The sequence below is a fragment of the Comamonas odontotermitis genome (assembly GCF_040396735.1).
GTDB lineage: Bacteria > Pseudomonadota > Gammaproteobacteria > Burkholderiales > Burkholderiaceae_C > Comamonas > Comamonas odontotermitis_C.
Map to the genome: position 1 here is coordinate 56,019 of NZ_JBEBNZ010000008.1, position 56,627 is coordinate 112,645.

At 62.6% G+C, this 56,627-nt stretch carries 51 protein-coding genes and 1 pseudogene (2 of these 52 cut by a window edge); 28 read left to right on the forward strand and 24 right to left on the reverse strand.

The genetic code is table 11. The features are described from left to right. The 6 genes from ACH2DG_RS09425 to ACH2DG_RS09450 all read right to left on the reverse strand — a co-directional run. Positions 1–354 carry the 5' end (the start) of a LysR family transcriptional regulator gene (locus tag ACH2DG_RS09425; RefSeq protein ID WP_395025704.1) on the reverse strand. It extends 591 nt beyond the left edge of the window, so only the first 354 of its 945 coding nucleotides appear in the window; its start codon is at positions 352–354; its stop codon lies beyond the left edge, outside the window. 46 nt (positions 355–400) lie between these two features. Then, positions 401–1,792, reverse strand: a complete 1,392-nt coding sequence (locus ACH2DG_RS09430; RefSeq protein WP_395025705.1) for an L-serine ammonia-lyase — start codon at positions 1,790–1,792, stop codon at positions 401–403. Between the two features lie 13 nt (positions 1,793–1,805). After that, entirely contained in the window at positions 1,806–3,527 is a 1,722-nt protein-coding gene (locus tag ACH2DG_RS09435) for an acyl-CoA dehydrogenase family protein (RefSeq protein WP_395025707.1), read from the reverse strand. Positions 3,528–3,595: 68 nt separating this feature from the next. Further along, positions 3,596–4,399, reverse strand: coding sequence for an ABC transporter permease (locus ACH2DG_RS09440; RefSeq protein WP_395025708.1), 804 nt, complete (start codon positions 4,397–4,399; stop codon positions 3,596–3,598). Further along, on the reverse strand, positions 4,396–5,010 hold the full coding sequence (locus tag ACH2DG_RS09445; protein WP_395025710.1) for an ATP-binding cassette domain-containing protein: 615 nt from the start codon (positions 5,008–5,010) through the stop codon (positions 4,396–4,398). The genes ACH2DG_RS09440 and ACH2DG_RS09445 overlap by 4 nt, the downstream gene beginning before the upstream one ends. Before the next feature lie 41 nt (positions 5,011–5,051). Next, on the reverse strand, positions 5,052–6,977 hold the full coding sequence (locus tag ACH2DG_RS09450; RefSeq protein WP_395025712.1) for a RecQ family ATP-dependent DNA helicase: 1,926 nt from the start codon (positions 6,975–6,977) through the stop codon (positions 5,052–5,054). A 153-nt stretch (positions 6,978–7,130) separates the two neighbouring features. Here ACH2DG_RS09450 and ACH2DG_RS09455 point away from each other — a divergent pair, with 153 nt between their 5' ends. Next, positions 7,131–8,195 (forward strand): homocysteine S-methyltransferase family protein, encoded by a 1,065-nt coding sequence (locus ACH2DG_RS09455; protein ID WP_395025714.1) that lies wholly within the window; start codon positions 7,131–7,133, stop codon positions 8,193–8,195. Here ACH2DG_RS09455 and ACH2DG_RS09460 read toward each other — a convergent pair whose 3' ends face one another. From ACH2DG_RS09460 to ACH2DG_RS09470, 3 genes are all read right to left on the reverse strand, one after another. Further along, positions 8,196–9,209 (reverse strand): MBL fold metallo-hydrolase, encoded by a 1,014-nt coding sequence (locus tag ACH2DG_RS09460; protein ID WP_395025715.1) that lies wholly within the window; start codon positions 9,207–9,209, stop codon positions 8,196–8,198. It lies immediately after the preceding gene. A gap of 144 nt (positions 9,210–9,353) precedes the next feature. Continuing rightward, positions 9,354–10,184 carry a helix-turn-helix transcriptional regulator gene (locus ACH2DG_RS09465; RefSeq protein WP_395025717.1) on the reverse strand — a complete coding sequence of 277 codons (831 nt, stop codon included), beginning with the start codon at positions 10,182–10,184 and terminating at the stop codon, positions 9,354–9,356. 7 nt (positions 10,185–10,191) lie between these two features. Continuing rightward, complete coding sequence (locus tag ACH2DG_RS09470) at positions 10,192–10,866, reverse strand: GntR family transcriptional regulator (RefSeq protein ID WP_224150867.1); 675 nt, start codon at positions 10,864–10,866, stop codon at positions 10,192–10,194. Positions 10,867–11,182: 316 nt separating this feature from the next. On the opposite strand from ACH2DG_RS09470, the gene ACH2DG_RS09475 reads away from it, so the two are divergent. From ACH2DG_RS09475 to ACH2DG_RS09505, 7 genes are all read left to right on the forward strand, one after another. Continuing rightward, positions 11,183–11,923, forward strand: a complete 741-nt coding sequence (locus ACH2DG_RS09475; protein ID WP_224150868.1) for a DUF969 domain-containing protein — start codon at positions 11,183–11,185, stop codon at positions 11,921–11,923. Next, positions 11,920–12,876: a DUF979 domain-containing protein gene (locus tag ACH2DG_RS09480; RefSeq protein WP_224150869.1), complete on the forward strand. Its 957-nt coding sequence runs from the start codon at positions 11,920–11,922 to the stop codon at positions 12,874–12,876. Before ACH2DG_RS09475 ends, ACH2DG_RS09480 begins: the two co-directional genes overlap by 4 nt. A 103-nt stretch (positions 12,877–12,979) precedes the next feature. Further along, complete coding sequence (locus ACH2DG_RS09485) at positions 12,980–13,750, forward strand: LamB/YcsF family protein (RefSeq protein ID WP_395025815.1); 771 nt, start codon at positions 12,980–12,982, stop codon at positions 13,748–13,750. Positions 13,751–13,776: 26 nt separating this feature from the next. Beyond that, positions 13,777–15,390, forward strand: a complete 1,614-nt coding sequence (locus ACH2DG_RS09490) for a 5-oxoprolinase/urea amidolyase family protein (RefSeq protein ID WP_395025816.1) — start codon at positions 13,777–13,779, stop codon at positions 15,388–15,390. Between the two features lie 5 nt (positions 15,391–15,395). Then, positions 15,396–15,524, forward strand: a complete 129-nt coding sequence (locus tag ACH2DG_RS09495; protein ID WP_395025719.1) for a hypothetical protein — start codon at positions 15,396–15,398, stop codon at positions 15,522–15,524. Positions 15,525–15,528: 4 nt separating this feature from the next. Next, positions 15,529–15,657 carry a hypothetical protein gene (locus ACH2DG_RS09500; protein WP_395025721.1) on the forward strand — a complete coding sequence of 43 codons (129 nt, stop codon included), beginning with the start codon at positions 15,529–15,531 and terminating at the stop codon, positions 15,655–15,657. A 4-nt stretch (positions 15,658–15,661) separates the two neighbouring features. Further along, on the forward strand, positions 15,662–17,395 hold the full coding sequence (locus ACH2DG_RS09505; RefSeq protein ID WP_395025722.1) for a biotin carboxylase N-terminal domain-containing protein: 1,734 nt from the start codon (positions 15,662–15,664) through the stop codon (positions 17,393–17,395). Positions 17,396–17,612: 217 nt separating this feature from the next. Here the strand turns inward: ACH2DG_RS09505 and ACH2DG_RS09510 are convergent, their stop codons facing one another. Then, complete coding sequence (locus tag ACH2DG_RS09510; protein WP_395025724.1) at positions 17,613–18,404, reverse strand: LytR/AlgR family response regulator transcription factor; 792 nt, start codon at positions 18,402–18,404, stop codon at positions 17,613–17,615. Beyond that, a complete protein-coding gene (locus ACH2DG_RS09515; protein ID WP_395025725.1) occupies positions 18,401–19,480 on the reverse strand; it encodes a sensor histidine kinase in 1,080 nt (359 codons plus the stop codon). Before ACH2DG_RS09515 ends, ACH2DG_RS09510 begins: the two co-directional genes overlap by 4 nt. Positions 19,481–19,961: 481 nt before the next feature. On the opposite strand from ACH2DG_RS09515, the gene ACH2DG_RS09520 reads away from it, so the two are divergent. After that, complete coding sequence (locus tag ACH2DG_RS09520) at positions 19,962–21,572, forward strand: IPTL-CTERM sorting domain-containing protein (RefSeq protein ID WP_395025726.1); 1,611 nt, start codon at positions 19,962–19,964, stop codon at positions 21,570–21,572. Between the two features lie 66 nt (positions 21,573–21,638). Next, complete coding sequence (locus tag ACH2DG_RS09525) at positions 21,639–22,616, forward strand: YihY/virulence factor BrkB family protein (RefSeq protein ID WP_395025727.1); 978 nt, start codon at positions 21,639–21,641, stop codon at positions 22,614–22,616. A gap of 62 nt (positions 22,617–22,678) precedes the next feature. Here ACH2DG_RS09525 and ACH2DG_RS09530 read toward each other — a convergent pair whose 3' ends face one another. The 3 genes from ACH2DG_RS09530 to ACH2DG_RS09540 form a co-directional block, all read right to left on the reverse strand. Beyond that, on the reverse strand, positions 22,679–23,980 hold the full coding sequence (locus ACH2DG_RS09530; protein ID WP_395025729.1) for an MFS transporter: 1,302 nt from the start codon (positions 23,978–23,980) through the stop codon (positions 22,679–22,681). Positions 23,981–24,203: 223 nt separating this feature from the next. After that, positions 24,204–25,724, reverse strand: coding sequence for an acetyl-CoA hydrolase/transferase family protein (locus ACH2DG_RS09535; protein WP_395025731.1), 1,521 nt, complete (start codon positions 25,722–25,724; stop codon positions 24,204–24,206). 265 nt (positions 25,725–25,989) lie between these two features. Continuing rightward, positions 25,990–27,282: a solute carrier family 23 protein gene (locus ACH2DG_RS09540; RefSeq protein WP_395025733.1), complete on the reverse strand. Its 1,293-nt coding sequence runs from the start codon at positions 27,280–27,282 to the stop codon at positions 25,990–25,992. A 315-nt stretch (positions 27,283–27,597) separates the two neighbouring features. On the opposite strand from ACH2DG_RS09540, the pseudogene ACH2DG_RS09545 reads away from it, so the two are divergent. The 7 genes and pseudogenes from ACH2DG_RS09545 to minE form a co-directional block, all read left to right on the forward strand. Continuing rightward, positions 27,598–27,792 (forward strand): annotated as a pseudogene (locus ACH2DG_RS09545) (zinc ribbon domain-containing protein); the annotation flags it as partial. A gap of 69 nt (positions 27,793–27,861) precedes the next feature. Next, on the forward strand, positions 27,862–28,587 hold the full coding sequence (locus ACH2DG_RS09550; RefSeq protein ID WP_395025819.1) for a hypothetical protein: 726 nt from the start codon (positions 27,862–27,864) through the stop codon (positions 28,585–28,587). Positions 28,588–28,607: 20 nt separating this feature from the next. Continuing rightward, positions 28,608–29,243, forward strand: coding sequence for a hypothetical protein (locus ACH2DG_RS09555; RefSeq protein ID WP_395025734.1), 636 nt, complete (start codon positions 28,608–28,610; stop codon positions 29,241–29,243). A gap of 133 nt (positions 29,244–29,376) precedes the next feature. After that, entirely contained in the window at positions 29,377–30,879 is a 1,503-nt protein-coding gene (locus ACH2DG_RS09560) for a hypothetical protein (RefSeq protein WP_395025736.1), read from the forward strand. 218 nt (positions 30,880–31,097) lie between these two features. Next, positions 31,098–31,841 carry a septum site-determining protein MinC gene (minC, locus tag ACH2DG_RS09565; protein WP_395025737.1) on the forward strand — a complete coding sequence of 248 codons (744 nt, stop codon included), beginning with the start codon at positions 31,098–31,100 and terminating at the stop codon, positions 31,839–31,841. A 78-nt stretch (positions 31,842–31,919) separates the two neighbouring features. Next, positions 31,920–32,732, forward strand: a complete 813-nt coding sequence (gene minD / locus ACH2DG_RS09570; RefSeq protein ID WP_395025739.1) for a septum site-determining protein MinD — start codon at positions 31,920–31,922, stop codon at positions 32,730–32,732. A gap of 5 nt (positions 32,733–32,737) precedes the next feature. Continuing rightward, positions 32,738–32,998 carry a cell division topological specificity factor MinE gene (minE, locus tag ACH2DG_RS09575; protein ID WP_184705154.1) on the forward strand — a complete coding sequence of 87 codons (261 nt, stop codon included), beginning with the start codon at positions 32,738–32,740 and terminating at the stop codon, positions 32,996–32,998. 156 nt (positions 32,999–33,154) lie between these two features. On the opposite strand, the gene ACH2DG_RS09580 is transcribed toward minE, so the two are convergent. The 4 genes from ACH2DG_RS09580 to ACH2DG_RS09595 are packed head-to-tail and all read right to left on the reverse strand — an operon-like array spanning position 33,155 to position 36,412. Further along, on the reverse strand, positions 33,155–33,610 hold the full coding sequence (locus tag ACH2DG_RS09580) for a PaaI family thioesterase (protein WP_233464304.1): 456 nt from the start codon (positions 33,608–33,610) through the stop codon (positions 33,155–33,157). A 49-nt stretch (positions 33,611–33,659) separates the two neighbouring features. After that, a complete protein-coding gene (locus tag ACH2DG_RS09585) occupies positions 33,660–34,820 on the reverse strand; it encodes an acyl-CoA dehydrogenase family protein (protein ID WP_395025740.1) in 1,161 nt (386 codons plus the stop codon). Between the two features lie 13 nt (positions 34,821–34,833). Beyond that, on the reverse strand, positions 34,834–36,027 hold the full coding sequence (locus ACH2DG_RS09590; protein WP_395025741.1) for a thiolase: 1,194 nt from the start codon (positions 36,025–36,027) through the stop codon (positions 34,834–34,836). A gap of 19 nt (positions 36,028–36,046) precedes the next feature. Then, positions 36,047–36,412, reverse strand: a complete 366-nt coding sequence (locus tag ACH2DG_RS09595; protein WP_224150885.1) for a Zn-ribbon domain-containing OB-fold protein — start codon at positions 36,410–36,412, stop codon at positions 36,047–36,049. 267 nt (positions 36,413–36,679) lie between these two features. Between ACH2DG_RS09595 and ACH2DG_RS09600 the strand changes: the two genes are divergently transcribed. The 4 genes from ACH2DG_RS09600 (at position 36,680) to ACH2DG_RS09615 (ending at position 41,697) form a co-directional block, all read left to right on the forward strand. Next, positions 36,680–37,882 carry an ABC transporter substrate-binding protein gene (locus ACH2DG_RS09600; RefSeq protein WP_395025744.1) on the forward strand — a complete coding sequence of 401 codons (1,203 nt, stop codon included), beginning with the start codon at positions 36,680–36,682 and terminating at the stop codon, positions 37,880–37,882. Positions 37,883–37,924: 42 nt separating this feature from the next. Then, on the forward strand, positions 37,925–39,142 hold the full coding sequence (locus tag ACH2DG_RS09605) for an ABC transporter substrate-binding protein (RefSeq protein ID WP_395025746.1): 1,218 nt from the start codon (positions 37,925–37,927) through the stop codon (positions 39,140–39,142). Between the two features lie 82 nt (positions 39,143–39,224). Continuing rightward, on the forward strand, positions 39,225–40,664 hold the full coding sequence (locus ACH2DG_RS09610) for an NAD-dependent succinate-semialdehyde dehydrogenase (RefSeq protein WP_395025747.1): 1,440 nt from the start codon (positions 39,225–39,227) through the stop codon (positions 40,662–40,664). A gap of 214 nt (positions 40,665–40,878) precedes the next feature. Then, the gene (locus ACH2DG_RS09615; protein WP_395025749.1) at positions 40,879–41,697 is read left to right on the forward strand and encodes a TlpA family protein disulfide reductase; all 819 of its coding nucleotides are present in this window, start codon (positions 40,879–40,881) and stop codon (positions 41,695–41,697) included. Between the two features lie 30 nt (positions 41,698–41,727). On the opposite strand, the gene ACH2DG_RS09620 is transcribed toward ACH2DG_RS09615, so the two are convergent. The 6 genes from ACH2DG_RS09620 to ACH2DG_RS09645 all read right to left on the reverse strand — a co-directional run bounded on the left by ACH2DG_RS09620 (position 41,728) and on the right by ACH2DG_RS09645 (position 48,749). Next, a complete protein-coding gene (locus ACH2DG_RS09620) occupies positions 41,728–43,233 on the reverse strand; it encodes a class I adenylate-forming enzyme family protein (RefSeq protein WP_395025751.1) in 1,506 nt (501 codons plus the stop codon). An 82-nt stretch (positions 43,234–43,315) separates the two neighbouring features. Beyond that, positions 43,316–44,302, reverse strand: coding sequence for a Bug family tripartite tricarboxylate transporter substrate binding protein (locus ACH2DG_RS09625; RefSeq protein ID WP_395025752.1), 987 nt, complete (start codon positions 44,300–44,302; stop codon positions 43,316–43,318). A 99-nt stretch (positions 44,303–44,401) separates the two neighbouring features. Beyond that, a complete protein-coding gene (locus ACH2DG_RS09630) occupies positions 44,402–45,598 on the reverse strand; it encodes an acetyl-CoA C-acetyltransferase (RefSeq protein WP_395025754.1) in 1,197 nt (398 codons plus the stop codon). Positions 45,599–45,623: 25 nt separating this feature from the next. Next, positions 45,624–46,889, reverse strand: a complete 1,266-nt coding sequence (locus ACH2DG_RS09635) for an acetyl-CoA hydrolase/transferase family protein (protein WP_395025755.1) — start codon at positions 46,887–46,889, stop codon at positions 45,624–45,626. Continuing rightward, positions 46,889–47,770 (reverse strand): MaoC/PaaZ C-terminal domain-containing protein, encoded by an 882-nt coding sequence (locus ACH2DG_RS09640; RefSeq protein WP_395025756.1) that lies wholly within the window; start codon positions 47,768–47,770, stop codon positions 46,889–46,891. Before ACH2DG_RS09640 ends, ACH2DG_RS09635 begins: the two co-directional genes overlap by 1 nt. A 73-nt stretch (positions 47,771–47,843) precedes the next feature. Then, entirely contained in the window at positions 47,844–48,749 is a 906-nt protein-coding gene (locus ACH2DG_RS09645; RefSeq protein ID WP_395025817.1) for an SDR family oxidoreductase, read from the reverse strand. A 303-nt stretch (positions 48,750–49,052) separates the two neighbouring features. Between ACH2DG_RS09645 and ACH2DG_RS09650 the strand changes: the two genes are divergently transcribed. The 7 genes from ACH2DG_RS09650 to ACH2DG_RS09680 all read left to right on the forward strand — a co-directional run. Then, the gene (locus ACH2DG_RS09650) at positions 49,053–49,946 is read left to right on the forward strand and encodes a MaoC family dehydratase N-terminal domain-containing protein (protein ID WP_395025757.1); all 894 of its coding nucleotides are present in this window, start codon (positions 49,053–49,055) and stop codon (positions 49,944–49,946) included. Positions 49,947–50,036: 90 nt separating this feature from the next. Then, the gene (locus ACH2DG_RS09655; protein ID WP_395025758.1) at positions 50,037–51,203 is read left to right on the forward strand and encodes an acyl-CoA dehydrogenase family protein; all 1,167 of its coding nucleotides are present in this window, start codon (positions 50,037–50,039) and stop codon (positions 51,201–51,203) included. Positions 51,204–51,323: 120 nt separating this feature from the next. Further along, positions 51,324–52,505, forward strand: coding sequence for a CaiB/BaiF CoA transferase family protein (locus tag ACH2DG_RS09660; RefSeq protein WP_395025759.1), 1,182 nt, complete (start codon positions 51,324–51,326; stop codon positions 52,503–52,505). Positions 52,506–52,529: 24 nt separating this feature from the next. After that, complete coding sequence (locus ACH2DG_RS09665) at positions 52,530–53,909, forward strand: MmgE/PrpD family protein (protein ID WP_395025761.1); 1,380 nt, start codon at positions 52,530–52,532, stop codon at positions 53,907–53,909. Between the two features lie 50 nt (positions 53,910–53,959). After that, complete coding sequence (locus ACH2DG_RS09670) at positions 53,960–54,955, forward strand: tripartite tricarboxylate transporter substrate-binding protein (RefSeq protein ID WP_395025762.1); 996 nt, start codon at positions 53,960–53,962, stop codon at positions 54,953–54,955. Between the two features lie 92 nt (positions 54,956–55,047). Then, positions 55,048–55,926 (forward strand): HpcH/HpaI aldolase/citrate lyase family protein, encoded by an 879-nt coding sequence (locus tag ACH2DG_RS09675; protein WP_395025764.1) that lies wholly within the window; start codon positions 55,048–55,050, stop codon positions 55,924–55,926. A gap of 82 nt (positions 55,927–56,008) precedes the next feature. Next, positions 56,009–56,627, forward strand: partial view of a hypothetical protein gene (locus ACH2DG_RS09680; RefSeq protein ID WP_395025766.1) — the 5' portion only. The gene runs 242 nt beyond the window's last position; 619 of the gene's 861 nt are visible here — the first part of the coding sequence; its start codon is at positions 56,009–56,011; the stop codon falls past the right edge of the window.

Consider the following 56,627-nt stretch of genomic DNA (forward strand, 5'->3'; position numbering starts at 1 on the left):
CAGGTAGGTGCGCAGCACGGGAGGCAAAAACTCGCCCAGCGCTGTGGTGTTGGCAAACACGCGCACATGGCCCTTGATGCCGCGGGCGTATTCCTGCATGTCGCCGCGCAGGTGCTCGATCTGGCCGAGCACGGTGCGGGCATGCTGCACAAAGGCCTGTCCAGGCAGAGTCAGGGTCACGCCCTGGCTGGTGCGGTAGAGCAGCTTCACGCCCATGCTCTCTTCGAGGTTCTTGATGCGGGTGCTGGCGGCGGGCAGGGAGATGAACGACAGCTCAGCCCCTCGCGTCATGCTGTTCGCGTCTGCCACGTGCACCATCAGGCGCAGGTCTACCAAATCAAAATGCATTGCCATGGCGAGGATTGTAGAGGGTAGGCTGGTTGCACATGGGCGCGGTGGCTCAGCACTCCACGATGTGCACGGCCAGCCCGCCCAGCGATGTTTCCTTGTACTTGCTCATCATGTCGGCACCTGTGGCACGCATGGTTTCGATCACCTTGTCCAGGCTCACCACATGCGATCCATCCCCGCGCAGTGCCATGCGGGCCGCGTTGATGGCCTTGACGGCGGCCAGCGCATTGCGCTCGATGCACGGCACCTGTACCAATCCCGCCACGGGGTCGCAGGTCAGGCCCAGGTGGTGCTCCATGCCGATCTCGGCGGCGTTTTCCACCTGTTCCGGCGTGCCGCCCATCACGGCGCACAGGCCCGCAGCCGCCATGGAGCAGGCCACGCCCACCTCGCCCTGGCAGCCCACTTCGGCGCCGGAAATGGAAGCATTTTCCTTGTACAGAATGCCGATCGCTCCTGCCGTCAGCAGGAAGTCGATGATGCCCGCTTCGGTAGCGCCTGGCACAAAGCGCCAGTAGTAGTGGAGCACGGCGGGCACGATGCCTGCCGCACCATTGGTGGGCGCAGTCACCACGCGCCCGCCAGCGGCGTTTTCTTCGTTGACGGCCAGTGCGAACAGGTTCACCCAGTCGATCACTTGCAGCGGATCGGTGTTGGGGCTGTCGGCATGCTGGGTGAGGCCCTCGTAAAAGCCGGCCGCGCGGCGTTTGACATTCAACCCTCCCGGCAGGCGGCCTTGCGTGGTGCAGCCGCGCTGCACGCAATCCTGCATGGCCCGCCAGATCTTGAGCAGGCCACTGTCGATGTCAGCATCGCTGCGCCAATGGCGCTCGTTGGTGCGCATGATCTGTGCGATGGGCTGCTGGTGGTCATGCGCCTGTTGCAGCAACTGTGCTGCGCTGTGAAATGGCAGGGGCAGCACTTCGGTATCCGGTGCAATCGCTTGCTGGCGCTGGGCATCGTGGGCCGCCTCTTCGCTGACGATGAAGCCGCCTCCGACCGAGTAGTAGGCCTGCGCATCGAGCAGTTCATGCTGCGCATCCCAAGCTTCGAAACGCATGCCGTTGGGGTGGAACGGCAGGCTCACATCGCCGATCAGCAGCAGATCGATAGAGGGCTCAAAAACGATGGTGTGTTCGCCATTCAGCGGCAACTGGTGCGTGCTGTGTACTTGGGCGATGATGGCTTCGACGGCGTTCACATCCACCGTGTCGGGCGCATGGCCCGCGAGGCCCAGCATGACGGCGCGGTCGCTGGCGTGACCAATGCCGGTGGCACCCAGGGAGCCAAACAGCTGGCAGCGCAGGCGCGCCACCTTTTCCACCAAGCCTTGCCGTTGCAGGCGCTGCACAAAGGCATGTGCCGCGCGCATGGGCCCTACGGTGTGCGAGCTGCTGGGCCCGATACCGATCTTGAACAAATCAAACACGCTGACTGCCATGGCTGCCTTCCATTCATTCCTGCAGATGCAAACTGGCGCCGAGGATAGCGGCGATCTGTGCCTTGGCAAGGGGAGAAGCACCAATCACACCCATGTTGCAATCTGGGCCGAGGCGGCTGGTCACAAAGGCGTCGGCGCGCGCTGTGTCCGCATACTGCCGCATGAGGCCTGCTTGTGCCACCAGCACGAGCTGCTGCACCCATTGGCGCGCCTGCGCCTGCTGTGCCCAGGCGTCGTGCTCGAAAGCGTGCCACTGGCGTTGCAAGTGCTGCAGGGCTTGTTGAACCGGGGCGTCATCCACTGCCATGGTCTGCAGTGCATTCCATAGCGCATCGCGCTGATCGGGTGAGCGCTGCAGGGCTTTGAGTACATCCAGGCACATCACGTTGCCGGATCCTTCCCAGATCGAATTGACGGGTGCTTCGCGGTAGAGGCGCGCAAGGGCAGAGCTTTCGATATAGCCATTGCCACCCAGTACTTCCATGGCCTCGGCGCTGCAGGTGATGGCACGTTTGCAGACCCAGAATTTGGCGGCGGGCGTCATGATGCGCTGCCAGGCCTGCGCGGCTGGATTGTCGGGGTTGCTGCAGTCTTCGAATGCCTGCGCCAGTTGCATGGCCAGCAGCAGCGCGGCTTCGCTCTCCAGTGCCAGGTCTGTCAGCACCGATTGCATCAGCGGCTGCTCGACCAGCGCCGCGCCGAATGCCTGCCTGTGCCGGGTGGACCACAGCGCCTGCACCGTGGCCTGGCGCAGCAGGGCGCTGCTGCCCAGAACGCAGCACAGGCGCGTGATGGTGGCCATCTCCATGATGGTGGCAATGCCCCGGCCTTCCTCGCCCACCAATACCCCATAGGCATCGTCAAACACCACTTCGCTGCTCGCGTTGCTGCGGTTGCCCAGCTTGTCCTTGAGGCGCTGCACCAGCACGGTGTTGCGCATGCCATCGGGCCGCCAGCGCGGCACCCAGAAGCAGGCCTGCGGCGCATGCAGGGCATTGGCATCATCCGGGCTGTCCGCCATGCGCGCCACCACCAGGTGCGCATCGGCTGTAGGGACCGAATAGAACCATTTGTGGCCCTGCAGACGGTATGCGGCACCGCGCCCGCCGTCGCTCGATGCGCCAATGGGATAGGCCACCGTGGTGTTGCTGCGCACGTCCGAGCCGCCTTGCTTTTCGGTCATGCCCATGCCTACCCACAGCGCGGTCTTTTCGGCCAGTGGCGCATCGCGTTCGTCATGGCGGGTGCTGGTGATGCCGTGCTCTATTTGCGCCCACAGCGCGGGCTCCTTGCGCAGCACGGGGATGGCGGCTGTCGTCATGGTGGCGGGGCACAGGCTGCCAGCTTCGGCCTGGCCGTGCAGATAAAAGCCCGCAGCCCAGGCGCTCCATCGGCCGCGCAGCCCATCAGCGGTCGACTCGCCGGAAAACGGCATGTCGATCAGATGCTGCGCGCGGTAGTGGGTCAGCACATGGTGCCACGCGGGGTGAAACTCCACCTGATCGACGCGCCTACCGCGGGCATCCCACTGCTGCAATTGTGGTGTGTGGCGGTTGGCCTGAGCGGCCCATTGTGCAAACGCCGCACTGCCCACAGTGCGTGCGTGCTGCTGCAGACCCGGCAGCCAGGCTTGTGCATGAGCGCGCTCCAGGGCAGCTTGCAGCGCAGGATCGCTGCCCAGCGGGTCGTAGTCGACCAACTCATCCACCAGGTTGTCCCTGTCGCGCTGTGCCATGGCTGCTCTCCAGATGCGATGGCTCCATTCTAGGAACCTCATCGCCCTATGGCAAAGCGCAAAGCCCGTCAGGCGTTGGGGTGCAGGCGGTCCAGGCGCAGACGTTGGCGGTCATCGCCCAGGGCGCGCGTGGCAAGCAGCACGCTTCCTGCGGCCGCCAATCCGCCTGCAAAGGTCAGCAGAAACAGGAGCAGTATCTGATACTTGGCGGCCTCCAGCGGGTCCATGCCGCCCAGGATCTGGCCTGTCATGATGCCCGGCAAGGTGATCAGGCCAGCAGCCGTCATCTGGTTGATGATGGGAATCAGCCCCCGGCGGATGGCAGCGCGGGTATGTGGCGCCATGGCCCGGCGGAAAGGCACGCCCAGCGCGAGCTGCGCTTCAATGGCGGCACGGCCCTGGCGCACGCCATCGAAAAAGCTGTCCAGCCCCAGGCTTGCCGCATTGAGTACGCTGCCCAGCACGATGCCCATCAGCGGAATGGCATAGCGCGCATCGAACCAGGGCTCGGGCCGTACGGCCGTCAGCAGCGCGAGGATGACGGTGGACAGGCTCGACAACGCCACCACCAGCCCGGCAATCCGGTAGTTGCCGCCCCGGGCAAGGCGCTGGTGCGGCCGCACCGCCACTTCACGCGCCGCTGCGGCAATCATCACGCAGACCACCACCAAGGTCGTAGCGGGCGATGCATGCTGGAATACGAGGCGCAGCACATAGCCCACCAGCAGCAACTGCACCACCATGCGCAGCGAGGCCCACAGCACCTGGCGCTGCAACTGCAGTCGCATGGCCCACGATGCACCGGCGGCCAGCAGCACGAGTACCGCGCCCATCAACAGATCGGTGGCATGCAGCGAAATGGCCTGGTTCATTGCGCTGTCTCCATGGGCGTCAGCTGCCTTTCATGCAGCCGCAGGCATCGGCTTGCCACCCGGGATGCCTGGGGATGCGAATGCGTCACCCACACCACGCTCAGGCCTTGCTGCTGGTGGCTGCGCAGCAGTTGTTCGACGGCGAGGATGGAATCTTCGTCCAGTGCTGCCGTGGGCTCATCGAGCAGCAGCACCTGCGGCTTGCGCACCAGCCCGCGCAGCAGCGCCAGCCTTTGGCGCTCGCCGGTCGAGAGTTGCGCAACGGGAATGTCGATGAATCCAGGGCGCAGGCCCAACTGCGCCGCCAGTTGCAGCAATTGTGTTTGGCTATCTGGCGGAAAATGCGCCATCACCGATTCCGCCCACCATGCGGGTTCTGCTGCCAGATACATCACCTGCTGGCGCCAGCCCGGTCCGCTGAACTGGCTGCGAGGCTGGCCATTGAGCAGCACCTGCCCGCTACCAGGGTCCAGATCGGCAATCAGCCGCAGCAGGACGGACTTGCCAGCGCCCGACGCGCCCATGATGGCGATGCATTCCCCGGCTTGCAGATCCAATGTGCAAGGGCCTGCGATGGGGCTTTGCAACGCCCGTAGCGACAGGCGGGGCATTGTGAAAGCGGTATCAGTAGGCATGGTAGCTGAGTGTATGCCTAGCTTCGTACGACCTTCAATACAGCCTCTCCATAGGCCTCCAGCTTTTTCACACCGATGCCGCTGATGCCCTGCAGCTCGTCCAGGGATTGCGGGTTGCGCTGGGCGATGGCGGCCAGTGTGGCGTCTGCAAACACGACATACGCCGGAACGTTGTGTTCCTTGGCGGCTTCGGTACGCCAGGCCTTGAGGTTGATGAAGCGCACCTGCTCATCGGGCCCCAGGTTCTGGGCTGCGGCGGCAGGTTTGGTGCTGCGCGTGCGGCTGCGGCTGGTTCTGGCGGCACTGGCCTCGCGCAGCTGCACGGCTTGCTCGCCGCGCAGCACGGCGCGTGAGCCGTCGCACAGGGTCAGGGTCTCAAAGCTGTAGCCTGCGTCGGTATGCACTTTCTGGGTGGCGAGGGCGCCAACCGCCAGCAGCTGGCGCAGCACGCCTCGAAGCTGACTTTCGCTGTACATGTCGCCCAGCCCATAGGTCGACAGCTTGTCGTGGCCGAACTGGCGCACCTTGTCGGTGTCCTTGCCACGAACGATGTCGATGATGTGGCTGGTGCCAAAGGTGATGTCGCTGGCCTCGTGCGCGCGGTAGATGGTGGACAGCAGCTTGCGCGCGGCATCGGTGCCGTCCCAGGTCTTGGGCGGCTGGATGCAGTTGTCGCAACTGCCACACGTGTAGCGGGGAGCCTTGCCGGAAGTGGCCGCAGCCAGTTCCGGATGCGCAGAATCGCGGTCACCGCCGGTGCCGTACTGTTCGCCGAAATAGGCGAGCAGACGCACACGGCGGCAGTCGGTGGCCTCGGCCAGGGCGAGCAGGGCATCGAGCTTGCCGCGCATCACCTGCTTGAAGGTGTCGTCTGCCGGGCTGTCGTCGATCATGCGGCGCTGGTTGACCACATCCTGCAGGCCATAGGCCATCCAGGCGTCGGCTGGCAGACCGTCGCGGCCGCCGCGACCGGTTTCCTGGTAGTAGCTCTCGATGTTCTTGGGCATGTCCACATGCGCCACAAACCGCACATCAGGCTTGTTGATGCCCATGCCGAAGGCGATGGTGGCCACCATGACGATGCCGTCTTCGCGCAGAAAGCGGTGCTGGTGCAACTGGCGCATTTCGGGTGGCAGGCCGGCATGGTAGGGCAGGGCGCTGATGCCAGCCTGGTTCAATGCGTCTGCCAGCTCTTCCACCTTGCGGCGCGACTGGCAGTACACCACGCCGGCTTCTCCGTCGTGCTCATGCTCGATGAAGCGCAGCAACTGCGTGGTTGCGTCCTTTTTCTCAACGATGGTGTAGCGGATGTTGGGCCGGTCAAAGCTGCTGATGAACTGCCGGGCGTCCTCGAGCTGCAGGCGCTCGACAATATCGGCACGTGTCAGCGAATCGGCGGTGGCGGTGAGCGCGATGCGCGGCACACCGGTATAGCGCTCGTGCAGCACCGTGAGTTCACGGTATTCGGGGCGAAAGTCGTGGCCCCACTGGCTCACGCAATGCGCCTCGTCGATGGCAAACAGCCCCAACTTGCCCATCGCGTGCAGCTCGTCGAGCAATCCCAGGAAGCGCGGTGTGTTCAGCCGCTCCGGCGCCACGTACAGCAAGGTATAGCCGCCCGAAAGCAACTGCATCTCGACATCGCGCGTCTGGTCGTAATCCAGCGTGGAGTTGAGGAAGGCTGCCTCCACTCCCACCTCGTGCATGCTGCTGACCTGGTCCTGCATCAGCGCAATCAGCGGCGAGATGACGATGGTCGTGCCCTGGCCTTGCTGCTGGCGCACGATGGCCGGAATCTGGTAGCACAGGCTTTTGCCGCCGCCCGTGGGCATCAGCACCAGCGCATCACCGCCACCGATCACGTGCTCGACGATGGCCTGCTGTGATCCACGGAAATGCTCATAACCAAAGGCGTCCTGCAGGACGGTGTGGGCAAGGGACAAGGTATTCTCAAAAATGATAGCTACTTGCGCTTACCAGTTGTGCGCCAAATGCTAAAAAGACTCAGATCCTGGCGATGATGCCAGCCATCGGCATTGTAGGTGCTTGGGCATGGTGGCCTGCGGCGCGAGAAGGCCAACCGTACAATTGCTGCCATGCAACAGCCAGCCTACACCCGCGCAAAAGAACTGCCCGCTACCCTTGCCAAGCGCCTTGTCATCCTCGACGGCGCGATGGGCACCATGATCCAGCGTTTCAAGCTGGGCGAAGCACAGTACCGGGGTGAAGGCTATCGCGGCGCGGAAGGGGCAGGTGAGCGCTTCCGAGACTTTGCCCATGATGTGAAGGGCAACAACGAGCTGCTGTCGATCACTCGTCCCGATGTGATCGGCGACATCCACGAAAAGTACCTGGCCGCTGGTGCCGACCTGATCGAGACCAACACCTTCGGCGCCACCACGATTGCGCAAGAGGATTACCACATGGCCGATCTGGCCTATGAGATGAATCTCAAGAGCGCCCGGCTGGCGCGGGCTGCCTGCGACAAATACAGCACGCCAGACCATCCGCGCTACGTGGCAGGTGCCCTGGGCCCCACGCCCAAGACCGCGTCGATCAGCCCCGATGTGAACGACCCCGGTGCGCGCAACGTTACTTTCGAGGCCCTGCGCCAGGCCTATCTCGAGCAGACACTGGCGCTGATCGAAGGCGGTGCCGACGTGATCCTGGTCGAGACGATTTTCGATACGCTCAATGCCAAGGCAGCGCTGTTTGCGGTGGACGAGGCGTTCGAGCAGACCGGCGAGCGCCTGCCCATCATGATCAGCGGCACGGTGACCGATGCCTCGGGCCGCATCCTGTCCGGGCAGACCGTGACGGCCTTCTGGCACAGCGTGCGCCACGCCAATCCGCTTTCGGTGGGCCTGAACTGTGCATTGGGTGCCACCTTGATGCGCCCCTACGTGCAAGAGCTGGCCAAGGCGGCGCCTGATACCTTCATCAGCTGCTATCCCAATGCGGGCCTGCCCAACCCCATGAGCGACACCGGCTTTGACGAAACGCCGGAGATCACGAGCCGCCTGGTGCACGAGTTTGCTGCCGAAGGCCTGGTCAACATCGTGGGGGGCTGCTGCGGCACCACGCCTGACCACATTGGCGCGATTGCCAAGGCGGTACAGGCAACAACCACGCGCCGCCTGTTCTATCCGGCAGAGGCCTGATCAGCGTGCGCTGCTACTGATCGGCGCATATTCTGCAGGCACCCAGCGGTAGGCCTTGCCGTCGCGGCCCACGTGCCCGATGCCGGGAAAGGGCAGGTGCGCGCCTGCCAGCCACCAGCGGTGCGCGGCAGCCTGCTCCAGGAGCTGGCGGCGGCTGCGCACGGACTGCGCGTAGTTCTGGTCCGGCTCGTAGGTAGCCTGGGGATCGGCAAACTGCACTGCGTGGTAGTGCACCACATCACCCCACAGCAACAACTGCTGGCGAGGATCCGTTTCGCCAGGGGCATTGCCGTCCACCACAAATGCGCTGTGGCCGACGGTGTGGCCCGCAGCAGGCAGATAGCGCACACCATCGGGCAACGCATCGCTGCTGCCAAAGGTGTGGACACGCCCCGCTTGCTGGTACGGCGCCAGCGCGCGATGCGCCATGCCAAACAATGGTTTGAAGAAGTCCGTGGCTTTGGCCTCAACTGCGGGGTCCTGCCAGTAGGCCAGTTCTTCCTGCTGGATCCAGACCCGGGCATTGGGGTAGGCCATCTGGCCATCCGCATCGAGCAGACCGCACAGATGGTCGGGGTGTGCGTGCGTCAGCAGAACGTCCTGCACCGCAGCGGGGGATATGCCGGCCGCCTTCATATGGGTCAGCACCTGGCCCAACTGAGGCCCGAAGCATTGCGCAGTGCCGGTATCCACCAGCAAGGTTTGCGTGCCGCGTTGCACCAGATAGGCGTTGACGGCGGTCTGCAGGCCCTCGGGGGCTTCTGGTACATAGTGCTGCTGCAGCAGGCGGTTTGCCCGCGCTGGCGCAATCTGCTTGAGCTGCTGCCGGGGCAGTGGGACGACTCCGTCGAACAGCGCCAATACCTGCATCTGGCCGATGTTCTGCACATAGTAGCCCGGCGCCTGTGCAAGCGGCGATGCGGCTTGGGCCCATGTGCAGGCTCCGCCACCGGCCAGGGCGGCCCCTAGAGCGGCGTTGCGCAGGGTGCGAGAGAAGAGGGAAAGGAATGGCATCAATGGCTCCTGATAAGCCTTGATGGTGCCTGGGGCGGCGTATTTCAGGCGCTCAAGCTGTGGCGCATGGCGCTCACGCAAACCAATCCTGAACGGCCGCTGCAGGTGTTGCTGGGCCAAGGCATGCGCCTGCGGCTCAACACCTCAGTGGTTGCCGATATCTGCAGGACGCAACTGGTAACGCGCCTCAAATTGGCGGCTGAAGCTTTGCACGGACTGGTAGCCCGCACGCGCCGCCACGGCCTTGATAGGCAAGGCTGTGGTGTAGAGCAACTCCAGCGCATGGCCCATGCGCGCGTCGCGCAGCACTTGCGATAGCGATGTTCCTTCGGCTGCCAGATGGCGGCGCAGACTGGCGCCACTGAGGTGAAGCGCGGCCTCCACGTCTCGGGACAGCCAGGGACGGGCCGGAGCCGCTGCGATCAACTGGCGCACGCTATCGGCAAGGCGAGGTGGGGGCGGCGCGAGCAAGGCATGGAGGCCCTGGCGGCACAGCCAGATCACCATCTGCACCAGGGCGGCGCGGGCCTGTTCATAGTGGCCCTGGCGCAGCGCGCTGCTCCAGGCATGCAGCGCATCGGCCAGCGAGCCGACTGGCAGCGCAATCAGCTGTGTATCGTCCGACCGCAAAGGCTGCGCCCACAGGATGCGGGCCGCATGCAGCACTTCGTCACACAGGTTCAAGGTGATGGCCAGATAGCGCTGGCTGACCGGGTCTGGCGCGTTATGGGCATCGATATGGCAGCGGCCCGTCACCAGGAACACATCACCCGCTTGCAACTGCACGGTTTGCCGAGTGGTCGACAGGCGCTTGGCGCCATGCAGCACCAACCCGAAAATGGGACGTTCTACCTGTACGGATTTGACCGTGTGTGGCAACTGGGCCTTGATATGCAGGCATTCACCGGCGAGCGGACAGTCAGCCAGTGCCTCCAGCTGAGCCATCAGGTCGGCGGGTGCTGCCGTGCTATCCATGACGGGCTTACAGCTCCATCCCTGCGTCGCTCATGCGCCGTGCATACACACTCAGTACCACGCGCTCGGAATGGGTGAGGTAGTCATGCATCATTTCAGCGGCACGCTTCATGTCGCCCGCTTCAAAACGCTCCAGCATGGAGGCATTCATGTCGATATAGGGGGCGTGCAGAAACTCGGCATCGCTCAGCATGCCGAAAGCCAGGCGCAGTTCCACCAGCAGGTGCGAGAACAGCGTGTTGAGCCGCTCGCTGTCGGCCAGGGCCACCACGCCCTTGTGAAAGCGCATGTTTGCGGTGCCCACTTCCACCCACTTGCCTGCGGCGCGCAGTGCGCGCTGCGCGTCCACCGCCTCGCGCATTTCCTTGCGCGCCGGGTGCTGCGGAATCGCCTGTGCCAATGCCTGGCATTCGATCATGCGGCGCACGCGGTAGATATCCATGATCGATGCCATGGAGGGAATGGCCACGAACACGCCCCGGTTGGGCACATGGCGCAGCAGGCCTTCCTTGCTCAGCAGGCGAAAGACTTCGCGCAAGGTGTTGCGCGAGATATCGAGGCTTTCGCTCAACGCCACCTCGGACAGTCTGGCTCCGGGCTGGAATTCGCCGCGCACGATGCGCTCTCGGATCTGGTCCGCAACGCGGTCGTTGAGCGACAGGGAAGGCGCAGCAGTGGTCATGGCAGGGCGTGGGTTGGTAGAAGTCGTTGCCAATGATGATAGCGGCGCCAGGCCGGGCGAAAACGGCTTGCGGGACGGAGCAGGATGCCGCCGGCAGGCGCCAATGCGTGTAAATCCTCTCAATGGGGGCCTACTGTCACACAAAGATACGGGTTTACCCGGTCAATGGTGTCTGTTTTGTTTGGCTAAACTTTTAAATTGTTCAACAAACATGGATTTAGCAATGTCTATGTTCTTTGGTTGTTGAACAAAAAAAGTGGTGCCCATTTGATGCTTCAGGCGGGTGCCGAACACATAACAAACCTGTGGGTTCTCCATGGACAGCACTATCGTCAACCTCTGGCCCCTTCTCGGGGTGGCCGTCATCATCGCGGGATTCATCCTGCGGTTCAATCCCTTTGTCGTGGTCGTGGTGACTGCGCTGGTCACGGCCGCAGTGGCCGGGTTTCCGGTGCAGAAAATCCTGGCGGCTCTGGGGTCGGGTTTTGTCAAAACCCGCAATCTGCCGCTCATCCTGGTATTGCCGCTGGCAGTGATCGGTTTGCTGGAGCGCCATGGCCTGCGCCAGCACGCGCAGAACTGGATCAGCCGCATCAAGTCGGCCACCGCAGGACGTCTTTTGATCGTCTACCTGGCGGCGCGCGAGCTGACGGCTGCCGCAGGTCTGACGAGCCTGGGCGGTCATCCGCAAATGGTGCGTCCACTGCTGGCGCCCATGGCTGAAGGTGCGACCGAAACACGCTATGGCAAGCTGCCCGAAACCCTGCGCCATCGCCTGCGCGCCTTCAGTGCGGCGACGGACAACGTCGGATTGTTCTTTGGCGAAGACATTTTCGTGGCCTTCGGCGCCATCGTGCTGATGACCACCTTCCTGCATGAGGCCGGCATCGATGTGGAGCCCATCCACGTGGCACTGTGGGGCATTCCTACCGCCATCTGCGCCTTCATCATCCACTCCTACCGCCTGTACCGTCTGGATCATTCGATTGCCAGGGAAATGGCCGGCGCAGGTGCTGCCCAGGCTGGCAATGCCCAGTCCCAAGGAGGTGCAGCATGATTTTCAGCATCACCCAGGTGTACTGGCTGGCCGGCCTCATCATGGCCTGTGCCGCTGTCTTCAACTTTCTCGATGCATCCAACCCCAAGCGCTGGACGACCGGCCTGTTCTGGGGCGTATACGCCATCATGTTCCTGCTAGGCGACAAGATGCCGCCCGAGGTGGTGGGCGTGGGCGTGATCGTGCTGGCGCTGATCGTGCTGGTCAAGGGCGTGGGCGGTGGCAAGCCGCAGATGCGCACCGAGGCGCAGAACCAGGAAAGCGCACTGCGCCTGGGCAACAAGCTGTTCATTCCGGCGCTGGCAATCCCTGTCGTCACCGTGATCGGCAGTGTGCTGCTCAAGGATTTCAAGATCGCCGGTGATTTTCTGATCGACCCGAAAAACGCCACCCTGGTAAGCCTGGCGCTGGGCTGCATCATCGGCCTGGTGCTGGTCTGCTGGATGACGCGTGAGACGCCCGCCCAAGGCCTGCGCGAATCGCGCCGCCTGATCGACGCCATGGGCTGGGCCCTGGTGCTGCCGCAGATGCTGGGCATGCTGGGCCTGGTGTTCTCCGATGCGGGTGTGGGCAAGGCCGTGGCACACGTCACCACCACCTACATCAACATGGATCTGCGCTTTGTAGCCGTGGCAGTGTATGTGCTGGGCATGGCACTGTTCACCATCATCATGGGCAATGGATTTGCCGCCTTCCCGGTGATGACGGGTGGCGTGGGCGTTCCAATCCTGGTGAATGTGTACCACGGCGATCCCGCCGTGATGGCGGCGATCGGCATGTTCTCGGGCTACTGCGGCACCTTGATGACACCCATGGCGGCCAACTTCAACATCGTGCCTGCGGCGCTGCTGGAGCTGCCCGACCGCAATGCCGTGATCAAGGCCCAGATTCCCACCGCCCTGGGCATCCTGATCTGCAACGTCTTCTTGCTTTATTTCCTGATGTTCCGTTAAAAGAGCATGGTTTACAAAAACTGGCGCATGCTCCCCACGGGCAGGACCTGCTGGTCGGCGCCGGTCAACCTCCTATAAAAGACTGAAAGGAAACGCGATGTCCCTGACCATGGATTTGAACAGTGACCTGGGAGAGAGCCTTGGCGCATGGACCATGGGCGATGATGCCGCCATGCTCTCCATTGTCAGTAGCGCCAATGTGGCGTGTGGCTTTCATGCGGGCGACGCCGCCGGCATTCTGGACACCCTGAAGAAGGCCAGGGCCAACAACGTGGTGGTGGGCGCACACGTTGCCTACCGCGATCTGGTGGGCTTTGGCCGCCGCAACATGGATGTGGCCCATGCCGATCTGGTGGCCGATGTGATCTACCAGATTGGCGCCCTGCAAGGCCTGGCAGCCGCCGCAGGCACCACGGTGCGCTATGTCAAGCCACACGGTGCCCTCTACAACACCATTGCGCAGGACAGAAAGCAGGCTGCTGCCGTCATCGAAGCCATGCAAGCCGTCGGCGGCCACCTGGCGCTGGTGGTGCTGGCGGGATCGCCCCTGACCCAGTGGGCGCAGGAGGCGGGGCTCACCACCATTGCCGAGGCCTTTGCCGACCGTGGCTACACGCCGCAAGGCACGCTGGTCTCGCGCCGCGAACCGGGCGCTGTGCTGCACGACCCTGAGCTGGTGGCACAACGCATGCTGCAACTGGTGCAGCAAGGCACCGTGCAGGCCAACGATGGCTCGGTGGTGCAGGTGCAGGCAGATTCGATCTGTGTGCACGGCGACAGCCCGGGTGCTGTGGCCATGGCGCGCGCGGTGCGAGAGCGCCTCGAAGCGTCCGGCGTGCAGATTCGCTCCTTCATGGACAAGGCGGCCGCATGAGCGTATCGGCCATTGCCACGCGCAGCATGCGCTTTCTGCCGGTGAGCGACCAGAGCCTGCTGGTGGAGTTGCAGGACCTGGCGCACACCCTCGATCTGCTGGCTGCACTGCAGGCCCAGGTGCCAGCGGGTGTGCGCGAGTTGGTGCCCGCCGCGCGCACCATCCTGATCGAATTTGACCGGTGGCAGACCAGCGCTGTGGCGCTGCGGCGCCATATCGATGCGCTTCAGCTGGGCCAGCAGGATCTGGTGGCAGGCCGACGCGTTGAAATTCCCGTGCATTACGACGGTGAGGACCTTGCCGAAGTTGCCGGGCTGCTGGGCATTGGCGTGCCCGAGCTGATTCGCCGCCACAGCGGTGAAGATTACAGCGTGGCCTTCTGCGGGTTTGCCCCCGGCTTTGCCTACTTGACCGGCGGCGATGCGAGCCTCCAGGTTCCGCGCCGCAGCACGCCGCGTACCAGGGTGCCAGCAGGCTCGGTAGCCATTGCGGGTACGTTCAGCGCTGTATACCCCAACGACACGCCAGGCGGCTGGCAATTGCTGGGCCGCACCGAGGTGCCGATGTGGGATCTGCAGCGCGATCCACCCGCGCTTCTTCAGCCGGGCATGCGTGTGCGCTTCGTCGATGCGGCTACACAAAATGAAGCCGGTGGCGCGCTATCTGCAAATCGGGCCGATAAAAAGACCTCTGATGAGGGCACCGGGAAAGTGCAGGCCGCCAGCAAAAGCAACGCAGCCATGCAGGTGCGCGCTGCGGGTTTGCAGACCCTGGTGCAGGACGCAGGCCGTGCTGGCCAGGCGGGCCAGGGCGTGTCGGCCGCAGGAGCCTTGGATCAAGGAGCCATGCGCCGTGCCAACCGCCTGCTGGGCAATGATGCACGTCTGCCCGTGCTCGAATCCGTAGCCGGTGGCCTGCAATTGCAGAGCGTTGGCGCTACCGTGGTAGCCGTGACGGGCGCGACCGGCGCGCTCACCGTCAAGACCCGCGACGGCTGGGCATGGCAGGCCATGCGCAATGCGGCCATTGCATTGAACGATGGCGATGTGATGCAACTGGGCGAGCCCGAGACCGGCCTGCGCAGCTATGTGGCCGTGCGTGGCGGTTGGCTGGTGGAGCAGGTGCTGGGCAGTGCCAGCACGGACACCCTGGCCCGTATTGGTCCGCCCGCGCTGGCCACCGGCATGCAACTGGCCATTGGCGATGCGCAGCACAACGGCGTGGTACAGGTACCCGATATGGCACCGCCTCCGCTGCCTCAGAGCGGCGACACCGTGGTGCTGGATGTGGTGATGGGCCCGCGCACCGACTGGTTCACCGCCGAGGCGGTAGCGCGTTTTGCAGCGCAACGCTGGCAAGTCACACCGCAGTCCAACCGCGTGGGCCTGCGCCTTGCCGGCGATGAAGCATTGGCCCGCAGCATCACGCAGGAGCTGCCCAGCGAAGGCACGGCACTCGGCGCGATCCAGGTACCCGCCAGCGGCCAGCCGGTGCTGTTTCTGGCAGACCACCCGCTGACAGGTGGCTACCCCGTGATCGCCTGCGTAGCCTCGCACCACCTCGACCTGGCAGGCCAGGTGCCCGTGGGTGCATGGCTGCAGTTCAATGTGCTGCAGCCATTTGAAGAAATACAAGGATAAAAGCCATGAAAAAAGTTTTGATTGCCAGCCGTGGCGAAAACAACCGCGTAGCGGACGTTTCCGCAAATTGCAGTGCCTGCGCAGCAGACAACGGCGATTTCGCCCTCCTTTGTTCGCTTGGTGCGAAAGGCTGAAGCCATGAAAAAAGTTCTGATTGCCAACCGTGGCGAAAACAACCGCGTAGCGGACGTTTCCGCAAATTGCAGTGCCTGCGCAGCAGACAACGGCGATTTCGCCCTCCTTTGTTCGCTTGGTGCGAAAGGCTGAAGCCATGAAAAAAGTTCTGATTGCCAACCGTGGCGAAATCGCCGTCCGCATCATCCGTGCCTGTGCCGACCATGGCCTGCAAAGTGTGGCCGTGTATGCCGATGACGATATCGACGCGCTGCATGTGCGCATGGCCGATGAGGCCTATGCACTGCAAGGCCAGCGCCCGGCAGATACCTACCTCGACATTGCCAAGCTCATCGCCGTGGCGCGCCAAAGCGGGGCAGACGCTGTGCACCCCGGCTATGGCTTTTTGTCCGAAAACGCCGGCTTTGCCCGTGCCGTGATCGATGCGGGCCTGACCTGGGTGGGCCCGCCCCCTTCGGCCATCGAGCAGTTGGGCGACAAGGTGCAGGCCCGCAAGCTGGCGCTCAGCGTGGGCGCCCCTCTGGTGGCTGGCACGCCTGAGCCCGTCAAGGATGTGGCCGAGGTGCATGACTTTGCGCGCGAGCACGGTCTGCCGATTGCCATCAAGGCGGCATTTGGTGGCGGTGGCCGTGGCCTCAAGGTGGTGTGGAAAGCCGAAGACATTGATGAGCTGTACGGCGCTGCCGTGCGTGAGGCGGTGACTGCCTTTGGCCGTGGCGAATGCTTTGTCGAGCAATTCCTCGACAAGCCGCGCCATATCGAAGCGCAGGTGATGGCCGACCAGCATGGCAATGTGCGGGTACTGGGAACACGTGACTGCTCGTTGCAGCGCCGCAACCAGAAGCTGGTGGAAGAAGCGCCTGCGCCATTTTTGACCGACGCGCAACGCGAACGTATCCACCAGTCGGCACGCGAGATCTGCCAGGCCGCAGGCTATGTGGGGGCGGGCACGGTGGAATACCTGCTCAGCCAGAACGGCGCCATCTCCTTCCTCGAAGTCAACACCCGTCTGCAGGTGGAGCACCCCGTGACGGAGGAGACCACCGGTACCGACCTGGTGCGTCTGCAGTTCCGCGTGGCCGAAGGCGAGGTGCTGGCAGACACCAGCGTGCCCGCTCCCTATGGCCATGCGTTTGAGTTTCGCATCAATGCCGAAGACGTGGGCCGTGGCTTCTTGCCTGCACCTGGCCTGGTGACGCGTTTTGACGCCCCCTCGGGGCCTGGCGTGCGGGTGGACAGTGGCGTGCAAAGCGGATCGATGGTGGCAGGCCAGTTTGATTCCATGTTGGCCAAGCTCATTGTCTGGGGGCCGACGCGCGAAGTGGCCGTGCAGCGTGCGCGCCGCGCGCTCAAGGAGTTCAAGATCGATGGCGTGCCCACGGTGCTGCCTTTCCACGAGGCGGTGATGGCCCACGACGATTTCGTGAATGGCCAGCACATGGGCGTGCACACCCGCTGGATCGAAACCCAACTGATGCCGCAGTGGGATGCCCGGCCCGAGACGCGGCCGCAGCCTGTGCAAAGCAGTGGCCTGCAGCGCATGGCGATCGAGCTGGATGGCCGCCGCGTGATGCTGGGTCTGCCCGCATCGCTGCTGTCGGGTCTGTCTGCTGCCGGGCATGCTGCAGCCGCCTCTCCAACCCAACAGGAAGAGGCCGATGCCAATGCGGTGACCGCCGTCTCGGCTGGCACCCTGACGGCCTGGAAGGTGGCCGATGGTGCCACGGTGCAGCAAGGCGATCTGATCGCGGTGATGGAAGCGATGAAGATGGAAATGCAGGTCAATGCACCCCGTGGGGGCCGCATCAGCCTCAAGGCCGATGCGGGCAGCTACCAGGCGGCAGGCGCGGTCATTGCGCGCATCGACTGAGCGCTATCCTGAAGGCCGGGTCTGTTCACACAGAGCGCGTGGACAGGCCCTTGTTTTTGAAAAGCCCCCGCCTCGGATGCAGGCACTGGATGCCGCGGTGAAAGGCGGGGCTGTGCGAAGCACGGCGACTCGGCCGCCTCCAACATATTGCCGCAGCAGGGGCCAGCACTGTCTGGTCGCTGCGCTGGTTGGCAATCCATTCCGCTTGCCGGTGGTTCTATCGTGAACGCTGCACCAGCCGCGCCTTGACCGTTGCGGTGTAGGTGCGGCCGACCCGCACCATGGTGCCGTCGGAGAGCACCATGGTCAACGATGAGAAGGGGCCTACGCCCACGCGAGTGATCGCATCGATGCGCACCATGGTGCTGCGATGGACACGGATGAAATCCTGCTGTGGCAATTCGCGTTCCAGCTCGGTCAGGCTGGCGTTGTACAAAAACTCCCGTCCATCCGCATGGATGCGGGCATAGTCCCGCTCGGCCTGTATCCGCAGGATGCTGGCCGCCGCTATCCGCACATACTGGCCCTGGGTCTTGACCCAGAGCTCGGTCAAGCCCTGAGGCGGAGGGGCAGCTGCCCGGCGAAGGCTCGCAATGACTTCTTCCAGCTCTGCAATCCTTTGCGCACTGCTGCGCAACTCGCTCGCCTTGCGGGCGCGTTCCATCGCAAGGTGAAAACGTCCCGGCTCAATGGGCTTGGTGACATAGTCGATCGCGCTGGCGTCAAAGGCCCGACAGGCCTGGTCATCAAAGGCGGTGACGAAGACAACGGCTGGCGGTGGATCGGTCTCGTCGGGCAACTGTCGCAGCAGGTCGAATCCGCTGCCACCGGGCATCTGGATATCGAGCAACACGATATGCGCAGGTGACTGCGCCAGGCGATCCAGGGCCTGGGAAACGGAGGCCGCCTCCTCGATGGCCCCGACCCACGGCAGCTGACGCAGCATGCGCTGGAGTCGGCGTCGGGCCAACGGCTCATCGTCCACCACCAGTACATCAAACTGCCTCATGCGACTCTCCAGGGCAGTTCGATCTCGACGCGAAAGCGTGTGTCATCGGCGGTGTCAATGCGGAAGGCGCCCTCCTTGCCGAAGCGCATCCGGATGCGTTCGGCCACATTGCGCAGCCCGATCCCGAACCCGGTCGTTGTTTGCCGGCATGCAGCGCCGGGATGCACGTCATTTTCCACAGCCAGCCAAAGATTTTCCTGGCGGCGCCGGGCCACGATATGAATCCGTGTGTGCTCGAGTGTCTGGCCGACGCCATGCTTGATGGCGTTTTCGATCAATGGCTGTATCAGCAGGCTGGGAACCAGGGCCTGCTGCAGATCGAAGGGCACGTCGACGGTGAAATCCATCCGATCCGCATAACGTTCGCGCTCGATGGCGAGATAGTCCTGCTGCAGGCGCAACTCTTCTGCCAGCGCCACGTCATGCATTGGGTCCAGCGCCAGTGTGGTGCGCAGGAAGGTGGAAAGCGACAACACCATGCGCTCGGCCCGTGTCGCAGCCCCTTCCTCGATCAAACCGGCAATGGAGTTGAGCGTGTTGAAAAGGAAGTGCGGATTCACCTGGTAACGCAACGCACGCATCTGTGCCATCAGGGCCTCTTCCCGCACCAGTGCCAGGCGCCGCTCGCGGTCTCGGACTTCGAAGTTGTAGAGCAGCGCCATGAACAGGCAACTCCATCCAAACAGCATGGAAGCGCCTTCGAGCAGCATGTAGCCGGCATACAGCGGATCGAAGGACACAGGCTCGGGGTACTCGCAGAGCATGTAGTTCAGAAAGTCGATGGCGGTGAAGATGGGCGCTGCCACCGCCGTCATGCCAAAGCACAGCAATGCCTTGCGCGTGAAAGATATGTGACGCAGGCGGAACAGTATTCTCGACATGCCATAGGTCATCAGCGCGCTGGCGCCGAACAATACGAACTTGAGCGGAGCGGATTCGACCGGATCGATACGGATGAAGTAGCCCAGCACACTGTCTGCCACGAACATGCAGCTCCAGTACAACAGGCTCAGACGCAGCGTGGCCTGCCGCAGAGCCTTGCCAAAACTCTCTCTCTGATGGTTTGCCGGATCCATGTCTTTCCTTTGCACAAGTACGACAAGGCGATGCAACGACGGATGAAGGGCTTCCAGAACGCTTCGGCCTAGTGACGCACGCTAAAGATTGCCACTGTGTGAATGTCAAGCGTTGAATGGCTCATGGTCTTCGGGCCGTGCCAGGGCTGGATATACCCAGATGCATCCAGCAGTTGACGGAGTGATGAAGTGATCGAGAAGCCAAATTAGAAGATACGCCACAGGGCGCTCGTCGGCGTTTTTCAGTCATTCGTCGAAATCACCTGCCCTCCATCACCCCGCGTCAGCGGCTGGCATATCAGGTGCCCCAAGCACTCGGCAAAGCCTCCTATGCTTTCGCAGAACATCCATTTTCGAGCCATTTTGGAGACAGTCTGTGCCTTTTTCGATCCCCTTTTCTCGACCCATTTTCGCCGTTCTGAGGCCCAGTACCCGGCCGGCTCTGACATCCCCGGAAAAATGCGCGGCAGACTTTCTTTCCGTGCGGAACGCCCATCCCCATGCCCTGGCTTCGCTTGCGCGCCGCTCTGTAGCGAGTGTGCTGCTGCTTGCTCCGGCCCTGCTGCCTGCACTTGCCACTGCCGCAACGACACCGTCGGTTACCATTGCCGGCTCGCCACTGCAGATCAGGGTGGGTGAAGACAACTCGTTCCAGGTCACCAGCAGCGATATACCAGGCAGAGGGCTGGTTCAGCCTTACACCGTGGTGGACGGAACGGCCGACATGGGCTTCATCGTTGCGTGGTCCGGGGAGCTGTTCAAGCCGGACTTCGGACAGCATCTGGGCTCGCACATCACCGATTTCACGCTCACAGGGACTCCCTACACGCCGAAATCCTTGAGCGGGGTCTCCGGTAGCGGAACTGCCGCCGATCCGTTCACCGTGACCGTGAAAAGCGCATTGGGCAATACCGGTGTCACTGCAACGCTCACTGTCCAGTATGTCAATGGCAGCCGGCAGTTCACCAAGGCATTCACGCTCGACAATGCTGCCGGCATTGGCACCACGCGGGCTGCGCAGATCATGCTGGGTGCAGCACTGGCATCACCAACGGGCGAGGGCAAGACGAAGCCTTATTTTGAAGCCGCCACCGCCAGTGCTGGCGGGCAGGGCGCAAGCACGGCTGGTGGCGCCAGCGGCTGCCCCGTAGCGGGCGCTGCACCGCATACGACGGTGCTGACTCCGCAAACGGCTCCGGACGCCTATTTTGCGGGCTATTTCAATTCCATATGGCGGCAGATCGATCGCGCGCAACTCGAAAACCGTGTGGATACCAACTGTGATGAAAACGGTGGCGCACTCCAATGGTCGCGGGCCCTGGCTCCCGGCAATTCCGTTACCGTCAATACCAGCATGTCGGTCGGTGAGATCACAACGCCAAGCCGCTACACCCTGGGGGGAACCGTCTCCGGCCTGACGGGCACCGGCCTGGTGCTGGGCGAGAGCCACAGTGCGCAGAGCTTGCCTGTCAGCGCCAATGGCAGCATCGTCTTTGCAGCTCCGCTTGCCGACGCTGCTGCCTATGCGGTCACCGTACTGGCACAGCCCACGTCTCCAGCGCAGACATGCACGGTGGCCCAAGGCAGTGGCACGGTCAGCGGCGCGAATGTCACGAACATCGCTGTGTCCTGCTCGCCTGTTGCCCAGGCACCCACCATGCTGACGCTGGCAGCAACACCCAATCCGGTCATTGCGGGCCAGCCTCTGACCTTGAACGCCACGGTGGCCGCCAAGCCCAAGAGCGCGCTGGCAGCCGAAAGCAAGGCAACTGAAGCCAAGGCAGCGGCCACCGGAACGGTCACCTTCATGGACAATGGCACGCCAATCGGCAGCGTGCCGCTGGGAGCCGGCGGCTCGGCGAACCTGGCGATCAGCAGTCTGGCCGTGGGCACCCATGCACTGACTGCACGCTATGCAGGCGATACGGAGAACGCCCCCAGCGAAACGCTGACGCCTTTGAGCGTGGTTGTTCAGGATGGCTCCGCGCAGCCCGCGCCTGTGGGTGTTCCAGCGCTGTCTGCATGGGCTCTTGCGGTACTGAGCGTGATCGCGGGCCTCATGGGGCTGGGGGCAAGGCGCCGCAGAACCTGAGTATTTGAGCAAGCTATGGCCGATTGCTGACACGGCAGAGCAGGGCTGCCGCGTCAGAATCGGGGGATGCACGATTCGCCTCCAACGGCCTGGCAGCAATTTTCCAGGCGCTTTCATCCGCTTCAGCCTTTCTACAACGCAGTCCAATTGTGGCTGGGGGCCGATGGCTTGCGCATGAGTGCGGCCATGTCGTTTTACGGCATGCTCAGCCTGGCACCGCTTCTGTTGCTGATCGTGGGTTTGCTGGGCTGGTGGCTCGACCGCGCATACATCGAGTCCACGCTGATCCACCAGGTGGAATCGGTCATGGGCACCCAGGTGGCAGGGGTGGTGCGTGGTGCACTGCAGAGCGCGCAGACCAAATCGCAAGGCCTCATCGCATCGGCGGTGGGCTTTGTGATGCTGCTCTCAGGTGCCACCGGTGTGTTTGTGGAACTGCAGACCTCGCTCGAGCGCCTGTGGAACCATGGGCAGGATGTGGACAAGAGCGGCACGCCCTGGTGGTATTCGCTGATGCAGCGGTTGCGTGGTCTGGGCTATATCCTGGTGCTGGGCTTCTTGATGCTGATCTCGCTGGTGATCACCACCATGCTCAGCGTCACCACCAAATGGGCGGGGACGGTGCTGCACATGCAGGCGCCCAGCCTGTTGATGGGGGTGGTCAATGAGGCGGTGTCATTCGTCATCACCGTCACCCTGTTCGTTGGCATGATGCGCATCGGCACGGGCGACAAGCCCAGGCTGCGTTACCTGATTGCAGGCGCTGGCATTGGCGCACTCCTGTTCACCGTTGGAAAGCAGGTGCTGGCATGGTACCTGTCCACTGCCGCCGTGGTGTCAGCCTACGGCGCGGCCGGTTCGCTGGTGGTGTTGCTGATGTGGATCTATTTTTCATCCGCGATCCTGCTGTTCGGGGCCAGTTGTGCGCGCGCTTTGGATAACGCAGATATTGCACTGCATGGCAAGGCAGGCGCTGTGGACGATACCCCGGGTGTCTTGCGCCCAACCGCCGGCCAGGCGGCGACGGTAGACTTTCACATCTAGTGCTGCGGCGCCATTAAAACGCGCCCGAAGGCGCGTGTCAGGGGAGCGGTAGAGATGCCTGCTTAGTGAGGCTGCGCCTTTATTTCGAAACCTTCCGCGCGAGAGTCATGCCGCATGAAAAGCACCAGCAAGAAGGCCACCACTGCCAGCGACGCGAGGAACATCACGGCATACACGTCATTGCCCATCTTGTCCTTGAGGCTGCCGAAAATCGTGGGACCGATATAGCCGCCCAGGTTGCCGATGGAGTTGATCCAGGCGATCCCGGCGGCTGCGGCGGTGCCGCTCAGGAACGCGGTGGGCAGGGTCCAGAAGGTAGGCAATGCGCTGAAGATGCCAAAGGCAGCCAGTGTGACGGCCGCCATCTTGGGCACCGGCGCAGAGGTGTTGGCTGCGATCAACAGGCCTGCAACGATGCACAGCAGGGGAATCTGCACAAACCATTTGCGTTCCTTCATCTTGTCGGAGCCGCGCGTCCAGAAGATCATCGCGATGGCGCCGACCAGATAGGGGAAGGCGTTGATGAAGCCGATCTGCACATTGGACAGGCCGCCAAATCCCTTGATGATCTGCGGCAGGAAAAAGCCCAGGCCGTACAGCGGCACGGTGATGCCCATGTAGACAAAACCCAGCGCGATCACCTTGGGATTGAGCAAGGTCTGCTTCCAGGAGATGTGATGGATGGATTCACGGTTCTGGCGTTCGGTGGCCAGGGTTTTGTCCAGCCAGGCGCGTTCGTCGGCAGACAGCCATTTGGCATCCTGCGGGCCATCGGGCAGGTAGAAAAGAACGACAAAGGTCAGCAGGACAGCAGGTAGGGCCTCCAGAATGAACAGCCATTGCCAGCCGTGCATGCCGCCCATGCCATCCATATCCAGGATCAAGCCGGAGATTGGTGCGCCGATCACGGTGGAGATGGGGATGGCAAACATGAACCAGCCCACGATGCGTGCACGGTAGGCGGCGGGAAACCAGAGGGTGATGTAGAAGATCACCCCCGGGAAGAAGCCTGCTTCGGCAATGCCCAGCAGAAAGCGAACCACGTTGAAACTGGTGGCGCCTCCCACCCAGGCCTGCGCTGCGGACAGAATGCCCCAGGTGAACATGATGCGGGCGATCCATTTACGTGCGCCAAACCTCTCCAGCGCCAGATTGCTGGGGACCTCGCATAAAAAGTATGACAGGAAGAAAATGCCTGCAGCACTGCCGAAGACTGCGGCGGTAAACCCCAGGTCCTTGGACATGCTTGCCCCGGCAAAGCCGATGTTGACGCGATCCAGATACGCGATGAAGTAGCAGACCATGAGCAGTGGCAATAGCCGCCAGCTGATCTTGGAGATGGTGCGCTGTTCCAGAGTTTCCATGTTTGTCTCCGATACTGTTATGGATGAGGAATTCGGATAAATAGCTGCAATTTTTATAGCATCATGCGCAGAATTAATCAGCGCATGTGCCAATTTCTCCATGAAGCAGTTTCATGGAGCGCCGCTATTCTGCTCCTCGCAGACTGGCGCTGCTATTGCCTCGGAGACAGATGAAAAAGCCCCGCGCAGCGGGGCTGCCGGGGCGACATGGAGTGGTGCCTGATCAGGCGATTTTCATGGAGCCGGTATCCAGATAACGCTGATGCCACGACAGGGCCTCGGTCAGGATGTGCGGCGTGTGCAGGCCGGCCGATTGCTTCATGGCGCGATCAAGGTAGTCGTGCAGCATCGGGCGGTAATCCGGGTGGGCACACTGGTCGATGATGACCTTGGCGCGTTGCCTGGGCGAGAGGCCGCGCAAGTCGGCCAGGCCCTGCTCGGTAACGATGATCTGCGTGTCGTGCTCGGTGTGGTCCACATGAGAGCACATGGGCACGATGCAGGAGATGCTGCCACCCTTGGCGACCGATGGTGTCACGAAGAACGACAGGTAGCCATTGCGGGCAAAGTCACCGCTGCCGCCGATACCGTTCATCATGCTTGAGCCCATCACATGGGTCGAGTTGATGTTGCCGTAGATGTCGGCCTCGATCATCGAATTCATGGCGATCACACCCAGGCGGCGCACCAGCTCAGGGTGGTTGGAGATTTCCTGGGGACGCAGGATGATGCGGTCCCGGTAGAAATCGATGTTGTCCTCGAAATCCTGGTACGCGCTGCTCGACAGGGAGATCGCGGTCGCGGAGGCCCGGCTCATCTTGCCGGCACGCAGAAGTTCCAGCATGCCGTCCTGCAGCACCTCGGTAAAGCCCAGCAGGTTGTCGAAAGGCCCCGTGAGCAGTCCTGCCAGCACGGCATTGGCCACATTGCCGACACCGGACTGGATGGGCAGCATCTCCTTGGGCAGTCGGCCCATCGTCATCTCGTGGGAGAGAAAATCGATGATGGACGCGGCAATGGTGCTGGAGTTGGCATCGGGCGCGGCAAACACGTTGTCGCGGTCGCCCTTGTGCGTTTCCACCACGGCGATCACCTTGTCCAGGTCGACCTTCAGATAGGGCTGGCCAATGCGGTCATCCGCATGCGTCATGTTGATCGGCACGCGGCGCGGCGGAATGGCCGTGCCGTAATAGACATCGTGCATGCCTTCCATCCTGGCGGACGGCTTGGTGTTCACTTCCAGGATCACCTTGTCGGCAATCTCCAGCCAGGTCTTGTTGTTGCCTATCGCCGTGGACGGAATCAGCAGGCCATCGGCAGTGATGCCCAGCACTTCGACCACGGCGACATCCATGTGCCCCAGAAAGCCGAACCATGCATGCTGCGCCACATGCGAAAGATGCATGTCGATGAAGTCGATTTCCCCGGCGTTGATGGCCTTTCGCGCGGTGGGATCGGTATTGAATGGCAGGCGCTGGCCCAATGCATGGGCACTGGCCAAGGCTCCATCGCATTCGGCGGCGGTGGAGGCCCCTGTCCATACATTGAGTTTGTAGGCCCTGCCAGCCGCATGCTCGGCCTGGGCGTGGGCGGCGATCGCCTGTGGCAGTGCCTTGGGGTAGCCTGCGCCCGTGAAGCCGCTCATGCCCACATTGGCTCCTGCGGGTATCAGGGCGGCTGCCTGTTGTGCCGACATGATGCGGGTATGCAGGGCGCCGTAGCGCACACGGTCATTCAACGACATGGGAGCTCCAATACGGTGTTTTTGTTTTCTGGGGTGTATCACGGGCAGGGTGCCGCGAAAAACGCGCAAATCTTAGCAGTCGTTGCCTATGAAACGATTATTCGGACAAATACCCGACTGCTGAAAATGCGGTAACTGGGGTGTGGCGATAGCTGCCTGCCTTGCTTGGCCGCAGCCTCGGCGATGCTCGATCCGTGCATTCCAAAAAAAGAAGCCCGGGCATGGCCGGGCTTGCTGGAAGACGAATGCATGGAGCGGTGCAGTATCAGCGCTTGCTTCCCAGATTGAACAATTGGTAGAGGATGATGGCACCAAAGGTTGCGGTACCGATACCACCCAAGGCAAAGCTGCCGAACTTGAGCGTGAAGTCACCGGTGCCGATGATCAGGGTGATGGCCGCCACGATCAGGTTCTGGTTCTGCGAGAAGTCGACCCGGTTGTCGACCCAGATCTTGGCACCCGCCACTGCAATCAGGCCAAACACCACAATCGACACGCCCCCCATGATGGGCAACGGAATAGCCTGGATGAGCGCACCGAACTTGGGCGAAAAGCCCAGCAGCAGGGCAATGACGCCGGCCACCATGAAGACGGCGGTCGAGTAGATGCGGGTGGCGGCCATCACGCCGATATTCTCTGCATAGGTGGTGACGCCGGTGCCTCCCACGCTGCCGCTGACCATGGTGGCAACACCGTCGCCGATAAAGGCACGGCCCATGTAGCGGTCCAGATCCTTGCCGGTCATGGCGGTGACGGCCTTGATATGGCCCAGGTTTTCCACCACCAGGATGATCACGACTGGAACGATCATGAAAACTGCCTGCGCGCTGAACTGCGGTGCCGCAAAGTTCGGCATACCGATCCATGCCGCATTGGCGACGCCGCTCAGGTCGACCGGCTTGCCCAGGCCCATGCCGTTGGTGAGTACGGCGTAGATGACGGATGCCGCGATCAGCCCCACCAGTATCAACAGGCGCTGCACCATGCCGCGCGTCACGACAGCCACCATGCCAACGCAGACAAAGGTCAGTGCCTGCATCCAGCTTTCGAAGTTGTTGGAGGCCATGTTCTTGATGGGCACGGCGGCCAGGTTCAAGCCGATCACCGCAACAATGGCACCCGTGACGACTGGGGGCATGAAGCGCTCGATCCAGCGCGTGCCGATGGCCTGCACCAGAAAGCCGACCAGGGTATAGACCAGACCGCAGGCCATGATGCCCCCCAAGGCCACGCCGATATTGGCATTGGCGCCGGAGCCGCCATAGCCGGTTGCCGCAATCACCACCCCGATGAAGGCAAAGCTGGAGCCCAGGTAACTGGGCACCCGCCCTCCGGTCAGTAGGAAAAAGATGAGCGTGCCCACGCCGCTCATCAAAATGGCGACATTCGGGTCAAAGCCCATCAGGATCGGCGCCAGAATGGTAGAGCCGAACATGGCGATGACATGCTGCACCCCCATGACCGAGGTCTGCGGCCAGGGCAGACGCTCATCGGGCGCGACAACATCATCGGTGCCGGGACGCACTTCGCGCCAGCGGGGGAGAAAGGATTCGGACATGGTCGATGAAGAGGCAGCCCGCTGCACAAGCCATGCCTGCACGCTGCCAGAAGTAAAAAAGGTGCTGCATCATAGTGAATTTGGCAGCACCTGTAGAGAGAGGGAAACTCTTTAAAAGCTGCAGCAAGGCATATCGTTGCGCCCGGCCGAGACCGCCTTCGCAACTGTGGATCTCCCCAGTAGCGGGCCCTGCTTTTGCCCGCATGCACGGCCACTGCTGGCATCATGCGGTCTGGGAATGGATAATGAAACTGACATTGAAAACTAATATGGTGTGCCGTTTGCAACGGCATACCGGTTTTGGAGGGCGTACCCATGGACTGTGTGCAATGCGGAGAAGAATTGCCGCCAAGTGCCAAATTCTGCAAAAAATGCGGCTGCAAGGTAGAGGCAGCTGTACCAGCTTCTGCGCCGGCAGCAGCGAGCAGAGGCAAGCCTGCTGCTTCTGCTCCGGCCTACACCACCTGTCCCGATTGCGGGGCACTGTGCAAGGGCGATGCCCGGTTTTGCGGCAAGTGCGGCTGCCGGTTTGAGCAGGCTCCCAACTTTGAAGAGGCTCGGCGAGACAACGAAGACCCTTTGTCGCCAGAAGAGGAAAAGGCCATCCTGGTATTTGGCAATGTGCAGGACAGCAGCGCGCCTGCGCCAGAACGCAATGGCGAGCGCATCGATACCAGCCCGGCCATGGTGATTGGCGGCAGCGCTGCCAGCACGGTGGCAGCCGCTCCCAGCCTGCGCACGGCTGCAACCGACGAAGGCAAGCTGGGCAATGACTGGCTGGTGACTGGCAAGGCGGCAGCGCCCGCCGCGACCGTTGTAACGGCGCCACCGGCCCAGCCGGTCGATAAGACCGTCAAACCTGTTGCCAACAGCACCCCGGAGGCCCGGCCCCGCAGAGCCGCCACGGAACGCAACCCCATGCCGCAGGCTCCAGAGGCCGGTGGTGGTGCAGGCAAGTGGATTGCCTTGGGAGGGCTGGCGCTCGCCTTGCTGGCTGGCGGTGGTGCCTGGTGGTGGAAGAGCCAGCAGCAGCGCAAGGCAGCTCCCGTGGACAAACCCGCCATCAGCGCGCCAGCTGCTGCACCGATCGAGCCTCCCCCTGCTCCGGCTGCGCTGCCTGCTGAGGCCGTACTGGCCCCGAACGAATCCATTGCCCCGCCACAGCCGGAGGCCGTGCCCGCTGCAGATGCAGTCGTCGCCGTGCCTGCAGAAGCAGTGCCTGCACCCGTGGCTGAGCCGGCGCCCGCGCGTCCTGCACCGCGCAAGCCAGCGCGCAAGCAGTCCCTGGATGATTTGTTGAATTGAAGGAGAGAGTTGTGAAGTTCATGTTCAAAATTTCCGCATTGATGTCTGCCGTGCTGCTGGCAGGCTGTGTGGCTCCGCCACAGGAAGCGGCGCCGCCAGCAACCCAAGGCGCTGTTCAGGTGGAGTGCGGCGTGGCGTCGCCTCCCGGCTGCCGGGAACCGGCTGTACCACCGGTGTTTACCGAGTGGGAGCAGAAGATGCAGGCGGAGACCACCAGCGCCGATGAATTGCGCCAACGTGCGGTGGAGGCCATGGCTGCCTTGCCCGTCAAGCAGCGCATCGGTGCGAGCGAGACGGTGACGACCGAGCAGGTTTTCAAGTCCGGCCAGGCCAATGGCACCCGCAATATCAAGGTGCTCGACTCGGTGGTGATCGATCTTCCCTGGGCTGCCAAGGCAACCCAGGAGCACAAGGATGCGATGACGGCCATCAAGGACATTGCCACGTTGATGGCTGATAACCGTGGGGGCGCCACGATTTATGTCACCGTCTCACCCCGCGACCTGCGGGCCAAGAAGGTGAACCTGAAGTCCGGCACTGCGCCCACCGAAGCCGGCAACCCGGTGGAAGTGAAGAAATCGGCCGACAAAAACGTGCCGGCAGGGATTGAGCATTTCGTGATCCAGGCCAGGCCCTGGGTCAGCACGATCAACTGACGCTCGCTTTACCTGAATGGCGGGGCGCGCACCTGTGCGGCCTGCCATGGATACAGTTCGCAGCAGCGCTGCATAGCAGGGGGCCACAGTGCGCATGGCACGGTGGCCGCTCAAGTAGAAAAAGGAGAATTGCATGTCTTCCACCAAATCCATGCTCAAGTCGATTGACTTTGGCCAATTGATGCGGGCGGCCGAGGGGCTGACGCAATGGCGCGTGCTCGGTCTGTCGTTTCTGACCTGGCTGGCCGGCGGGCTGGTGCTGATGGGCGGCCAGATGCTGGCCACCCGCATGGGCAGCGTGTTCCTGGCTTTCCTCTTTTTCGTTGCAGCCCTCATTGTGTTCTGGGCAGGTACATCGGCAGTGGGCATCCTGCTGCAGGACAAGGCCAAGGATGTGGAAGAGCGCAGCATTGCCGATGCCTTGAGGGCAGGCCTGCTGTGCGTACCCAAGTTCATCCTGTTCGGCCTGCTGGTGCTGGCATTGGTGCTGGCGCTGTGTCTGGTGGGGGCCCTGGTCTACTTCATCTGCAAGATCCCCTTCATCGGGCCGATCCTGCTGTTCTTTGCCCATCCGGCAATGGTCATCATTGCATCGGTGTTCTTCATTGCCTTGTACTGGGTGGCTGCGCCTTTGCTGGCACCAGCCATCTGGGATGGCCGCAGCCTCAAGGGCGCGGTCTCGCTGGTGGTGTCCGTGGTGCGTACACGCCTGGTGCCATTGGTGCTGATGCTGCTGGCGCTGTATGTGGTGGTCGGCATCATTGCGCTGGTGCTGTTTACCGGCTTCATGCCGGGCTTTGCATACATGACGGCCTTGGCCAGCGCCATCATCGGCCCTACCATGCTGGGAGGTTTTGGCGGCGGCGCATTTGGCCCGATGGCATTCAATGGCCATCTGGTCGCGGGCACCCTGTCCACCGTCATTCTGTTTGCAGTGCTGATGGCCCTGACCATGCAGGTCATGATCATGGGAATGAACATCATCTACCTGATGGTGACGGATGGCCTGGATGAAAAGGCTACTGAAGAAAGCCTGCAGGCCGGCATTGCCCTGGCGCGCGAAAAAGCCCGCCAGGCGCAGGACATGGCCCGTGAAGCCGCCGACAAGGTGCGCCATGCCACCCATACGGAGACACATGCTCCCCAAGCAGGAGCAGCGCCATCCGCGGGTGTGCCGGGCGCTGCTGGCCAGAACGCCAACCCGGCGGACATCTTTGCTGCAAGCCCTGCAGCAACACCGGCTGCTACCAGTGCGGCGGCTGGCCGGGGGGTTGCCGTGGCAACCACCGCCCATGTGGCAGCGCAGGCAGCGCATGCCCCGACGGCTCAAGGCTCCCAAGGTCCGGCAGTGACCCCTGTCGCCCCGGCCGCCACGGAGGCATCTGCGCCGGCGCCGCAACCAGCCAAGGCATCCGTGGAACCTGTTCCGCCGGTGCAAGCACCAGCACCTGTGGCGCCCGTCTCGCCGCCAGCCCCGGTAGCCACGCCTTCTGGCGCTGCTGTACCCGGAGCGACGTCCACGGCAACGCCAGCACAATCAGCCACCCAGGCGCCTTTGCCGCGCTGCAGCAACTGCTTTGAAGTGGTTGCCGCTGACGACATGTTCTGCGGGAACTGCGGGCACAAACTGCACTGAGCGTGTAAAACGCAGCAAGAGGCGCCTTGGCGCCTCTTTTTTTGTTCAAGTGCTGGTAATTAGCGGTAATTGACCGTGTTTGGCCTGCAGGATTGGTAAAAGAGTGTTGCCGCAATGGCGCTTTGGCCTTAAAACCGGTGGAGCGCAGCGGCGATTCGCTGCATGGCAGGTTACACTTTGCCGATTCATGTCCAGTCCATAGATCGGCTACTACATCCATGTCAGGTGAAACGACGCAGCGCAGCGGTTTTGATATGAAAAGCGCCCAGTTGCCAGTGGTCGCATTTGCGTTGCGTTCGACAGATGCCGAGCAGTTGGCGCGCGAGTTTTCGGAGCGCTTCGGCAGTGATTCGGAGCTGTTCGACAACGATCCCGTGCTGATTGACCTGGTACAGGTGCGCGACGCAGAAACGCCCATCGACTTCGAGGCGCTGACGGCCTTGCTGCGCCAGTACCGCACCATGCCGGTGGCCGTGCGTGGCGGCAATGCGCAGCAGATGCAGGCCGCCCGTGCGGCTGGCCTTACTGCCGCGCCCGAGGCGCCACCGGTGCGCGCAACTGCTGCGGAAGAGCCCGCAGTGCGCGAGGTGATCCACGAAGTGGAAGTGGTCAAGGAAGTGCAATTGCCGGCCAAGACCACCGTACGGGTGGACAAACCCATGCGCTCGGGCCAGCAGGTCTATGCGGCAGGCAGCGATGTGGTGGTCAACGCCATTGTCAGCTTTGGTGCCGAAGTGATTGCCGACGGAAATGTGCATGTGTATGGCCCGTTGCGCGGACGAGCCGTGGCCGGTGCGCGGGGTGATACGTCGGCCCGCATTTATTGCACCTGTTTTGAGCCGCAACTGGTATCGATTGCCGGTATCTACCGTACCGTTGAATCAGACTTGCCGCCGGATGTGGCAGGCAAACCTGCGATGGTGCGCCTGGATGGCGAAAGACTGCTGATTGAGCCGCTATAGGCGGCCTGGGATGGTGAGCTTTGGAGACGGCCCACCGGGCATTGAACAATTGAGGACGTAAAGAGAACGGATCAAAAGATGGCAAAAATCGTCGTTGTAACTTCCGGCAAAGGCGGAGTTGGTAAAACTACCACCAGTGCAAGCTTTGCGGCTGGTCTGGCATTGCAGGGCCACAAAACGGCCGTGATCGACTTTGACGTCGGTCTGCGCAATCTCGATCTGATCATGGGTTGCGAGCGCCGCGTGGTGTACGACCTGATCAATGTGATCCAGGGCGAGGCCAACCTGAACCAGGCATTGATCAAGGACAAGCAGCTGGAAAACCTCTACATCCTTGCGGCGTCGCAGACCCGTGACAAGGATGCGCTGACGCAGGAAGGCGTCGAGAAGATCCTCAAGGATCTGGCGGAGATGGATTTTGACTACATCGTCTGCGACTCGCCCGCCGGTATCGAAAGCGGTGCGTTGATGGCCATGCACTTTGCAGACGAAGCGCTGGTGGTGACCAACCCCGAAGTCTCATCCGTGCGCGATTCCGACCGCATCCTGGGCATGCTCAGCTCCAAGACGAAACGAGCCATCGACGGTGGCGACCCGATCAAGGAACACCTGCTCATTACCCGCTACAACCCCAACCGCGTACAGGATGGCCAGATGCTGTCGCTGGAGGATATCCAGGACATTCTGCGCATCAAGCTGATCGGGGTGATTCCCGAGTCCGAATCGGTGCTGCAGGCCTCCAACCAGGGTACGCCTGCGATCAACCTGCCTGAAACAGACGTATCGGAAGCCTACAAGGATGTGGTGTCGCGCTTTCTGGGCGAAGACAAGCCGATGCGCTTCATCGAAGCGCAAAAGCCTGGTTTCTTCAAACGCATTTTCGGGAGGTAAGTGCCATGTCCTTGCTGTCCCTGTTCCTGGGTGAAAAGAAGAAGACGGCCTCGGTTGCAAAAGAGCGCCTGCAGATCATTCTGGCGCACGAGCGCACCGGCCGCAGCAACAACCAGCCCGACTATCTGCCTGCTCTGCAAAAAGAGCTGATGGCTGTGATCGCCAAGTACGTTTCAGTCAATCCGGACGATGTCCGCGTCAATCTGGAGCGCCAGGACAACCTGGAAGTGCTGGAAGTCAAGATCGAGCTGCCGGACGCCAAGTAAGCCCGGCGCCAATAGGTCAGGTAGCCTGTGAATAAAAGAACGCGACCCAAGGGTCGCGTTTTTCATGTGGATAACGATGGTTTCAATCGCTGCCGATGTCGGATGGACAAGCGATGACGGCCTGCTTATCCACAAATCCTTGCGTTATGCACCGCCTTATGCACTGCCTTCGGAGGGCTTGTCGTAGGCATGCGCCTTCCAGTATTTGAAGGTGCCCTGCGCGGTGGCCAGAATGCGGCGCTCCGCATCATAGATGTTGGCCTGGCACGTGCACAGCGAGCGGCCCTGGTTGATGACCCAGCCTTCAGCCACCAGCGGGCCGCGCCCTGGATAGATGAAGCGCGAAGACATCTCCACCGTCACTGCGGTGCTTGATGGCGCCCCAGGCGCCAGTACGGCCGCGCGCGACATGGCTACATCCAGCAAGGTCATCAGAATGCCGCCGTGCGCCGCAGGCAGTTGGTTGCACAGGTCTTCGCGCAGATCGGGCAGGTGCACGCGCACAATACCGTCCTCAAAGTTCGGATCCTGCCTGGCACCGATGAGGCGCAGGAAAGGCACGCGGCTGTTCATGTCCTCGATGCTCATGTGCTGGCGATCTACCGTGCTCATCGGGTAGTCTCCATGCTTTGCGCCACCAAGCGCAGCTCGAACTCGCGGGTCATGCGTTGGCCCTCGCTTCGCGCACCATGTTGCGCGCAATGATGATCTGCTGAATCTGCGTGGTGCCTTCGTACAGGCGGAACAGGCGCACATCGCGGTAGAAGCGCTCGATACCGTATTCGGCCATGTAGCCCGCGCCTCCCAATATCTGCACGGCACGGTCGGCCACGCGGCCGCACATTTCGGTGGCAAACATCTTGGCGCTCGACGCCTCGGTGGACACGGTCTGGCCATCGTCACGCCGGCGGGCGGCGTCAATGGTCATGCACTCGGCGGCATACAGCTCTGCCTGGCTGTCGGCCAGCATGGCCTGCACCAGCTGAAAATCGCAAATTGGCTGGCCGAACTGCTTGCGCTCCAGCGAATACTGCAGCGCATCGCGCAGAATGCGCTTGGCGCAGCCCACGGCCACGGCGGCGATGTGGATGCGACCCTTTTCCAGCACCTTCATCGCGGTCTTGAAGCCCCGACCCTCCTGCAGGCCGATCAGGTTTGCGGCGGGCACCTTCACGTTGTCAAAGATCACGTCACAGGTGTGCGCGCCCCGCTGGCCCATCTTTTTGTCGTATTTGCCAAAACTGATGCCGGGCGTCTTTGCATCAACGATGAAGGACGACACGCCCCCCGCGCCCTTGTCGGCCGGGTTGGTGCGCGCCATCAGCGTGAACATGCCGGCGTGTGGCGCATTGGTGATGAAGCGCTTGGTGCCGTTGACAATGTAGTGGTCGCCCTGCTTGATGGCCGTGGTGCGCAGCGATGCGGCGTCCGACCCAGCTTCGGGCTCGGTCAGCGCAAACGAGGCGATCACCTCGCCGGTGGCCAGCTTGGGCAGCCACTGCGCTTTCTGCGCGTCGGAGCCATCCATCAGAATGCCTTGCGAGCCGATGCCCACGGTGGTGCCGATCACCGAGCGGAACGCGGGCGAGGTCTGGCACAGCTCCAGCAGCACGCGCACTTCCTCTTCCATCGTCAGCTCCAGGCCGCCGAACTCTTCGGGGATCGTGAGGCCGAACAGGCCCAGCTCGCGCATCTCCTGCACGATGGATTCGGGAATCTCATCGGTTTCGGCCACTTCGTTTTCGGCCGGTACCAGGCGTTCGCGCACAAAGCGGCGCACGCTGTCGAGCAGCGCTTCCAGGGTTTCGTTATCGCGGATCATGTCTGCTGTCCTGTCACAAGGTTGCGGCCGTGCCGAGGATCGCCGTGGCCTGGCTGGACAGCGTGCCGCCGTTGCCGTGGGCCAGGGCCAGCTGGGCGCCTGCGATCTGGCGTTCGCCACAATTGCCGCGCAACTGGCGCACGGCTTCGATCAATGCAAAGATGCCATACATGCCTGGATGCACGCACGACAGTCCTCCACCGTTGGTGTTGACCGGCAGGCTGCCGCCGGGAGCAATTGCGCCGCTGGCAACAAAGGCCCCCGCCTCGCCTTTCTTGACAAAGCCCAGGTCTTCCAGAAAGAGCAGGGTGTTGATCGTGAAGGCGTCATACAGCTCCACCACATCCATGTCTGCAGCCTGCAGTCCAGCCATTGCAAAGGCCTGTGCGCCCGATTGGCTGGCGGCGGTGACCGTCAGGTCGGGCATGGATGAGATCTGGCGGTTCCAGCAGGCCGTGGCATTGCCCAGCACATAGATGGGGGCGTTGGGGCCGGCCTTGGCGTCTTCGGCGCGGCTCAGCACAAAGGCGCCGGCGCCGTCGGTCACCAGGCAGCAATCGCGCACGGTGAACGGGTCTGCAATCATGCGGGCGCCCAATACCTCTTCAATGGTCAGTGGGTCGCGCATGAAGGCTTCGGGGTTCTTCTGTGCCCATTGGCGGGCCGACACCGCCACGGCAGCCAGCTGCTCGCGTGTGGTGCCGTACTGGTGCATATGGCGTGCGGCTGCCATGGCATAGGCTGCCACCGGCATCACGGGCTCGAAGGGGTGCTCGAAGGGCTGCGGATCCATGAACTTGCGTGCAGCAGTCGATTCCTTGCGGCCAAAGGCGGCAGAGCGCTGCGCGCTGCCGTAGCACACCAGCACATGCTTGCACTGGCCAGCTTCGAGCGCCATGATCGATGGCAGCAGGTGAGCGATGAAGCTCGATCCTCCCACCATGGTGCCGTTGATGTAGTTGGGGTTGATGCCCAGGTGTTCGATGACCGGCATGGGCCACATGGTGGCATTGACGCTGCAGGTCGCCAGGCCGTCGATGTCCTGCATGGTCAGGCCCGCATCGGCCACGGCGGCATGCGCGGCGCGCGCCAGCAGCATCATGTCGTCAGAGCCTGGAGCCTCGCCGCAGCCATAGGTGGCAACGCCGGTGATGGCCGCCTTGCCGCGCAGCGCGCGCAGGCCGGAGCTGGTGTGTACTTGTGCCATGTGCTTGTCCTTTTCGTTCTTATGCGGCCTTGAATACCACCAAGCCCTTGCCATTGTGCTGCACCACCTGTGCGCGCACCGCCATGCCGATCTTCACATCGGCTGGCGCCATGCCTTCGACGCGGCTCATCATGCGCGGGCCTTCGGCCAGATCGACCAGTGCCACGTTGTAGTCGCCTCCGGCCTCGGCCTTGCGGCGGATGACGGTGGTCGAGTACACCGTGCCTTGGCCGGAGGGCTGTTCCCAGGCCAGCTGGTCGCTGCCGCAATGCGGACACAGTTCGCGAGGATAGAAGATGGCCTTGTGGCAGGCCGTGCAGCGCTGGATCTGGAAGCTGCCTGCATCGAGCGCGGCCTGGTATTGGCTTGACATCGAAGGTGTCATTGCGTTGTCTTTCTCGGTATTGCGGTATCGGGCGGATGGTGGAGCATGGGCGATTTCACCCCGGCACGCAATTATTGGTTGCGGAAGAGGGGGTTTGGCGCGACTTGATCAACGCAGGCGACAACCTGAAACAGGTGCCATATCACAAACACGTTCTTAGGGTTTTCAGGGCTTTGGCTCAGGCTAAGGCACGGCTTTGCAAAGGCAAAAGCTGCTGCGCCATAAACCTCTAGCATCAGGGGCTCAATAAGAATCGGAGACAAGAACATGAGGAAAACCACACTGGGGCTGGCCGCTGCATTGGCGTGCCTTGCAGCGCATTCGCAGGGCATCTCGGGAGATGTCGTGAAGATCGCAGTGCTCAGCGACATGTCGAGCCTGTATGCCGACACGGCGGGAAAAGGTTCGGTGGAAGCCGCCAGGATGGCCATCGCCGACTTCGGCGGCACCGTGCTGGGCAAGAAGATCGAACTGGTCTCTGCCGACCACCAGAACAAGGCCGACGTGGCTGCGACCAAGGCGCGCCAGTGGTTCGACAGCGACGGTGTGGACATGGTCATGAACATGAACAACTCCGCAGTCGCCATCGCGGTCAACGGCTTGGCACGCGAGCGCAACAAGATGGTGATGAACACCGGCGCCGTCTCGACTGCGTTGACCAACGAGCACTGCGGCGCCACCCTGGTGCACTACACCTACGACACCTATGCCATGACCAACGCCGCCGTCAAGGGCGTGCTGGCGCAAGGCAAGAAGGACTGGTTCATCATCTCGGTCGACTACGCAGCGGGCAAGGCCATGGCTGCCACGGCGACGGAGTTTGTGGAAGCGGGCGGTGGCAGGATCACCGGTCAGGTGGCGCACCCGCTCAACGCCAGCGATTTTTCCTCATACGTCACGCAGGCGCAGGCATCCAAGGCGCAGGTGGTGACGCTGGCCAATGCAACCAACGACACGGTCAACACCATCAAGGCGGCGTACGACTTTGGCCTGACGAAGAACCAGGTGCTGGTGCCGCAGCTGATGTTCATCAACGACATCCATGGCCTGGGCCTCAAATACGGTCAGGGCATGACCTTCGCCACTGCTTTCTATTGGGACCGCACGCCCGAATCGCGCGCATGGGCCAAGCGTTATTTCGAACGCATGAAGAAGATGCCGTCGATGGTGCAGGCGGGCGACTATTCCGCCGTAATGACTTACCTGCAGGCCGTCAAGGAGGCCGGTACCGACGATGGGCCTGCCGTGGCGGCGCAGCTCCGGAAGATGAAGATCAACGACGCCTTCTCGCAGAACGGCTACGTGCGCGAGGATGGCCGCATGGTGCACGACATGTATGTGGTGCAGGTGAAAAAGCCTGAGGAATCGAAGGCGCCATGGGATTACTACAAGGTCGTGTCCACCATTCCCGGCGATGAGGCCTTCCGTCCGCTGTCCAAGAGCACCTGCCCGTTGGTGAAGAAATCCTGACAACAGACTGCCGATCCATTCCCTACATCAAGGAGACTAGCCATGAAACGTTTGACAGCCATCGCCGCGCTTGCGGCCTCTGTTGCCGCTGCGGCATTGCCCGTGCAGGCGCAAGGCATATCGGGTGATGTGGTGAAGATCGCGGTGCTCAGCGATATGTCCGGCCCCTATGCCGACACGGCTGGACGAGGCTCGGTCGAGGCCACGAAGATGGCGGTCGAGGATTTTGGCGGTACGGTGGCAGGCAAGAAGATCGAGGTGGTCTTTGCAGACCACCAAGGCAAGGCCGACGTGGGGGCGAGCCGCGCGCGCACCTGGTTCGACACCGAAGGTGTGGACGTGGTGGTGGACCTGAACAACTCTGCCGTCGCCATGGCGGTCTACAACCTTGCCAAGGAACGCAAAAAGCTCATCCTCACCTCGGGAGGCGCTTCGGACGCGCTGACCAGCGAGGCCTGCATTCCCACCGCCATTCACTACACCTACGATACCTATGCAATGGCCAGCGGCGTGGCACATGCCATGCTGGAAAAAGGCAAGAAGGACTGGTACATCATGGCGGTGGACTATGCCTTTGGCAAAGCAGGAGCCGAGACGGTGACCAACATCGTCGGCAAGGGCGGCGGCAAGATCGTGGGACGCACCAACTTCCCACTCAATGCCAGCGACTTCTCCTCGTTTGTATTGCAGGCGCAGGAGTCCAAGGCACCTGTCGTTACGCTGGTGAGTGCGGGCAACGACACCATCAACGCGATCAAGTCGGCCAACCAGTTCGGGCTGATGAAGAACCAGACCGTGGCGCCGCAGTTCATGTTCATCCAGGATGTGCACTCCCTCGGCCTCAAGACCGCCCAGGGCCTGACATTTGCCACCGCCTTCTACTGGGACCGCACCCCCGAGACGCGCGCCTTCTCGCAGCGCTTTTTTGAGCGCATGGGCAAGAAAACCATGCCGTCCATGGTGCATGCAGGCACATATTCTGCGGTAACCCAGTACCTGAAGGCGGTTGCAGCTATCAATTCTGATGATGGACCGGCGGTAACCAAGTACCTCAAGTCCAACAAGCTCGAAGACTTCTTCAGCCAGAACGGCCATGTGCGAGAAGATGGCCGCATGGTGCACGATCTGTACTTGGCCCAGGTCAAGTCGCCAGAGGAGTCGAAAGGCCCATGGGATTACTACAAGATCCTTGCCACCATCCCTGGCGACAAGGCCTTCCGCCCCATGGCCGATGGCAAATGCGCTCTGGTGAAGAAATAGACACAGACTTATCCACAGTATGCATCGGCCTTCGCTTCAGACAGGCCGATTCATGCACCCAAAACACCCGCAGGAGCCGACCATGTCCCATGCTTATCCACAATTGCAGCTGTTTATCAACGGCCAATGGCTGCCTACCGAGGGGCGCAAGAGCGAGCCGGTGTTCAACCCTGTGGACGAATCGGTGTTGGGCGATCTTCCCCACGCCAGCCAGGCCGATCTGCAGGCTGCATTGCAGGCGGCCAGTGCGGCCTTTGAAGGCTGGAAACGCACATCGCCGCTTGCGCGCTCGGACATCCTGCGCAAGGCTGCCAGCCTGATCCGCGAACGTGCCACCCATATTGCCACCTGCATGACGCTGGAACAGGGCAAGCCGTTGCGCGAAGCCAGGCTTGAAGTACTGGCCGCCGCCGACACCTATGACTGGTACGCCGAAGAAGGCCGCCGCAACTATGGCCGCCTGGTACCCGGCAAGACGCCTACCCAGCGCATTGCCGTGCACCATGAGCCGGTCGGTGTCTGCGCCGCCTTTGCACCGTGGAATTTTCCCGCCATCACTCCCGCTCGCAAGATCGCAGGGGCGCTGGCTGCGGGCTGTACGCTGATCCTCAAACCTGCAGAAGAAACCCCAGCCACTGCGCAGGAACTGGTGCGGGTGCTGCACGACGCTGGGCTGCCAGCGGGTGTGCTGAACATGGTGTTCGGCGTGCCAGCGGAAGTATCGGGCTACCTGCTCGACCAGCCTGAAGTTGCCAAATTCTCGTTCACTGGCTCCACTGCGGTGGGCAAGATGCTTGCCTCCCAGGCCGCACGGAGCATGAAGCGCGCCACGCTGGAGCTGGGCGGCCACGCGCCGGTCATTGTCTGGAAGGATGTCGACGTGGCCAAGGCCGCTGATGCGCTGGTTGCGGGCAAGTTCCGCAATGCGGGGCAGGTCTGCATTTCACCCACGCGCTTTTATGTGCACCGCGAGGTGTTCGACCGCTTTGTAGCGGCATTTGTGGAGCGCACAAAGCAGCTCAAGGTGGGCAATGGCCTGGAAGAGGCCAGCAACATGGGGCCCTTGGCCAACCCGCGCCGCATTGAAGCGTTGACGCGCCTGATCGCCGACGCGCAAAAGCGCGGCGCCACCTTGCATACGGGCGGCAAGCGCATGCCGGGCGCGGGCTTCTTCTGGGAGCCCACGGTGCTCAGCCATGTCGATGAAGACGCAGGCCTGATGAACGAAGAGCCGTTTGGCCCGGTGGCGCTCATCAACCCTGTGGACAAGATGGAAGAGGCACTGCGCCGCGCCAACCGCCTGCAGTATGGCCTGGCCGCCTACGCCTTCACGCAGGACAGCGGCGTGCGCCAGCAATTGGCCAACGGCGTGCAAACCGGCATGTTGGGCATCAATACCTTGAACATCTCGATGGCCGAGGCGCCATTTGGCGGCATCAAGGAAAGCGGCTGGGGATCCGAATGCGGCATCGAAGGGCTGCAAGCATATTGCAACATCAAGCTCGTGAGCGAGGACCAGTAAGCCAGCTGCTATGGGGGCGGGCCCCTGCCCGCTGCTTGGGCGAATGAGTCCGCACACGATATACGGCCGCCGAGCATGGTGAAATCCTGGGGCAGCAGCTACCCGCGCTGCCCTTGCGGGGAACCAATGGCGGGCCGGGCACTCTGACAGCAGATACACAGGTGCTGCAGATGACCTCTGCAGCCCTTTTTTTCTGACTGGAAAGAGAACATTCATGAGTGCCAGTTTGCAGGTTGGGCCGTTTGCACTGCCCTGGGGTTTGCTGGTCTTGCTGCTGGCGTTTCTGGCGGCTGACCAGTTGTATACGCGTTGGGCGCGCAAGCGAGGTTTGACCGTCGCACCCCACGTCTGGCTGTTGCCGCTATTGGCCCTGGTGGCTGCGCGCGCAGGTTTTGTGGCGCGGTATGCCGATGAGTACCTGGCGCAGCCGCTATCCATCATCAATATCCGTGACGGTGGCTGGGAGCCCTGGGCCGCGTTGGCAGTGGCGGTCGTATACATCTGGTGGCTGTGGCTGCGCAAGCAGGCCGTCTTTCAGCCATTGGCCGGTGCTGCGGCGCTGTTTGGCGCATTGTGGCTGGGTGGCAATGCACTGGTGCAGCAATTGTCGGGCAGCGACAAGGCCCTGCCAGCGCTGCAATTGGTAGCGCTGGATGCGAAGACACATGCACTCGATCAGTTCAAGGGCAAGCCAGCGGTGATCAATCTGTGGGCCAGTTGGTGCACACCCTGCGTGCGCGAAATGCCGGCGCTGCTCGAAGCACAGCGCCGGTATCCGCAGGTGCAGTTCCTGTGGGTCAACCAGCAGGAAAAGCCCGAGGTGGCGTTGGCTGCCGCACGCGGCTTTGGCCTGCCGGATGCACAAGTGCTGTTGGATCCGAGAAATGCCATGACCGAGGTGGCTGGCAGCCGCGCGCTGCCGACGACCCTGTTCTACGATGCCAACGGCCAGTTGCAGGGCATGCGCGTGGGCGAGCTGTCGACAGCAAGCCTGAATGAGTTCATGGAAAAAATAGCATCCTCGCCCCACTAGAAAGCACTGAATGCTATTGTTTTGATAGTATCAGGATGATTCCAAGCGAGCCTGCAGTTCGCGCTTCATGACCTTGCCGTTGGCGTTGACGGGCAGGTCGTCGATGACAATGATGCGCGCAGGCCGCTTGTAGGGCGCCAGGTGTTCGCGCAGGTGCGCCTGCAGCGCATCGGCATCTGGCGGATGCCTGGCATCCTGCACGATGAAAGCGATCACCGCCTCGTTACCGTCAGCCTCTTTCTGGCCCACCACGGCAGCGCGCTGGATACCGGGGAAGCTGTGCAGCGCATGCTCGACCTCGCTGGGGTAGACGTTGAAGCCCGAGCGGATGATCATCTCCTTGAGGCGCCCCACCACAAACAGCGCGCCATCGGCGTGCAGCTCGCCCAGGTCGCCCGTGGCGTACCAGCCGCCGTCGCGCAGTGCGGTCGCCGTGGCCTCGGCATCGCGGAAATAGCCGGGCATCAGACCCGTGCCGCGAACCCATATTTCGCCCCGCTCACCGCATGGCTGGGTGGCACCGGTGTTCGGGTCCACAATCTTCAGCTCGGCCCCTTCGATGCAATAGCCTGCGCTGGTATCGCTGCGGGTTTCTTCCATGCGTGTCAGGTGCAGCGAGCCCGCGTATTCGCTCATGGCGTAACCATGGTGCAGTGTCTGGCCGAATAGCGCTTCGACTTTCTGCTTGAGGGCCAGATCGAGCGGCCCTGCCCCGGTGTACAGATAACGCAGCTGGGGAGCTGCGGGGCGGGTGATTCCCTGCTGCTCGCAATACTGCAGCAGGCGTGCAAACAGGGTGGGCGGGCCTTGCAGCTGGGTGATACCGTGGTGGGCCAGTGCGTCGATCAGGTCGGCGGGCTCGAACTGGCTGCGCATCTCCAGCGCCGCACCCGCATGCAGTGATGCCAGCAGCACGGTGCCCAGGCCGAAGATATGCGTCATCGGCACAAAGGCGTAGACCTTGTCCTGTGGCCCCAACTGACGCGACTGCGCTGACACGCGCGCGAAATGCGCCACGCCTCGGTGGCTCATCATCACGCCCTTGGGCGCACCAGTGGTGCCGGACGTGAAGATGATAGCCGCCACCGGGTTGCCCATCGGCTCGGGCTCGGGCCGGGCATCGGCAAACACGGCGCTGTGCGCCAGACCCGGCACGCAGGAAGGCGTAACGCCAAAGCGTTCGCCATGCGCAGCCGCGGCCTTGGAGACTCCGTCGGTGAAGTAGATGATGCGGGCATCGGCCTTGTCGGCAAAGGCGCGCACCTCACCTGGCGCCATGCGCGCATTCACGCCGCAGGCCCAGGCACCCACGCGGCTGGCGGCCAGCAGCAGGGCGGCATGTTCGGGGCAGTTTTCGGCTACGACCAGCACGCGGTCGCCGGGGCGCACCTGCTGGCTCCTCAGCTCGGCTTCGAGCGCGTCCACCAGCTGGCCGAGATCGGCGTAGCTCAGGACGCGATCGGGCAGATGGATAAAAGGGCGGTCGGGCGCCTCCTGCAGCCAGCGCTCCAGCAGTTCGTGAATACGGTCAACCATCGGTTCTTCTCATTTCTCTCAGCGTCTGCAAGGGGCCGCACGGCCCGCAATTGAAAGCACGACAGTGCCCTGCAAAGCGTAATCAGTCAATCACAATGCCCTGGGTCACGGTGGACCACATCTGGCGCTCCTGCGCGGCTCGTTCGGCCAGCCTTTCGGGGCTGCCCACCCACTCGTCATAGCCCAGATCCTTGTACTTGGCCTTGAGCTCGGGCTGCGCCAGCGCTGCGTTGATGGACTTGTTGAGCCTGGCGGTCAGATCGGCGGGCATGTTCTTGGGGCCATACACCCCGTACCAGCCGCCCACATCAAAGCCTTTGAGACCCTCGATGCCGCTTTCGGCAAACGTGGGAACGTTGGGGAGCGAGGGGTTGCGCTGCGGCGAGGTGACGGCAATGGCGCGCACCTTGCCGCTGTGGATGTAGGTGCTGGCGGTGCTGATGATGTCGAGCATCATGTTGATCTGGCCGCCGATGACGTCGGTCATCGCCGGGGCATTGCCTTTGTAGGGCACATGGTTCATCTCGATGCCGCTGCGCTTGGCAAACAGCAGCGCGCCCAGGTGGTTGGAGCCGCCAACGCCGGCCGACGCATAGTTGAGCTTGCCGGGGTGGGCCTTGGCGTACGCGACCAGCTCCTGCGTATTCTTGAAAGGCTGGTCATTGTTGACGACGAGCACATTGTAGTAGCTCAGCACCGGCGCAATGGGAGTCAGATCCTTGGCAGGATCGAACTGCATCTTGCTCATCACATTGGGGCTGATGGTGATGGTGGGGCTGGCGGCAAACCACAGGGTCAGGCCGTCAGGCTTGGCGCGCACCACTTCGCTGCCTGCCAGGGTCGCGTTGGCGCCGGTCTTGTTTTCGACGACCACGGTCTGACCGAGCTCCTTGGACAGCGCAATGGCAAAAAGGCGAGCCCCCTGGTCCACCGGACCTCCCGCAGAGTAGCCCACGAGCAAGCGCACAGGCGCCCCCGAGCCTTGGGCATGCGCAGAGCCGCAGACGGTAAATGCCGCACAGGCGATTGCGGTAGCAGCCAGCAGGCTGCGGCGAGTGAAAGTGGTCATGTCTTGTCTCCTAAAGTCTGCTCCATCGTGCAGTGCTGGTATTGCACCGGGCCTTGAACGCTGGTGTGTTTTGCGGAAAAAGCGCGCTGCGCCGCAGGGTCAATACCGCTCGAACACGGCGGCAATGCCCTGGCCGCCGCCGATGCACATGGTCTCGAGCCCGTAGCGGCCCTTGCGGCGTTCCAGCTCGTGCAGCAAGGTAGCCAGAATGCGCACACCGGTGGCACCGATGGGGTGGCCCAGCGAGATGCCTGAGCCATTCACGTTCAGGCGTTCGGGGTCATCCCATTCCAGGCCTTGGAGCACGGCCAGCACCTGGCAGGCAAAGGCTTCGTTGATCTCGACCAGGTCCATGTCGTGCATGGACAGCCCCAATTTGGCCAGCAGTTTCTTGACGGCAGGCACCGGGCCAATGCCCATGCGCGATGGCTCGCAACCTGCGGCGGCCCAGCCTACCAGGCTGGCCATGGGGGTCAGGTTCAGTTCGCGGAGCTTGTCTTCCGCCACAATGAGGCAGGCCGCAGAGGCATCATTCTGCTGACTGGCATTGCCCGCAGTGACGGTGCCGCCCTTCATCAGCGCACGCAGTTTGCCCAGGCTGTCCATCAATGCGTCTGCACGGAAACCCTCATCGCATTCAAACAGCTTAGGGTCGCCTTTTTTTTGCGGAACGCTCACGGGTACCACCTCGGCGTTGAAGCGGCCCGCTTCCCAGGCGGCAGCGGCGCGCTGGTGGCTGCGCACCGCAAATGCATCGGCAGCTTCCCGGCTGATGCCATAGTCGCGCGCCAGATTTTCGGCGGTCTCGATCATGCCGGAGATGGCACCAAAGCGCTCCACTGGCTGCGAGCGCTCGCGTCCCCGGTCGAGGCGGTCGTACATGGTCACATTGCCCGCGCGCTTGCCCCAGCGCAGGTCGGTGGTGTAGTACTCGATATTGCTCATGCTTTCCACACCACCCGCAATCACCACATCGGCAGCGCCACTCTGCACCATCATGCAGGCGGTTACCACGGCTTGCAGGCCGCCGCCGCACCGGCGGTCCAACTGCATGCCCGGCACCTCCACCGGCAGGCCTGCCTGCAATGCGGCCCAGCGGCCCACGCAGGGCGTTTCGCTGCTGGCGTACGACTGGGCAAACACCACGTCATCGATACGGCTGGGGTCGATGCCGCTTCTGTTCACCACGGCGCGTACCGTGGTGGCGGCCAGCTCTTCCACTGATACGGGGCGCAGACTGCCGCCGTAGGTGCCAACGGGGGTTCGCAAGGGGGTCACGATGGCTGCTCTGCGCATGCTTGTCTCCTCAATTCTGATAGCGTTAGGCGGAATACTGTCGAGCGCTGGCGCTCAATGTGTCTCTGTGTTCTGGCGCTGCAATGGCGAGCATGGCCTGCATGCGCCCGGAAAGGCTCAGGCCGCGCAGGTCGGCCACGCCATGTTCGGTGACGATCAGGCCGGCATCGGCGCGTGGCGTCGATACCGGGCCGGACAGCCGAGCGACGATGCGCGACTGCCCACGTGCAGTGGCAGGCAGCGCCACGATCGGCAACCCGCCGGGGCTGATGGCGGCGGCGCGCAGGAAATCCATGGCGCCGCCCACGGCTCCCAGGTACTGGCCAGCCACCACCTCGGCGTTGATCTGGCCGGTCAGGTCCACCTCGATCGCGGCGTTGATGGCCACCAGCTTGTTGACCTGCCCCAGCACGCGGGCGCTGTGGGTGTAGTCGGTGCCGGCAATGCGCAGTGCGGGGTTGCGGTGGGCCCAGCGGCGGGTGCGCGCGGTCCCCATCAGCAGCCCGGTCACACTCACACCGGCGTCGATGCCCTTGTTGGCGTTGGTGATGACGCCAGCCTCGGCCAGATCCGCCGCGCGGTCACCGAGGGTGCCGCTATGCAGGCCCAGGTTGCGGTGCCCGTGCAGCGCCTGCAGTACCGCATCGGGCAGGTTGCCAATGCCCAGCTGCAAGGTGGAGCCATCTTCGATGCGGCCGGCGATATGCCGGGCAATGGCGGCTTCGGCCTCGCCGGATCTGCCTGCGGGCACGTCCACCACGGGCTGGTCGCTCTGCACCCAGGCATCAATCTCATCAAGGCGCAGCGTGGCGCCATGCACCCAGGGTACATCGGCATTGACTTCGGCAATCACGCAGCGGGCACTGCGCATGGCTGCAGCCATATAGTCGTGTGCCAGTCCCAGGCTGCATTCGCCAGCTTCGTTGGGGGGCGATACCTGCACAAATACGACGTCCACCGCAATGCGGCGGCTGGCGATCAGAAAGGGAATCTGCGAGTAGTGGCAGGGCACGGGATCGAGCACGCCCGCCATGCCCAGAGTGCGGTGCGAGCCGCCTGCGGCATAGCCTGTCATGTCGATGGCATCGGCATGCGCAGGCTGCAGGGTGGCGCTACCGCCAATACCCAGAAACACCCGTGTGCGGGCAAAGCGATGGCGCTGTGCCACATAGGCCTGCATCAGCGACAGCGGCTCGGCGGCCGACTGTCCCCAGACGATGGTGTCGCCCGCGCGGATGAACTGCGCCAGGTCCAAATCTGCCAGCGCGATCTGGCGGCCTTGGGTGGGCATCAGGCCACGCTGCCATTGCCATGGCTGAGCACAACGATGTTGCGCTCCACCACCAGCGCGCGGAACTGCAGTGACTTGCCGTTCTGCCAGATCTCGGTGCGCAGTGTCTCGCCCGGATAGACGGGGGATGAGAAGCGTGCATGGATGCTGCGCAACTGGCTGGCATCGCCTCCGCAGGCTGTCATCACCAGGGCGTGGCCGACCATGCCGTAGGTGGCCAGGCCGTGCAGAATGGGTTTTTCAAAGCCGGCGGCCTGGGCTACGCGGGGATCGGCATGCAACGGGTTGTAGTCGCCCATCAGGCGATAGAGCAGGGCCGCTTCGGGGCGGATGCGGTGCTCGAATGTCCACTGGGGAGCGGTATCGGGCGTGGCCGCAAGGGCGGGCAGCGATTCGTCGCTGGGCTGGCCGCCCTGCGCCTGGCTGTAGCCGCCGTCACCACGGCAGAAGGTGACCTGCTCCAGCGTGGCGTAGAGTGTGCCGTCCTCGCCTTCGAGGCTGCGCTCGCTCACGACGATGGCGCCCTTGCCAGCGCCCTTGTCGATGATGCGTGTGACCCGCGTCTTGCCTACCACCTTGGCTTCCACCGGTACGGGCTGGTGGATGGTGGTGCGCTGCTCGCCATGCACCAGCCTGACCCAGTCGATGCCGCTGTCCTCCTGCTTCATCCAGAAGCCGGGGTAGCCCAGTACCGAGCTCATCGTGGGCAGGGCTTGAAGTGGCTGGTCCATGCCTTCGTACACCAGCGGTAGATTCGCGGCGTCGAGCGGGTGGTTGCCAACGCCCAGGCTCAGTGCGTAGAGCATGGTGTCGCGCTGGGTGTAGTGTTGGCGCACCGGCTCGAACGCCCGGTTCTTGAGTTGCTGGTAGTGGATGGCCATGGTGCTTGTCTCTCTGGTTGTTATGGTGCGCCACACCGGCGGGCACGGTGCAGCGTCGCTGGAGCGATGGGGCTCAGATCGGGTCCCAGCTGAAGACTTCCGGCGAGCGCTCCATGGGCACAAAGGACGATTTCAGCGCAGGTATGGCGTGGCTGGCGATGTCTTCGGGTGTCCAGCCCTCGCCCTGGTGCACCGAGCGCAGCGGGCGTGGCTGGCTCATCAGGAAGATTTCGTTATTGCGCACCGCAAACACCTGCGCGTTCACGTCCCTGGCCTGGTCGCTCAGCAGGTATACAGCCAGCGGCGCGATCTTGTTGGGCGTCATCTGCTTCAACTTGTCCACACGGGCCTGCTGCTCTGGCGTGTCGGTGGGGATCGAGCCGATCATGCGGCTCCAGGCAAAGGGCGAGATGCAATTGCTGCGCACGTTGAACTTGGCCATGTCGAGCGCAATACTCTTGGACAGTGCCACGATGCCCAGCTTGGCGGCTGCATAGTTGGACTGCCCCAGGTTGCCGATGAGACCCGAGGTGGACGTCATGTGCACCATGGCGCCGCTTTCCTGTTCCTTGAAGTGGTTGGCCGCAGCGCGTGCCACGTAGTAGCTGCCGTACAGGTGCACCTTGATCACGGCGTCCCATTCATCGACGCTCATCTTGTGAAAGAAGCGGTCGCGCAGTATGCCGGCGTTGTTGACGATGCCGTCCACCCTGCCAAAGGTGTCGACCGCGCACTGCACGATGCGGGCTGCGGCGTTGGCATCGGAGACGCTGTCGGTGTTGGCCACGGCCTCGCCACCAGCAGCCTTGATCTCGTTGACCACCTTTTGCGCGGGGCCGTCGTCATGGCCTTCGCCACTGGTCGAGGTGCCGATGTCGTTGATCACGACCTTCGCGCCTTCCTTGGCCATGGCCAGCGCCATATCGCGGCCAATGCCGCCGCCGGAGCCGGTGACGATGACGACTTTGCCTTCGAGCATTTGGGACATGTCTGTTTTCCTTGGATCTGTGTTTATGGAGTGCCTCCGAGGATGCTCTCCAAAAACCAGCTTGCCAATTCGCAAATCCAGAGGAAGCCCTTAGGCAAACTGAAACCGTGGACTCGAAAATGGGCACTCCATCGCACGTACCCAGGTCGCAGTTGGCCTTCAAGAAAGACTCCTTCGGTGCGTATGGGCAGCTTGCTGCGGTATGCGGGCTAACCCTTCGTCTTCGTGGCCGCAAAAGGATGCGTTCCAATTTCTGTGATTGCTTTGGCCCGCAGAGCCTGCCACAGTGCCACCATGTCGCAAACCCTCTCATCCGCTGCCGCGCTGACGCCTGCGCAGGTGGCGCACCTGCAAAGCTGGATTGGTAAATCCGAATCCCTGCACGACCTGATTGCTGCCGTACCGGTGGCTGGCCTGTCGGCCACCCTGGACCGCGATGATGCGATGCCCCAGGCCGGCGACGCCCTGCCACCACTGTGGCATTGGGCGAATTTTCTGCCCATGGCCCGACAAAGCCTGCTCGGGCCCGACGGTCATCCGGCACGCGGCGGTTTTCTGCCACCGGTGCCGCTGCCGCGCCGCATGTGGGCGGGCGGGCGCCTGCACTGGAATGCGGACAATCCGATCCAGATTGGCCAGAACGTGGAGCGCATCTCGCGCATTGCGTCGGTGGACCACAAGGTGGGCCGCTCCGGGGAGTTGCTGTTCGTGCTGGTGAAGCACGAATACCGCAACGAGCGCGGTGTGGCACTGACCGAAACGCATGACATCGTCTACCGCGCAGCGGCACTGCCGACCGATCCTGTGCCGCAACCTACCGCTGCCGAAACCGTGGCGGCCTGGAAGCGCGAGGTCAACGCCGATCCGGTGATGCTGTTCCGCTATTCGGCGCTCACCTTCAACGGCCACCGCATCCATTACGACCGCTCCTATGTGACGCAGGAGGAAGGCTACCCCGGCCTCATCGTGCATGGCCCGCTGATTGCAACCCTGCTGGTCGATCTGCTGCGCCGCAATGCGCCTGACGCCGTATTGACTTATTTTTCATTCAAGGCGGTCCGCCCGACCTTTGACCTGCACCCCTTCACCGTGCTGGGCCAGCCGCAGCCCGATGGCAAGACCATCAAGCTGTGGGCGCATGACCACGAAGGCTGGCTCACCATGCAGGCGACCGCCACGGTCCGCTGACGAAGATGCTTCGCAAACACTCCTGAAAAAAGAGCTGCCAGCGCTTGCTGGTAGAGCTCAGAAGGCCTTTTGATTCACAAGATTGATTCCATGATCGAACACACCAGCTCCAACAATTTTCACGAAATCCGCGATGCCATCCGTGCGCTGTGTGCTGAGTTTCCCGATGAATATTTCCGCAAGGTGGACGAGGCGCGCGCCTACCCAGAGGCGTTTGTGGACGCACTCACCAAGGCGGGCTGGCTGGCGGCGCTGATTCCGCAGGAATACGGCGGCTCGGGCCTGGGCCTCACCGAGGCCTCGGTCATCATGGAAGAGATCAACCGCTGTGGCGGCAACTCGGGTGCGTGTCACGGCCAGATGTACAACATGGGCACCTTGCTGCGCCACGGCAGCGCTGCGCAGAAGGAGAAGTACCTGCCCAAGATTGCCAGCGGTGAATGGCGTCTGCAATCGATGGGTGTGACCGAGCCCACCACCGGCACCGACACCACCAAGATCAAGACCACGGCGGTGAAGAAGGGCGACAAGTACGTCATCAACGGCCAGAAGGTGTGGATCAGCCGCATCCAGCACAGCGACTTCATGATCCTGCTGGCGCGCACCACGCCGCTGGCCGAGGTCAGGAAGAAGAGCGAGGGCATGTCGATCTTCATGGTGGACCTGCGCGAGGCCGAGAAGAAGGGCCTGACGGTGCGCCCGATCCTGAACATGGTCAACCACGAGACCAACGAGCTGTTCTTCGAGAACCTGGAGATCCCCGAAGAGAACCTGATCGGGGAAGAAGGCAAGGGCTTCAAGTACATCCTCGATGGTCTGAATGCCGAGCGCACCTTGATCGCCGCCGAGTGCATTGGCGATGGCTACTGGTTCCTCGATCGCGTAACCAAGTATGTAAGCGAGCGCGAGGTGTTTGGCCGCCCGATTGGCCAGAACCAGGGCGTGCAGTTCCCGATTGCCGATGCCTTCATCGAGGTGGAAGCTGCCAACCTGATGCGCTGGAGGGCTTGCGAGCTGTTCGACCAGCACGAACCCATGGGCGCACAGGCCAACATGGCCAAGTACCTGGCAGCCAAGGCGAGCTGGGAGGCAGCCAATGCCTGCCTGCAGTTCCATGGTGGTTTTGGCTTTGCCTGCGAATACGACGTGGAACGCAAGTTCCGCGAGACGCGCCTGTACCAGGTAGCGCCGATTTCGACCAACCTGATTTACTCGTATGTGGCCGAGCACATCCTGGGCCTGCCACGTTCGTTCTGATTTAAAAAAGTGAGCTGATTGCGCGCACCACACAAGCATTTCAAACGAATTTTGTACTGAAATTCTTGTGAGACCAGTGCCGCTGTCTATTCAATGGACACTGAATCAAGAAACCCCGCCATGACACGACCTTTGGATGGGATCACCGTCGTCTCGCTGGAACACGCGGTTGCAGCGCCTTTCTGTGCGCGCCAGCTGGCCGACCTGGGCGCCCGCGTCATCAAGGTGGAGCGGCCCGGCAGCGGCGATTTTGCACGCGGCTATGACAGCCGGGTGCGCGGCCAGTCATCGCACTTCACCTGGCTCAACCGCAACAAGGAGAGCCTGGCGCTCGATCTGAAGGACGCGGCGTCGCTCGCCGCGCTGAAACAACTGCTGGGCACGGCCGATGTACTACTGCAGAACCTGGCGCCCGGCGCGGCCGCGCGCATGGGGCTGTCGTACGAGGCGCTGCATGCCGAGTTTCCGCAACTCATCGTCTGCGACATCAGCGGTTATGGCGAAGACGGTCCCTACCGCGACAAGAAGGCCTATGACCTGCTGATCCAGAGCGAGGCGGGGTTTCTCTCCGTTACCGGCACACCCGAGACGCCGAGCAAATCAGGTATCTCGGTGGCTGATATCGCCGCTGGCATGTACGCCTACACCAACATCCTGTCCGCCTTGCTGCTGCGGGGCAAGACGGGCGAGGGCAGCCACATCGACGTATCCATGCTCGAAGCGCTGGGCGAATGGATGGGCTACCCGCTGTACTACGCGTTCGAAGGCGCTGCGCCGCCGCCGCGCACCGGCGCATCGCACGCCAGCATCTACCCCTACGGCCCGTTTGTGGCGGGCGATGGTGGCACGGTGATGCTGGGTTTGCAGAACGAGCGCGAATGGAAGATTTTCTGCGGCCAGGTGCTGCTGGCGCCGCAACTGGCCACCGATCCGCGCTTTGACAGCAATGCGCGGCGCAATACCAATCGCGATGCTTTGCAGGCCGAGATTCTGCGCATCTTCGGCGCCCTCAAGGCGAATGAGGTGGTGCAGCGGCTGGACGATGCCGGTATCGCCAACGCACACGTCAACGACATGGCTGGCCTGTGGACGCACCCGCAGCTCATCGCCCGCCAGCGCTTTGCCGATGTGGCAACACCTGTGGGCGCTGTGCCCGCCTTGCTGCCGCCCGGCCGCAACAACCAGTACAGCTACCGCATGGACCCGGTGCCTGCAGTAGGCGAACACACCGCAGCGATTCTGCAGGAGCTGCAATTGACCCCCGATGCGCTGGCCGCAGTGCACAAGGCATCCGGCATCTGATGCCCCGTTGGAGAGACAAGAACCATGACAACACCCCCCGCAACACCCACGCCCGCGGCCCAACTGGCCCGCTTTGCTGCCGAGTTGAAATACAGCGACATTCCCGAGGCAGTCATCCAGAAGACCGAAGACCTGTGGGTGGACTGGTTTGGCTCTGCGGTTGCAGGCCACAATGCACGGCCGGTGGCCAGCATCACCCGCTTCGCACTGGCCATGGGCCCGCAGCAAGGACCGTCCGAGGTAATTGGCCCGCAAGGCGCCACCAGCAGCCCCTACCTGGCTGCCATGGCCAATGCGGCCGCGTCGCACGTGGCCGAGCAGGATGATGTGCACAACGGCTCGGTGTTCCACCCGGCGGCCGTGGTGTTTCCGCCTGCCGTAGCCGTTGCGCAGGCGCTGGGCAAATCGGGAAAGGATCTGCTCACTGCCTGCGTGGCGGGGTACGAAGTGGGCATCCGCGTGGGTGAATTCCTGGGTCGTTCGCATTACAAGATTTTTCACACCACGGGCACGGCGGGCACCCTGGCGGCTGCGGCGGCTGTCGGCCATCTGCTGGGGCTCAATGCGGCGCAGATGTTGCACGCCTTTGGTTCTGCAGGTACGCAGTCGGCGGGTCTGTGGGAATTTCTGCGCACGGCGGCCGACAGCAAGCAACTGCACACTGCGCATGCGGCTGGCGCGGGCCTGATGGCGGCCTATTTGGCACGCGATGGCTTCACGGGTGCGGCAGACATCTTCTGCGGGCCGCAGGGCATGGCTGCGGGCATGTCCACCGACAGCGACCCGGCCCGGCTGATCGACGGCCTGGGAACACGCTGGGCCACGGCGGAGACATCGTTCAAGTGGCATGCATCCTGCCGCCATACCCACCCTGCCGCAGACGCGCTGCTGCAGGTGATGCGCGAGCACCAGCTGAAGGTGCCCGACATTGCGGGCGTGGTGACCCATGTGCACCAGGCTGCCATCGATGTGCTGGGGCCCGTGGTCGATCCGAGCACGGTGCACCAGAGCAAGTTCTCGATGGGAACGGTGCTGGCCCTGGCTGCACGCCATGGCTTTGCGGGTCTGACCGAATTCGACAACGACTACCGTGCGCAGGACACCATGGCGCTGCGCGACAAGGTCAGCATGGTGCTGGATGCCGAAGTGGACACCGCCTACCCACGGCGCTGGATCGGCAAGGTGACGGTGACTACTACCGATGGCCGCACGCTGCATGGCCGTGTCGATGAGCCCAAGGGCGATCCGGGCAATACCCTCAGCCGTGAAGAGCTGACGGACAAGGCGCTGCGCCTGGGCGCGTTCTGCAAGGAAGTGCCTGCTGCACAGATGCAAAACGCCGTACACAAATTGTGGAAAGTACGGGATTGGACCAGGGTCGAAACCTTGCTGCAAGCCGTATAAGACAACAAGCAGGCCATGTACCTGCCACACCCGATAACCGAGGAGACAAGATGCGCTATTCGTTGCTGAAGAAAACTGCAGGCGCGGCCCTGCTGGCCTGTGCGGGCCTCGCCATTCACAGCCAGGCCCTGGCCGAAGACTGGCCGACCAAACCGGTGGTGATGGTGGTGCCATATTCCGCCGGGGGCCCAACCGATGTGGTGGCGCGCATGCTGGCCATTCCCATGGGCAAATCGCTGGGCCAGACGGTGGTGGTGGAAAACACCGTGGGTGCAGGTGGCACGATTGCCCCCGCCCGTGTGGCCCGTGCCAAGAACGACGGCTATACCATCCTGATTCACCACATGGGCATGGCTACGGCGCCTGCGCTGTACAAGAAGCTGCCCTATGACCCGCTCAAGGATTTCGAATACATCGGGCAGGTGCTGGATGTGCCGATGACCTTGCTCTCGCGCAAGGACTTTCCGGCCAGCAATTTTCAGGAACTGCTTGCCTACGTGAAGGCCAACCAGGACAAGGTGTCTCTGGCCAATGCGGGCATCGGCGCCGTCTCGCAGTTGTGCGGCATGTTGTTCATGCACCAGATCGGTGTGAAGCTCACCACCGTGCCCTACAAGGGAGCCGGCCCCGCGATGAACGATTTGATGGGTGGGCAGGTGGATCTGCTGTGCGACCAGACCACGCAGACAGCGCCTGTCATCAAGGATGGCAATCGCGTCAAGGTGTTCGGCGTGACCACGCCGCAGCGTCTGTCGACGATGCCCAATATTCCCACGCTGGATGAGCAGGGCCTCAAGGGCTTTGATGTGAAGGTGTGGCATGGCATGTACGCGCCCAAGGGTACGCCTGCCGAAGTCATCAACAAGATCAATGCGGCGCTCAATGTGGCCTTGAAGGACCCGGTGGTGGTGCAGCGCATTGCTGACCTGAGCAGCGAACTGGTGGCACCCGACCGCGCTACGCCGCAGAGCCTGAAAACCTTGCTCGAATCCGAAGTGAAGCGCTGGAACACGGTGATCCGCGCTGCAGGGGTGACTGCGGAGTGAGCGGATTCTGATCGCCAATCGCCGGGGCAGCCTGGGGCTGCCTTTTCGATCCGAATCTGCGAATGGTGTGGGTTGTGTAATGTTGATTTGCTATGAAATTTGAGAATCACCCCTTGGCCAGTGCCACATCGTGGCTGTTCGTTCCGGCCAGCCGCCCCGAACGCATTGGCAAGGCCCTGGCCAGCGGTGCCGATGCAGTGATCGTGGATCTGGAGGATGCAGTGGCGCCTGCCGACAAGGATGCGGCACGGAGAGCATTGCTGGGTGTGATGCAGACCTTGGCTGCGCCGCAGCGCGCACGGGTGCTGGTACGCATCAATGCGCCAGGCACCCAATGGTTTGATGGCGATGTACGGGCGCTGCGCGAGCTATGCCAGCAGGGCTGTGCAGGCGCCGTTCTGCCCAAGGCCGAGGAGACTGCTGCACTGGCGTTGCTGGCTGATGCGGTGGGCGGTGGCGGTGTGGTGGTGCCCATCATCGAATCGGTGTGGGGGTTGCATTGCATCGACACCATCGCACAGGCGCCCAAGGTGCTGCGGCTGGCATTTGGTCATCTGGATTTTCAGGTGGACGCGGGCATGGCCTGTGCCGCTGATGAAACCGAGTTGGTGCCAGTGCGGCTTGCGGTGGTGCTGGCATCGCGCCGTGCGCAATTGCCCGCGCCGATCGATGGTGTCACGGTCAACACGCAAGACGGTAGCGTGGTGCGGGCTGACGCCGAACGCGCCGTGCGCGGCGGTTTTGGCGGCAAGTTATGTATCCATCCGATGCAGGTGACCGAGGTGAACGCCGCCTATACCCCAAGCGGCGCACAGCTGCAATCGGCGCAACAGGTGCTGGCTGCGGCAGAGGCTGCGCAAGGCGGCGTCTGCGTGGTGAATGGCCGCATGGTGGATGCGCCGGTGATTGCACTCGCGCACAAGACGGTTCTTCGTCACCAACTGGCGACACGCCGCGCTGAAACGGTCTGACACGTTCTGCCTGCGACCCGCCGATATACTCGCTGCAAGATGGCGCTGTGAACCGACAGTGCCGAAAACGCAGGAGTGAAACATGTTCAAACACACCATTACCGCTGCCGCACTGGCCGTGACCGGCATGGCCCATGCATTTGTCCCCCAGGGAGGCACCTGGATCATCAGTGATGAGTTGAACGGTGCGCCCGGTCGGGGTTTTGCCATCGATGTGCAGAACGACACGGTAGTGATGCAGGTCTATGCATACGAACGCAATGGCCAGCCGACGTTCTACATGGCCACCGGCCACCTGGGCGACAACAATATCGTGGACGCCCGCCTGGGCCGCTATGAAGGTGGCCGTTATCTGGGCAGCGGGCCGCAAAGCGGTGTCGAGCGGGGCAGCCCGGGCAATGTGCGCATCCGCTTCATCAGCGGTACCCAAGGCTTCATCACCTTGCCGGGTGAGCCCGAAAAGGAACTGAAACGCTTTCAGTTTGGCTATGACAACAGCCCGCAGGCCCTGTTGGGCCTGTGGAGCGCGGTGTACGCCAACACGGCAGGGCTGATCGAGCATGACCCCATTGAGCTGACGCGCGTGACGCAGGGTTCGTCGTACAGCACCGGGATGGCCGTGTCGTATAACGGCCTGTTTGCCTGCGAGCAGATGATCCGGGGCACCGATGCTGGCAAGACGCAGTGCGTCAAATTCCGCA

What these genes read in the sequence shown, in the direction of transcription:
- ACH2DG_RS09430 (WP_395025705.1), bottom strand. Translation starts at nt 1,792, where the DNA reads ATGGCAGTCAGCGTGTTTGATTTGTTCAAGATCGGTATCGGGCCCAGC.
- ACH2DG_RS09435 (WP_395025707.1), bottom strand. Translation starts at nt 3,527, where the DNA reads ATGGCACAGCGCGACAGGGACAACCTGGTGGATGAGTTGGTCGACTAC.
- ACH2DG_RS09440 (WP_395025708.1), bottom strand. Translation starts at nt 4,399, where the DNA reads ATGAACCAGGCCATTTCGCTGCATGCCACCGATCTGTTGATGGGCGCG.
- ACH2DG_RS09445 (WP_395025710.1), bottom strand. Translation starts at nt 5,010, where the DNA reads ATGCCCCGCCTGTCGCTACGGGCGTTGCAAAGCCCCATCGCAGGCCCT.
- ACH2DG_RS09455 (WP_395025714.1), top strand. Translation starts at nt 7,131, where the DNA reads ATGCAACAGCCAGCCTACACCCGCGCAAAAGAACTGCCCGCTACCCTT.
- ACH2DG_RS09460 (WP_395025715.1), bottom strand. Translation starts at nt 9,209, where the DNA reads ATGCCATTCCTTTCCCTCTTCTCTCGCACCCTGCGCAACGCCGCTCTA.
- ACH2DG_RS09465 (WP_395025717.1), bottom strand. Translation starts at nt 10,184, where the DNA reads ATGGATAGCACGGCAGCACCCGCCGACCTGATGGCTCAGCTGGAGGCA.
- ACH2DG_RS09470 (WP_224150867.1), bottom strand. Translation starts at nt 10,866, where the DNA reads ATGACCACTGCTGCGCCTTCCCTGTCGCTCAACGACCGCGTTGCGGAC.
- ACH2DG_RS09475 (WP_224150868.1), top strand. Translation starts at nt 11,183, where the DNA reads ATGGACAGCACTATCGTCAACCTCTGGCCCCTTCTCGGGGTGGCCGTC.
- ACH2DG_RS09480 (WP_224150869.1), top strand. Translation starts at nt 11,920, where the DNA reads ATGATTTTCAGCATCACCCAGGTGTACTGGCTGGCCGGCCTCATCATG.
- ACH2DG_RS09490 (WP_395025816.1), top strand. Translation starts at nt 13,777, where the DNA reads ATGCGCTTTCTGCCGGTGAGCGACCAGAGCCTGCTGGTGGAGTTGCAG.
- ACH2DG_RS09495 (WP_395025719.1), top strand. Translation starts at nt 15,396, where the DNA reads ATGAAAAAAGTTTTGATTGCCAGCCGTGGCGAAAACAACCGCGTAGCG.
- ACH2DG_RS09500 (WP_395025721.1), top strand. Translation starts at nt 15,529, where the DNA reads ATGAAAAAAGTTCTGATTGCCAACCGTGGCGAAAACAACCGCGTAGCG.
- ACH2DG_RS09505 (WP_395025722.1), top strand. Translation starts at nt 15,662, where the DNA reads ATGAAAAAAGTTCTGATTGCCAACCGTGGCGAAATCGCCGTCCGCATC.
- ACH2DG_RS09510 (WP_395025724.1), bottom strand. Translation starts at nt 18,404, where the DNA reads ATGAGGCAGTTTGATGTACTGGTGGTGGACGATGAGCCGTTGGCCCGA.
- ACH2DG_RS09515 (WP_395025725.1), bottom strand. Translation starts at nt 19,480, where the DNA reads ATGGATCCGGCAAACCATCAGAGAGAGAGTTTTGGCAAGGCTCTGCGG.
- ACH2DG_RS09525 (WP_395025727.1), top strand. Translation starts at nt 21,639, where the DNA reads ATGCACGATTCGCCTCCAACGGCCTGGCAGCAATTTTCCAGGCGCTTT.
- ACH2DG_RS09530 (WP_395025729.1), bottom strand. Translation starts at nt 23,980, where the DNA reads ATGGAAACTCTGGAACAGCGCACCATCTCCAAGATCAGCTGGCGGCTA.
- ACH2DG_RS09535 (WP_395025731.1), bottom strand. Translation starts at nt 25,724, where the DNA reads ATGTCGTTGAATGACCGTGTGCGCTACGGCGCCCTGCATACCCGCATC.
- ACH2DG_RS09540 (WP_395025733.1), bottom strand. Translation starts at nt 27,282, where the DNA reads ATGTCCGAATCCTTTCTCCCCCGCTGGCGCGAAGTGCGTCCCGGCACC.
- ACH2DG_RS09555 (WP_395025734.1), top strand. Translation starts at nt 28,608, where the DNA reads ATGTTCAAAATTTCCGCATTGATGTCTGCCGTGCTGCTGGCAGGCTGT.
- ACH2DG_RS09560 (WP_395025736.1), top strand. Translation starts at nt 29,377, where the DNA reads ATGTCTTCCACCAAATCCATGCTCAAGTCGATTGACTTTGGCCAATTG.
- minC (WP_395025737.1), top strand. Translation starts at nt 31,098, where the DNA reads ATGTCAGGTGAAACGACGCAGCGCAGCGGTTTTGATATGAAAAGCGCC.
- minD (WP_395025739.1), top strand. Translation starts at nt 31,920, where the DNA reads ATGGCAAAAATCGTCGTTGTAACTTCCGGCAAAGGCGGAGTTGGTAAA.
- minE (WP_184705154.1), top strand. Translation starts at nt 32,738, where the DNA reads ATGTCCTTGCTGTCCCTGTTCCTGGGTGAAAAGAAGAAGACGGCCTCG.
- ACH2DG_RS09580 (WP_233464304.1), bottom strand. Translation starts at nt 33,610, where the DNA reads ATGAGCACGGTAGATCGCCAGCACATGAGCATCGAGGACATGAACAGC.
- ACH2DG_RS09585 (WP_395025740.1), bottom strand. Translation starts at nt 34,820, where the DNA reads ATGATCCGCGATAACGAAACCCTGGAAGCGCTGCTCGACAGCGTGCGC.
- ACH2DG_RS09590 (WP_395025741.1), bottom strand. Translation starts at nt 36,027, where the DNA reads ATGGCACAAGTACACACCAGCTCCGGCCTGCGCGCGCTGCGCGGCAAG.
- ACH2DG_RS09595 (WP_224150885.1), bottom strand. Translation starts at nt 36,412, where the DNA reads ATGACACCTTCGATGTCAAGCCAATACCAGGCCGCGCTCGATGCAGGC.
- ACH2DG_RS09600 (WP_395025744.1), top strand. Translation starts at nt 36,680, where the DNA reads ATGAGGAAAACCACACTGGGGCTGGCCGCTGCATTGGCGTGCCTTGCA.
- ACH2DG_RS09605 (WP_395025746.1), top strand. Translation starts at nt 37,925, where the DNA reads ATGAAACGTTTGACAGCCATCGCCGCGCTTGCGGCCTCTGTTGCCGCT.
- ACH2DG_RS09610 (WP_395025747.1), top strand. Translation starts at nt 39,225, where the DNA reads ATGTCCCATGCTTATCCACAATTGCAGCTGTTTATCAACGGCCAATGG.
- ACH2DG_RS09615 (WP_395025749.1), top strand. Translation starts at nt 40,879, where the DNA reads ATGAGTGCCAGTTTGCAGGTTGGGCCGTTTGCACTGCCCTGGGGTTTG.
- ACH2DG_RS09620 (WP_395025751.1), bottom strand. Translation starts at nt 43,233, where the DNA reads ATGGTTGACCGTATTCACGAACTGCTGGAGCGCTGGCTGCAGGAGGCG.
- ACH2DG_RS09625 (WP_395025752.1), bottom strand. Translation starts at nt 44,302, where the DNA reads ATGACCACTTTCACTCGCCGCAGCCTGCTGGCTGCTACCGCAATCGCC.
- ACH2DG_RS09630 (WP_395025754.1), bottom strand. Translation starts at nt 45,598, where the DNA reads ATGCGCAGAGCAGCCATCGTGACCCCCTTGCGAACCCCCGTTGGCACC.
- ACH2DG_RS09635 (WP_395025755.1), bottom strand. Translation starts at nt 46,889, where the DNA reads ATGCCCACCCAAGGCCGCCAGATCGCGCTGGCAGATTTGGACCTGGCG.
- ACH2DG_RS09640 (WP_395025756.1), bottom strand. Translation starts at nt 47,770, where the DNA reads ATGGCCATCCACTACCAGCAACTCAAGAACCGGGCGTTCGAGCCGGTG.
- ACH2DG_RS09645 (WP_395025817.1), bottom strand. Translation starts at nt 48,749, where the DNA reads ATGCTCGAAGGCAAAGTCGTCATCGTCACCGGCTCCGGCGGCGGCATT.
- ACH2DG_RS09650 (WP_395025757.1), top strand. Translation starts at nt 49,053, where the DNA reads ATGTCGCAAACCCTCTCATCCGCTGCCGCGCTGACGCCTGCGCAGGTG.
- ACH2DG_RS09655 (WP_395025758.1), top strand. Translation starts at nt 50,037, where the DNA reads ATGATCGAACACACCAGCTCCAACAATTTTCACGAAATCCGCGATGCC.
- ACH2DG_RS09660 (WP_395025759.1), top strand. Translation starts at nt 51,324, where the DNA reads ATGACACGACCTTTGGATGGGATCACCGTCGTCTCGCTGGAACACGCG.
- ACH2DG_RS09665 (WP_395025761.1), top strand. Translation starts at nt 52,530, where the DNA reads ATGACAACACCCCCCGCAACACCCACGCCCGCGGCCCAACTGGCCCGC.
- ACH2DG_RS09670 (WP_395025762.1), top strand. Translation starts at nt 53,960, where the DNA reads ATGCGCTATTCGTTGCTGAAGAAAACTGCAGGCGCGGCCCTGCTGGCC.
- ACH2DG_RS09675 (WP_395025764.1), top strand. Translation starts at nt 55,048, where the DNA reads ATGAAATTTGAGAATCACCCCTTGGCCAGTGCCACATCGTGGCTGTTC.